Annotated in this window: 55 protein-coding genes, 1 pseudogene and 1 riboswitch (2 of these 57 only partly in view); of the genes and pseudogenes, 25 read left to right on the top strand and 31 right to left on the bottom strand. The window is 69.6% G+C overall.

From position 1 onward, the window contains the following. Nucleotides 1-71: the final stretch of a hypothetical protein gene (locus DK389_RS24615; protein ID WP_109893556.1), read on the top strand. It extends 235 nt beyond the left edge of the window; 71 of the gene's 306 nt are visible here — the last part of the coding sequence; its start codon lies off the left edge, out of view; the stop codon is at nucleotides 69-71. 158 nt (nucleotides 72-229) lie between these two features. Here the strand turns inward: DK389_RS24615 and DK389_RS24610 are convergent, their stop codons facing one another. From DK389_RS24610 to DK389_RS24585, 6 genes are all read right to left on the bottom strand, one after another. Then, nucleotides 230-688, bottom strand: a complete 459-nt coding sequence (locus DK389_RS24610) for an AAC(3)-I family aminoglycoside N-acetyltransferase (protein ID WP_109893554.1) — start codon at nucleotides 686-688, stop codon at nucleotides 230-232. A gap of 35 nt (nucleotides 689-723) precedes the next feature. Continuing rightward, nucleotides 724-1,602, bottom strand: a complete 879-nt coding sequence (locus DK389_RS24605) for an MBL fold metallo-hydrolase (protein ID WP_109893552.1) — start codon at nucleotides 1,600-1,602, stop codon at nucleotides 724-726. Between the two features lie 90 nt (nucleotides 1,603-1,692). Next, complete coding sequence (gene egtD / locus DK389_RS24600) at nucleotides 1,693-2,661, bottom strand: L-histidine N(alpha)-methyltransferase (RefSeq protein WP_418291970.1); 969 nt, start codon at nucleotides 2,659-2,661, stop codon at nucleotides 1,693-1,695. Then, complete coding sequence (locus tag DK389_RS24595; protein ID WP_109893550.1) at nucleotides 2,658-3,629, bottom strand: class I SAM-dependent methyltransferase; 972 nt, start codon at nucleotides 3,627-3,629, stop codon at nucleotides 2,658-2,660. Before DK389_RS24595 ends, egtD begins: the two co-directional genes overlap by 4 nt. Nucleotide 3,630: 1 nt before the next feature. After that, nucleotides 3,631-4,386 (bottom strand): guanitoxin biosynthesis heme-dependent pre-guanitoxin N-hydroxylase GntA, encoded by a 756-nt coding sequence (gene gntA / locus DK389_RS24590; protein ID WP_109893548.1) that lies wholly within the window; start codon nucleotides 4,384-4,386, stop codon nucleotides 3,631-3,633. Nucleotides 4,387-4,779: 393 nt separating this feature from the next. Beyond that, nucleotides 4,780-5,439 (bottom strand): SDR family NAD(P)-dependent oxidoreductase, encoded by a 660-nt coding sequence (locus tag DK389_RS24585; protein ID WP_109893546.1) that lies wholly within the window; start codon nucleotides 5,437-5,439, stop codon nucleotides 4,780-4,782. A gap of 91 nt (nucleotides 5,440-5,530) precedes the next feature. Between DK389_RS24585 and DK389_RS24580 the strand changes: the two genes are divergently transcribed. Continuing rightward, nucleotides 5,531-6,454: a LysR family transcriptional regulator gene (locus DK389_RS24580; protein ID WP_236961042.1), complete on the top strand. Its 924-nt coding sequence runs from the start codon at nucleotides 5,531-5,533 to the stop codon at nucleotides 6,452-6,454. A 48-nt stretch (nucleotides 6,455-6,502) separates the two neighbouring features. On the opposite strand, the gene DK389_RS24575 is transcribed toward DK389_RS24580, so the two are convergent. Further along, on the bottom strand, nucleotides 6,503-7,012 hold the full coding sequence (locus DK389_RS24575; protein ID WP_109893542.1) for a Crp/Fnr family transcriptional regulator: 510 nt from the start codon (nucleotides 7,010-7,012) through the stop codon (nucleotides 6,503-6,505). A gap of 109 nt (nucleotides 7,013-7,121) precedes the next feature. Next, entirely contained in the window at nucleotides 7,122-7,727 is a 606-nt protein-coding gene (locus DK389_RS24570) for a DUF1989 domain-containing protein (RefSeq protein ID WP_109893540.1), read from the bottom strand. Nucleotides 7,728-7,989: 262 nt separating this feature from the next. On the opposite strand from DK389_RS24570, the pseudogene DK389_RS24565 reads away from it, so the two are divergent. Beyond that, nucleotides 7,990-9,986: pseudogene (locus DK389_RS24565) on the top strand (OPT family oligopeptide transporter). A gap of 203 nt (nucleotides 9,987-10,189) precedes the next feature. On the opposite strand, the gene DK389_RS24560 reads toward DK389_RS24565, so the two are convergent. Next, entirely contained in the window at nucleotides 10,190-10,588 is a 399-nt protein-coding gene (locus DK389_RS24560) for a hypothetical protein (RefSeq protein WP_162560828.1), read from the bottom strand. 459 nt (nucleotides 10,589-11,047) lie between these two features. On the opposite strand from DK389_RS24560, the gene DK389_RS24555 reads away from it, so the two are divergent. The 4 genes from DK389_RS24555 to DK389_RS24540 all read left to right on the top strand — a co-directional run bounded on the left by DK389_RS24555 (nucleotide 11,048) and on the right by DK389_RS24540 (nucleotide 13,356). Then, nucleotides 11,048-12,175: an HPP family protein gene (locus DK389_RS24555; RefSeq protein WP_109893536.1), complete on the top strand. Its 1,128-nt coding sequence runs from the start codon at nucleotides 11,048-11,050 to the stop codon at nucleotides 12,173-12,175. A gap of 340 nt (nucleotides 12,176-12,515) precedes the next feature. Continuing rightward, nucleotides 12,516-12,791: an adenylosuccinate synthase gene (locus tag DK389_RS24550; protein WP_109893534.1), complete on the top strand. Its 276-nt coding sequence runs from the start codon at nucleotides 12,516-12,518 to the stop codon at nucleotides 12,789-12,791. Nucleotides 12,792-12,803: 12 nt separating this feature from the next. Then, complete coding sequence (locus DK389_RS24545) at nucleotides 12,804-13,139, top strand: hypothetical protein (RefSeq protein WP_162560827.1); 336 nt, start codon at nucleotides 12,804-12,806, stop codon at nucleotides 13,137-13,139. A gap of 4 nt (nucleotides 13,140-13,143) precedes the next feature. Beyond that, nucleotides 13,144-13,356 (top strand): molecular chaperone-like protein, encoded by a 213-nt coding sequence (locus DK389_RS24540; RefSeq protein WP_109893530.1) that lies wholly within the window; start codon nucleotides 13,144-13,146, stop codon nucleotides 13,354-13,356. A gap of 60 nt (nucleotides 13,357-13,416) precedes the next feature. Here DK389_RS24540 and DK389_RS24535 read toward each other — a convergent pair whose 3' ends face one another. Then, the gene (locus tag DK389_RS24535) at nucleotides 13,417-15,561 is read right to left on the bottom strand and encodes a helicase-related protein (protein WP_109893528.1); all 2,145 of its coding nucleotides are present in this window, start codon (nucleotides 15,559-15,561) and stop codon (nucleotides 13,417-13,419) included. Nucleotides 15,562-15,758: 197 nt separating this feature from the next. Between DK389_RS24535 and DK389_RS32835 the strand changes: the two genes are divergently transcribed. The 3 genes from DK389_RS32835 (at nucleotide 15,759) to DK389_RS24520 (ending at nucleotide 16,925) form a co-directional block, all read left to right on the top strand. Continuing rightward, a complete protein-coding gene (locus DK389_RS32835) occupies nucleotides 15,759-16,163 on the top strand; it encodes a hypothetical protein (RefSeq protein ID WP_162560826.1) in 405 nt (134 codons plus the stop codon). Continuing rightward, a complete protein-coding gene (locus DK389_RS24525; protein WP_236960342.1) occupies nucleotides 16,163-16,444 on the top strand; it encodes a hypothetical protein in 282 nt (93 codons plus the stop codon). Before DK389_RS32835 ends, DK389_RS24525 begins: the two co-directional genes overlap by 1 nt. Before the next feature lie 229 nt (nucleotides 16,445-16,673). Further along, nucleotides 16,674-16,925 (top strand): hypothetical protein, encoded by a 252-nt coding sequence (locus DK389_RS24520; protein ID WP_109893524.1) that lies wholly within the window; start codon nucleotides 16,674-16,676, stop codon nucleotides 16,923-16,925. Between the two features lie 275 nt (nucleotides 16,926-17,200). On the opposite strand, the gene DK389_RS34550 is transcribed toward DK389_RS24520, so the two are convergent. The 13 genes from DK389_RS34550 to DK389_RS24465 form a co-directional block, all read right to left on the bottom strand. After that, on the bottom strand, nucleotides 17,201-17,506 hold the full coding sequence (locus DK389_RS34550; protein WP_236960341.1) for a hypothetical protein: 306 nt from the start codon (nucleotides 17,504-17,506) through the stop codon (nucleotides 17,201-17,203). Next, nucleotides 17,490-18,494 carry a BatD family protein gene (locus DK389_RS24515; RefSeq protein WP_236960339.1) on the bottom strand — a complete coding sequence of 335 codons (1,005 nt, stop codon included), beginning with the start codon at nucleotides 18,492-18,494 and terminating at the stop codon, nucleotides 17,490-17,492. Before DK389_RS24515 ends, DK389_RS34550 begins: the two co-directional genes overlap by 17 nt. Beyond that, nucleotides 18,491-19,156, bottom strand: a complete 666-nt coding sequence (locus tag DK389_RS24510) for a tetratricopeptide repeat protein (protein WP_109893522.1) — start codon at nucleotides 19,154-19,156, stop codon at nucleotides 18,491-18,493. The genes DK389_RS24515 and DK389_RS24510 overlap by 4 nt, the downstream gene beginning before the upstream one ends. Beyond that, the gene (locus DK389_RS34545) at nucleotides 19,153-19,470 is read right to left on the bottom strand and encodes a hypothetical protein (RefSeq protein WP_236960338.1); all 318 of its coding nucleotides are present in this window, start codon (nucleotides 19,468-19,470) and stop codon (nucleotides 19,153-19,155) included. Before DK389_RS34545 ends, DK389_RS24510 begins: the two co-directional genes overlap by 4 nt. Then, nucleotides 19,470-20,066: a vWA domain-containing protein gene (locus DK389_RS24505; protein WP_236960337.1), complete on the bottom strand. Its 597-nt coding sequence runs from the start codon at nucleotides 20,064-20,066 to the stop codon at nucleotides 19,470-19,472. The genes DK389_RS34545 and DK389_RS24505 overlap by 1 nt, the downstream gene beginning before the upstream one ends. Continuing rightward, nucleotides 20,063-21,073: a VWA domain-containing protein gene (locus DK389_RS24500; RefSeq protein WP_109893520.1), complete on the bottom strand. Its 1,011-nt coding sequence runs from the start codon at nucleotides 21,071-21,073 to the stop codon at nucleotides 20,063-20,065. Before DK389_RS24500 ends, DK389_RS24505 begins: the two co-directional genes overlap by 4 nt. Continuing rightward, nucleotides 21,067-21,567, bottom strand: coding sequence for a DUF4381 domain-containing protein (locus DK389_RS24495; protein WP_109896818.1), 501 nt, complete (start codon nucleotides 21,565-21,567; stop codon nucleotides 21,067-21,069). The genes DK389_RS24500 and DK389_RS24495 overlap by 7 nt, the downstream gene beginning before the upstream one ends. Then, nucleotides 21,560-22,570 (bottom strand): DUF58 domain-containing protein, encoded by a 1,011-nt coding sequence (locus DK389_RS24490; protein ID WP_109893518.1) that lies wholly within the window; start codon nucleotides 22,568-22,570, stop codon nucleotides 21,560-21,562. The genes DK389_RS24495 and DK389_RS24490 overlap by 8 nt, the downstream gene beginning before the upstream one ends. 14 nt (nucleotides 22,571-22,584) lie before the next feature. Next, nucleotides 22,585-23,592, bottom strand: coding sequence for an AAA family ATPase (locus tag DK389_RS24485; RefSeq protein WP_109893516.1), 1,008 nt, complete (start codon nucleotides 23,590-23,592; stop codon nucleotides 22,585-22,587). 137 nt (nucleotides 23,593-23,729) lie between these two features. Beyond that, nucleotides 23,730-24,743, bottom strand: a complete 1,014-nt coding sequence (locus DK389_RS24480) for a SphA family protein (protein ID WP_236960336.1) — start codon at nucleotides 24,741-24,743, stop codon at nucleotides 23,730-23,732. A gap of 299 nt (nucleotides 24,744-25,042) precedes the next feature. Then, nucleotides 25,043-26,746 carry an arylsulfatase gene (locus DK389_RS24475; RefSeq protein WP_109893512.1) on the bottom strand — a complete coding sequence of 568 codons (1,704 nt, stop codon included), beginning with the start codon at nucleotides 26,744-26,746 and terminating at the stop codon, nucleotides 25,043-25,045. Then, nucleotides 26,743-27,660 carry a formylglycine-generating enzyme family protein gene (locus tag DK389_RS24470; protein ID WP_418291969.1) on the bottom strand — a complete coding sequence of 306 codons (918 nt, stop codon included), beginning with the start codon at nucleotides 27,658-27,660 and terminating at the stop codon, nucleotides 26,743-26,745. The genes DK389_RS24475 and DK389_RS24470 overlap by 4 nt, the downstream gene beginning before the upstream one ends. Nucleotides 27,661-27,713: 53 nt before the next feature. After that, the gene (locus tag DK389_RS24465) at nucleotides 27,714-28,775 is read right to left on the bottom strand and encodes an HAD family hydrolase (RefSeq protein ID WP_109893508.1); all 1,062 of its coding nucleotides are present in this window, start codon (nucleotides 28,773-28,775) and stop codon (nucleotides 27,714-27,716) included. Nucleotides 28,776-29,127: 352 nt separating this feature from the next. Between DK389_RS24465 and DK389_RS24460 the strand changes: the two genes are divergently transcribed. From DK389_RS24460 to DK389_RS24445, 4 genes are all read left to right on the top strand, one after another. Then, entirely contained in the window at nucleotides 29,128-29,517 is a 390-nt protein-coding gene (locus tag DK389_RS24460) for a GCG_CRPN prefix-to-repeats domain-containing protein (RefSeq protein WP_418291968.1), read from the top strand. 184 nt (nucleotides 29,518-29,701) lie between these two features. Continuing rightward, on the top strand, nucleotides 29,702-30,808 hold the full coding sequence (locus DK389_RS24455; RefSeq protein ID WP_109893506.1) for an alpha/beta hydrolase: 1,107 nt from the start codon (nucleotides 29,702-29,704) through the stop codon (nucleotides 30,806-30,808). Between the two features lie 403 nt (nucleotides 30,809-31,211). After that, entirely contained in the window at nucleotides 31,212-31,481 is a 270-nt protein-coding gene (locus tag DK389_RS24450; protein WP_109893504.1) for a hypothetical protein, read from the top strand. A 194-nt stretch (nucleotides 31,482-31,675) separates the two neighbouring features. Next, nucleotides 31,676-33,946: a xanthine dehydrogenase family protein molybdopterin-binding subunit gene (locus DK389_RS24445; protein WP_109893502.1), complete on the top strand. Its 2,271-nt coding sequence runs from the start codon at nucleotides 31,676-31,678 to the stop codon at nucleotides 33,944-33,946. A 76-nt stretch (nucleotides 33,947-34,022) separates the two neighbouring features. On the opposite strand, the gene DK389_RS24440 is transcribed toward DK389_RS24445, so the two are convergent. Beyond that, nucleotides 34,023-36,776 (bottom strand): hybrid sensor histidine kinase/response regulator, encoded by a 2,754-nt coding sequence (locus tag DK389_RS24440; RefSeq protein WP_109896814.1) that lies wholly within the window; start codon nucleotides 36,774-36,776, stop codon nucleotides 34,023-34,025. Nucleotides 36,777-37,060: 284 nt separating this feature from the next. On the opposite strand from DK389_RS24440, the gene DK389_RS24435 reads away from it, so the two are divergent. Genes DK389_RS24435 through DK389_RS24430 form a run of 3 tightly spaced genes read left to right on the top strand, consistent with a single transcriptional unit; the run spans nucleotide 37,061 to nucleotide 38,576 of the window. Further along, nucleotides 37,061-37,534, top strand: a complete 474-nt coding sequence (locus DK389_RS24435) for a thiol-disulfide oxidoreductase DCC family protein (protein ID WP_162560825.1) — start codon at nucleotides 37,061-37,063, stop codon at nucleotides 37,532-37,534. Then, nucleotides 37,531-38,085, top strand: coding sequence for a hypothetical protein (locus DK389_RS32830; protein ID WP_162560824.1), 555 nt, complete (start codon nucleotides 37,531-37,533; stop codon nucleotides 38,083-38,085). The genes DK389_RS24435 and DK389_RS32830 overlap by 4 nt, the downstream gene beginning before the upstream one ends. A 59-nt stretch (nucleotides 38,086-38,144) precedes the next feature. After that, on the top strand, nucleotides 38,145-38,576 hold the full coding sequence (locus DK389_RS24430; RefSeq protein ID WP_162560823.1) for an ester cyclase: 432 nt from the start codon (nucleotides 38,145-38,147) through the stop codon (nucleotides 38,574-38,576). A 78-nt stretch (nucleotides 38,577-38,654) separates the two neighbouring features. Here the strand turns inward: DK389_RS24430 and DK389_RS24425 are convergent, their stop codons facing one another. Beyond that, nucleotides 38,655-39,368, bottom strand: coding sequence for a GntR family transcriptional regulator (locus tag DK389_RS24425; protein ID WP_109893496.1), 714 nt, complete (start codon nucleotides 39,366-39,368; stop codon nucleotides 38,655-38,657). A gap of 152 nt (nucleotides 39,369-39,520) precedes the next feature. On the opposite strand from DK389_RS24425, the gene DK389_RS24420 reads away from it, so the two are divergent. The 3 genes from DK389_RS24420 to DK389_RS24410 all read left to right on the top strand — a co-directional run bounded on the left by DK389_RS24420 (nucleotide 39,521) and on the right by DK389_RS24410 (nucleotide 46,120). Further along, nucleotides 39,521-40,819: an MFS transporter gene (locus tag DK389_RS24420; protein WP_109893494.1), complete on the top strand. Its 1,299-nt coding sequence runs from the start codon at nucleotides 39,521-39,523 to the stop codon at nucleotides 40,817-40,819. Between the two features lie 28 nt (nucleotides 40,820-40,847). Next, complete coding sequence (locus DK389_RS24415; RefSeq protein ID WP_109893492.1) at nucleotides 40,848-41,924, top strand: tartrate dehydrogenase; 1,077 nt, start codon at nucleotides 40,848-40,850, stop codon at nucleotides 41,922-41,924. Between the two features lie 995 nt (nucleotides 41,925-42,919). Beyond that, nucleotides 42,920-46,120, top strand: coding sequence for a peroxidase family protein (locus DK389_RS24410; RefSeq protein ID WP_109893490.1), 3,201 nt, complete (start codon nucleotides 42,920-42,922; stop codon nucleotides 46,118-46,120). Nucleotides 46,121-46,396: 276 nt separating this feature from the next. Continuing rightward, a riboswitch (cobalamin riboswitch) is annotated at nucleotides 46,397-46,590 on the top strand. Here the strand turns inward: DK389_RS24410 and DK389_RS32825 are convergent. Continuing rightward, nucleotides 46,585-46,776, bottom strand: coding sequence for a hypothetical protein (locus DK389_RS32825; protein WP_162560420.1), 192 nt, complete (start codon nucleotides 46,774-46,776; stop codon nucleotides 46,585-46,587). Its footprint overlaps the riboswitch before it by 6 nt. 86 nt (nucleotides 46,777-46,862) lie before the next feature. Between DK389_RS32825 and DK389_RS24405 the strand changes: the two genes are divergently transcribed. Next, the gene (locus tag DK389_RS24405) at nucleotides 46,863-48,863 is read left to right on the top strand and encodes a TonB-dependent receptor (RefSeq protein WP_194075107.1); all 2,001 of its coding nucleotides are present in this window, start codon (nucleotides 46,863-46,865) and stop codon (nucleotides 48,861-48,863) included. Nucleotides 48,864-49,067: 204 nt separating this feature from the next. Here DK389_RS24405 and DK389_RS24400 read toward each other — a convergent pair whose 3' ends face one another. Continuing rightward, nucleotides 49,068-49,307: a hypothetical protein gene (locus DK389_RS24400; protein WP_236960335.1), complete on the bottom strand. Its 240-nt coding sequence runs from the start codon at nucleotides 49,305-49,307 to the stop codon at nucleotides 49,068-49,070. 593 nt (nucleotides 49,308-49,900) lie between these two features. Between DK389_RS24400 and DK389_RS24395 the strand changes: the two genes are divergently transcribed. Genes DK389_RS24395 through DK389_RS24385 form a run of 3 tightly spaced genes read left to right on the top strand, consistent with a single transcriptional unit; the run spans nucleotide 49,901 to nucleotide 52,533 of the window. Further along, nucleotides 49,901-50,626, top strand: a complete 726-nt coding sequence (locus DK389_RS24395) for an NUDIX hydrolase (protein ID WP_109893488.1) — start codon at nucleotides 49,901-49,903, stop codon at nucleotides 50,624-50,626. 16 nt (nucleotides 50,627-50,642) lie between these two features. Then, nucleotides 50,643-51,629: an SPFH domain-containing protein gene (locus DK389_RS24390; protein WP_109893486.1), complete on the top strand. Its 987-nt coding sequence runs from the start codon at nucleotides 50,643-50,645 to the stop codon at nucleotides 51,627-51,629. Nucleotides 51,630-51,639: 10 nt separating this feature from the next. Continuing rightward, nucleotides 51,640-52,533, top strand: coding sequence for an NAD(+)/NADH kinase (locus DK389_RS24385; RefSeq protein WP_109893484.1), 894 nt, complete (start codon nucleotides 51,640-51,642; stop codon nucleotides 52,531-52,533). Nucleotides 52,534-52,637: 104 nt separating this feature from the next. Here DK389_RS24385 and DK389_RS32820 read toward each other — a convergent pair whose 3' ends face one another. Continuing rightward, nucleotides 52,638-52,802 (bottom strand): hypothetical protein, encoded by a 165-nt coding sequence (locus DK389_RS32820; RefSeq protein ID WP_162560822.1) that lies wholly within the window; start codon nucleotides 52,800-52,802, stop codon nucleotides 52,638-52,640. 323 nt (nucleotides 52,803-53,125) lie between these two features. Beyond that, entirely contained in the window at nucleotides 53,126-53,368 is a 243-nt protein-coding gene (locus DK389_RS24380; protein WP_109893482.1) for a hypothetical protein, read from the bottom strand. A gap of 166 nt (nucleotides 53,369-53,534) precedes the next feature. Here DK389_RS24380 and DK389_RS24375 point away from each other — a divergent pair, with 166 nt between their 5' ends. Next, nucleotides 53,535-54,041 carry a hypothetical protein gene (locus tag DK389_RS24375; RefSeq protein WP_109893480.1) on the top strand — a complete coding sequence of 169 codons (507 nt, stop codon included), beginning with the start codon at nucleotides 53,535-53,537 and terminating at the stop codon, nucleotides 54,039-54,041. An 87-nt stretch (nucleotides 54,042-54,128) separates the two neighbouring features. Here the strand turns inward: DK389_RS24375 and DK389_RS32815 are convergent, their stop codons facing one another. After that, nucleotides 54,129-54,344, bottom strand: a complete 216-nt coding sequence (locus tag DK389_RS32815; protein ID WP_162560821.1) for a hypothetical protein — start codon at nucleotides 54,342-54,344, stop codon at nucleotides 54,129-54,131. 339 nt (nucleotides 54,345-54,683) lie between these two features. Then, a protein-coding gene (gene pufC, locus DK389_RS24370) for a photosynthetic reaction center cytochrome PufC (RefSeq protein WP_109893478.1) crosses the window boundary here: on the bottom strand, nucleotides 54,684-54,737 show its 3' end. Its footprint extends 1,002 nt past the window's final position; the window shows 54 of its 1,056 coding nt (coding positions 1,003-1,056); its start codon lies off the right edge, out of view — the gene reads right to left on this strand; its stop codon occupies nucleotides 54,684-54,686.

Below are 54,737 nucleotides of genomic sequence, written 5' to 3'. Positions count from 1 at the left end.
GCCAGATGGAATCGGGCGCCACGCATTACCGCGTGTTCGGCCGTCGCGAGGGCCGGCGGCTCAGCTGCTGAGCCGGGCGCCGCTCCGGACGGGGCCGGCTCGGGCGTTCTCCATGACCCTCGGGTCGTGGAGGAGGCTCGCGGAGGAGGCTCGCGAGGTCTCGCGGTGTCGGAGCAGGATGTCGTCCTGCCCGCGGCCGCCTGCATCCCCGGGCGCCACGGGGTGACGCCTAGGGGGTGATGTCGAAGTGCAGCACCTCCTCGCGGGTGCCGAGCGCCCCGTAGAGCGCGATCGCCGGGTCGTCGCCGTGATCGGCCTGGACGAAGATCACCCAGGCGCCCTGGTCCGCGGCGATGCCGCGCACCTGCCCGATCAGGGCGGTGGCGATGCCGCGCCGGCGCTGGTCGGCGCGAACCGCGAGGTCGTAGATGTAGATCTCCCGCCGCGCCCGCTCGAGCTTGTCGAAGGCGTAGGCGACGAGGCCCCCGACCACCTCCCCGTCGGCGAGGGCCGCCAGCACCACGACGTGCTCCCGGCCCAGGACGTCCGCGAGGTAGGCGTCGTCGGGCGGCGCGTCCCCGTAGGTGCCGGGCTCGCCGAACGCCTCGCCGAACAGGGCGTTCAGCGCCCGCATCCGGGAGAGGTCGGCGGGGCCGAGGCGGCGGAGGGTCACGGGCGCGGGCGGCATCGCCCGATTCTAGCACGGCCGTACGACGAGCGCGCTCACGCCGGAGGATCGGGCTCGGCGGCGGTGCCGACGTAGCGGCCCCGGGCTGGCACCGCCACGGCGTCGAAATCCTGCGCCAGCGCGTTCAAGCCCCGGCGCAGCTCCGGGCCGGCGAGCGGCCGGCCGTGCCCGGTGATCGCCCGCTCGGGGGCGAGGTCCGCCAGCGTCCGGACGGAGCGACGCGCCGCCGCCCAGTCGGTCGTGAGATACATCGGCGGGCCGTGCACCTCAGGCGCCTGGGTCGCGACCGCGTAGGCCGATTCCTGGGCCGTCGTCACGAACGCGTCCCCGGCGATGAGGCTGCGATCCGCCTCGCGCCAGAACGAGACGTGGCCCTCCGTGTGGCCGGGTGTGTGGATCCAGCGCCAGCCCGGCATCGCCGGCACGCTGCCATCCGCCGGCAGCGCCCGGAGACGCGCCCCGACATCGACCGGGCTCGTCGGGTAAAGGGGCGAGATCCGCGCCATCAGGCCGCCGCCGACGCTCGGATCGGGGGCCGGGTAGGACCGGCTCCCGTCGAGATAGGGATGCTCCAGGGCGTGCGCGTAGACGGGTGCGTCCCAGGACGCGGCGAGATCCTCCAGCGCGCCGACATGGTCGAAATGGCCGTGCGTCAGCACGATCGCCGCGGGCCGCGCGCCGGGACCGAACCGTGCCTCGGCGGCGCTGACGATGAACCGCTTCGAGCCCGGGATGCCCGCATCGACCAGCACCCAGCCGCGATCGCCCGCGGCGCCGACGAAGACGACGTTGGCGATGGCGAGGCGGCGATAGGCGAGGTCGGGCGCGATCTCGTGGGTGCCGTCGTCGCGGAGGGCGTCGGCGGCCGGATCGTCGGCGCGACCGTTCCGGGAGATGGGGATCTGCTGAGCCATGCCGGGTGTCCCGCGTGTTCGAGGGGGCGGCGCCCCGCGCGGGGCGCCTCGCGGGAACCGTGGGCCCCGCGTCGCTGTTCCGGGCGCGCTTCAGCCTTCGAGGAGGTGGAGGTTGAAGCGGCCCGCCTCGTCCTGCCAGGTCTCGGCGACCCGCCAGCCGCCCGTGGCCGCGAGCGCCCGGAAGGCGTCGGGCGCGTATTTGTGGGAGGTGTCGGTGTGGACGCTCTCGCCCGCCGCGAAGGCGATCGCCTCGCCCCCGAGCCGGAAGGTGGCGGCGGAGCGCGCCACGAGATGCGCCTCGACCCGGTTCGGATCGCCGCGGAGGCGGATCGCGTGGCGGAAGTTGTCCGGATCGAGATCGCCGCCGAGCTCCCGGTTCAGGCGCGCGATGAGGTTGAGGTGGAAGGCCGCCATCAGCCCGTCCGAGCCCGCATAGGCGCGCCCCAGGCGCTCCGGGTCCGTCGTCGCGTCGGTGCCGACGAGGAAGCGGCTCGGGCCGAGCGTCGCCCGCGCGCGCTCCAGGAAGGCGGCGGCATCGGCCGGCGGGAAGTTGCCGATCGTGGTGCCGGGATAGAAGCCGAGGATGGTGCGCCCGGCCGTCTCCACCGGCAGCCGCACCGGCTTCGTGTAGTCGGCGCAGACCGCGATCATCTCGACCGCCGGGTAATCGGGCGCGAGCCGCCGGATCGCGGCGGCGAGGTAGTCGCCCGAGATGTCGAGGGCGATGTAGGCGGCGGGGCGCTCCAGGGCGTCGAGCAGGGTGCGGATCTTGCGGCTCGCGCCGCTGCCGAACTCCACCACCGTGGCGCCCGGCCCGACCCGGCCCGCCACCGCGGCGGCGACGCGCGGCAGCAGGGTCATCTCCTGGCGCGTCGGGTAGTAGTCGGCCTGCCCGCAGATCCGGTCGAACAGGTCGGAGCCCGTCTCGTCCCAGAGATACTTGCCGGGCAGCGCCTTCGCCGGCGCGGTGAGCCCCGCCAGCGCGTCGCGCAGGAACTCGGCGCGCTCCGCCTCCGGGCCGCCGCCCGCGGCCTCATCGCGCGCGATGGCAGCGGTCACGGGCGGGTCGCCGTCAGGACGACGAGGGCGATGCGCTCCGCCTCCCCGTAGGCCGGGTCGTCGAGTTCCTCGCCGTACGCGTCCGGGTCGCATTCCCGGTAGGACCAGTCGAGGCCGGCACGCGCGCAGGCGGCGCCCGCCGCCTCGCGGAAGGGGTCTGTCCCCTCGACGATCGCCGCGCCCGTGAACAGGACGAGGCTCCCGCCCGGCGCGAGACGCGCGGCCGCCGCCTCGACGATTGCGAGCGACAGGCCGGCCCCGAGCGGGCCGCCGCCGTGCCGGTAGGCGCGCCCGGACGCGTCGATCATGAAGGGCGGGTTCGACACGATGAGGTCGAAACGGCCCTCGACGTCGCGCAGGAGGTCGCTGCGGCGGGTCTCCACACCCTCCACGCCGGCGAGCCGGGCGTTGACGCGGGCGGCGCGAAGGGCCGCGGGGTTGATGTCGACGAGGACGGTCTCGACGCCGGGCAGGCGCTTGGCGAGGGCGATGCCCGCCGCCCCGGAGCCGCAGCCGATGTCGGCGACGCGGTGCACGGGCCTGTCCCGACTCTCGAGATGCGCCAGCACCGCCGCGACGAAGCGCATCGTGTCGGGCCCGAAGAAGACGGCGTCGGCTGCGCTCGGCGGGTAGGCCGAGTGCGCGAACACCTCGCCGTCGAGGCTCGACAGGCGGATCGCCGCGCGCAGCCTCTCGCCCTCGCGCACGAGCACGCCCGCCTCGTCCATCAGGCCCACCAGCTCGTCGGGCAGCAGGCCCGGCCGGAAGGGACGGCTCCAGCCGAACACGTCCCGGAGGCTTCGCGCCTCGGCGTTGCGGGGGCGGGCGTTGACGCGCGCGTGGGTCGCGGGCGTCACGGTCGTGAAGCTGTAGCCCGTCCCGCGCAAGGCGCGGACGAGCGCGACGAGGGCCTCCTCGTCGGCGGGAAAGGCGGGCGGCCGCGTCAGGGCCCGGTCGGCGATCCCCATCTCAGCCGTCCATCTGGGGGGCGAGGAAGGCGCCGGTGCGCAGGTCCGCGGCGACCTGCTGGGCGTCCCAGGGCGGCGCCTCCTCCCGGCGCTGGAACGGGCAGGCCCAATCCTCCGGCACGGCACGCCCGCTGAACTGCCGGGCGGCGGAGAGCTGCCCGTGCTGGGCGAGCATCGGGTTGGCCGAGCCCGCGAAGGCGACGTCGCGCGCGACGATCGAGTCGCGCAGGCGCTCGTAGCGCCCCTGCGCCCGCAGGCGCTCGAACTGGTCGTGCAGGTTGAAGACGAGGACGGGGGTCTCGAAGCGGCGGGCGGGCCGGCTCGCCCCCGGATGCAGGCCGACGATGAAGAAGCCCTCGCCGCCGAGGCTCACGGAGAAATGCGGATCGTCCGGATCCGCCTTGACCCGCGGGTCGTAGCTCTGCCCGAGGCAATGGTCCTTGTCGGAGAGCGACTGGAGCCGCGCCCACAGAGCGTCCTCGAACGCCTCCTCTGAGAGGGCGTGCGGCCCCTCGAAGACCACCGCGAAGCTCTGGAACAGGTCCGGGCGCTCGCGGTAGCGGCAGATGAAGGCGAGCAGGGCCGGATAGATGCGCAGATCGTCCCAGCCCGAGCCGATGTCGCGGGCGACCATCACCTTCATCTGACCCCGCGAGAGGGCCGATTTCGCGCCGACGCAGGGAAAGGGGGCGTGCCGGATGAAGGTCCGGAAGCGCTCGGCCAGGGGATGCGCGCTATCGTCGGTGGGCAGGAGCATTGCGCCTCGTATCGGGATGCGGCGCACGGAGCGCTGCCGGTCGCCGAGCGGCCCGATCAGGAATCGAACCGATATGGGCGGCCGGCATCGCGCCGTGCTGCGGATGATCTCAAGACAATCGTCCGGTGGAACCACGATGGCAGGGCATTGTTCCGCGCAGATACGAACGAGGCTGTGGATATTGATCTGGGTTAATCAGGCATCTGCCGGATGAATTGGCGACGATATGTTGAAGACATCGCTGCAATCTGTCGCAGATCGTCCATGGTCCGACACGATCCACTGGGCGAAAACTGGTGCCGAGCATTTGCTTCTCGTGCCCGCCCGCGTCCCGGATCACATGCCTGTCGGGCGGTCGAACCCGTGGACCTGCGATCCGGCGCGGGAGCGGAATCAGCCTCGGGGCGTGTAGACGGCCTCCATCTCCCACGCGCCGGTAGGCTGGCTGTGGAACGTCCAGAAAAGCTCGCCCACCGCCCGCGCGTCCTCGGAGCCCGGCGTCACGAAGCCCGCGACCGTGACGGTGGCGACGTGGATGCCCTGCGCCCTGAAGCTCTCGAACAGGCCCTGAGCCAGGGCGCGGATCCCGGCCTTGCCGATGCTGAGCGAGAGGTAATCGGGATGGGGCTGCAGAGCGAATCCGCCGCCCGTGAGGAGGATGGAGCCCGATCGCCGCTCGGCCATCCTGCGGGCGGCGGCCTGCGCCGCCGCCATCGCGCCGCCGATGTTGACGGCGAGATCGCCGTTGAACGTGTCGCGCGGCTGGTCCGCCAGGGTCGCCTGACGCATGGAGGCGGCGTTGTAATGCAAGACGTCGATGCCGCCGAGATCGCGCTCCACGCCCTCGACCAGCGCGGCGACGCTCGCCGGGTCGCCCGCGTCGACGGTGCGAAACTCGGCCGTGTAGCCCTTCGCCGTCAGCTGGTCAGAGAGACCCTGCGCTTTGGCTGCGTCGCGGGCGCTCAGGACCACCCGGAAGCCCTCGTGGGCGAACCGCTCGGCCGTTTCCAGGCCCATGCCCGGGCCGGCGCCGATGCTCAGGAATGTCTTCATCGCTCATCTCCTCGACGTTTCGATGCGCCTCAGGTAAGCCCTGCAGAAGATCGGATTAATCCGGTCGTCCCGCATTTGACTCGTGCGAACGATGCAGGAATTGCTGGAGCCGGGCGGGCTCGAGGAGCTCGCCGCCTTCCTCGCCGTCGCCGAGGCCGGAAGCTTCGTCGAGGCAGCGCGGAAGCTCGGTCGCGACGCCTCGGTCGTGTCGCGGCGGGTCAGCCAGCTCGAGCAGCGCCTCGGCGTGCGGCTCCTGTCGCGCACGACGCGGCGCGTCGCGCTGACGGAGGTCGGCGCGACCTATGCCCGCCGGGTTCAGGCGCTCCTCGATGAATTGGCGAGCGCCAGCCGCGAGGCCAGCGACTTCGCGGCGAGCCCGCAGGGTCTCGTGCGGGTATCGGTCCCCCTCACCTTCGGGCGGCAATGGATCGCGCCGCTGCTGCCGTCCTTCCTCGCCCACCATCCTCAGATCCGCATCGACGCGCGGTTCAGCGACCGCTTCGTCGACGTCGTCGCGGAGGGCTTCGACGTCGCGATCCGGGTCGGTGCCAGGGGCTTGCAGGACAGCTCGCTCACCGCGCGGCGGCTCGCCTCCTACCGGAACCTGCTCGTCGCCGCGCCGGGCTACCTCGCCGCGCACGGCACGCCGCTGCTGCCGGCCGACCTTGCGGACCATGCCTGCCTGGGATTCACCGGCCACGCCGCCTGGCCCGACTGGCCGCTGACGAAGGACGGGGTGCGCCGCACCGTGCGCCCGGCCTGCGCCCTCGTGGCCGACCATTCCGAGGTGCCGCTCATGGCGGCGATCGACGGTGCGGGGATCACCCTCACGGCCCATTGGCTGGCCGGACCGACGCTCCGCGCGGGCCGGCTCGTCGAGGTGCTGCCGGGCTGGGGCGGGAAGGAGGATGGCGGCGTCTACGCGATCCTGCCGCCCGGCCGCCTCGTGCCGACCAAGACGCGCCTCTTCGTCGAGGCGGTCACGCGATCCATCCGGGCGGGTTGGGGCCAGTGAGGCGGTGGGACGAGACGGCACGTCCGCCGCGATCGGCGTGGCCTGCCCTCACGCCTCGGGAGGCACGGGAATCTGCGTCTCCGCCTCGCGTTCGGCGTGCGCCAGCTCGGCGAAGCGATTGTCGGCGCGCCGCAGCCGTCGACAGAGCTCGCGGTTGATGTTCTGCATCACCATCGCGTAGGCGTGGATGTCGGCCTTGTAGAACGTGTAAAGGTTCCGGGCCGTCAGCTCGTACAGCATGACCGGGCTCGCCGCGACGAGGGTGGCCGATCGGTTCTGCACCTCGATGAGCGTCATCTCGCCGAAAAAGTCGCCGGGCCCGAGACGGTTGAGGTCGATGACGCGCCCCGCGGCCCCGCGCTTGCTGACCGCCAGCTCTCCGGACTGCACGATGTACATCGAGCGCCCCGGCTCACCTTCCGAGATGACCGTGGCGCCGGCCTCGACGTGGCGCTCGGCCAGCATCGCGATCAGGCATTCGAGACTCGTGTCCGAGAGGCCCCCGAAGAAGGGCGTATCGATCAGGAACGCCTTCAGCTCGGGCGAACTGACAGCCATCAGCCTATGACACTCCCGCCCCCGGAACTCGGACGCGCCGCATCTTTGTGGACCTTCCCGCCCTCCGCAACGTCTTTTCGGGGCCCGACGAACGTGCGGATCCGGACCCTTAGGCGCCGGCAGCGTCGGGCGGGCCGGAGATCTCATACTGGATCGGCTTGAAGGCGAAGTTGTTCGATTGCGGGGCCGAGCAGGCCGTCAGACCGATGACGAGGTCGGTCTCGGCCTCCAGCACGAGGCGGTCACCGGCCCGGCTCAGGGGCGGGCGCACCGCGAGTTCCCCGGTGCCGCCATCCACCGTGACGTTCATGAACACGTTGAAGGCCACCGGGATGCGGTCCGGCCCGATCCCGTAGGGGGCCAGCGCGTGAGCGAGGTTGCCGAAGCAGCCGCGATGGGGCTCGGCCTCGTCGTAGAGGATGCGGAAGGTGTCGGCCGAGCAGGGCGTCAGCAGGAAATCGTGGCGGCCCACCGTGTCCTCGACGATGCGCAGGAGCACGTTGCTGCGGTTCGAGTAGAGCGCGTCCCCCGTCGTCAGGAAGATGCGGCTCGCGTAGTCGAGGCTGCGCCCCGACGAGATCACCTCGTCGGTGTCGTGGGCCGAGAAGGCGAGGAGATCGGCGACCTGCTCGCCCTCGGGGTCGATCACGGTCAGGCGCTGCCCGCGGGCGAGGGTGAAGGCGGCGCCGGAGCGGGGCGGGATGGTGTGGCGCATCTCAGGCGCTCCGGTCGGGCGTCGGGGCGGCGGAGGCGTCGGGTCGCGCGGGTGGTCTCGTCATCGGCTACTCGTCATCGGGTTTCTGCGAAGCCGGCACCGGTGAAGCGCCGGGTCGCGGGCGAGAACGCCCGAGACGCCGATTGGCTCACCGGGTTTCACACCTTCTGCGTGCATAACGGATCGACATCACCGAGCCTGCGTTGTCGCGGCACGTCCGCGAGCCCTCTCGGAAGCGGAATCCGCCAGCCACAGGAGCGCGATGGGATCCCGCGGGCCGACCCAGGCGCACGCCAGCGAGCTCACCCTGCGCGGCCTCCTGCTCGGGGCGGCCATCACCGTCGTGTTCATGGCGGCCAACGTCTATATGGGCCTGAAGACGGGGATGACCTTCTCCTCGTCGATCCCCGCCGCGATGATCTCGATGGGCTGCCTGCGGCTCCTCGGGGGGGCGACCATCCTCGAGAACAACATCGTGCAGACCCAGGCCTCGGCCGCGGGCACCCTGTGCAACGTCATCCTCGTCCTGCCGGGCCTCGTGCTGATCGGCCATTGGCAGGGCTTCCCGTTCTGGCAGACGAGCGCCGTCTGCCTCCTCGGCGGCCTTCTCGGCGTCGCCTACTCGATCCCGCTGCGCCGCGCCCTCGTGGTCGGCGCCGGGCTTCCCTACCCCGAGGGCACCGCCGCCGCCGAGGTGCTGAAGGTTGGACAGGGCGGCGACGGAGGCCTGCGCGTCCTCCTGGGGGCCGCAGGCGTCGCCGCCGCGCTCGGGCTCGCCACGACCGGGCTGCGGCTGCTTGCCGAGGGCATCCACGGGACGCTGTCCGCGGGATCGGCCGTGTTCCGCCTCGGCACCGGCTTCTCGCTCGCCCTCGTCGGCGTCGGCTACCTCGTCGGGATCGGCGCCTGCCTCGCCCTCATCACCGGCGTCGCCCTCGCCTGGGGCCTCGCGGTGCCGATCCTCACCGCGCTGGGCCACGGCGGCGGCGCCGCGCCCGCCGAGGCGGCCGAGACCGTCTGGTCCGGCGAGGTGCGGCTGATCGGGGCCGGGATCATCGCGGCCGGCGGCGTCTTCACGGTGGTGGGCCTCGCCCGGCCGATCCTCGACAGCGTCCGCGCGGCGCTCGCGGCTGCCCGCGCGGGCGGCGCCTCCCGGGACCTGCCGCGCCAGGAGCGGGACCTGCCGATCACCTGGGTCGGCGGGGTGGCGCTCGGCCTCTCGCTCCCGCTCGCCGGGCTGTTCGGCTGGTTCGCGCTCGGCGCCGAGCTCGGGGGCCTCCTGCCCGTGCTGATCGTGACGGCGAGCCTCTTCGCGATCCTCGTCGGCTTCCTGATGGCCGCCGCCTGCGGCTACCTCGCCGGCCTCCTCGGCTCCTCCTCGAGCCCGATCTCGGGGATCGGCATCCTCACCACGATCCTGGCGGCGCTGCTCCTGCCGCTCCTCGTCGGGCGGGCGGCGGGGCCGGAGGGAGACCGTTTCGTGATCGGCATGGCGCTCCTCGTCGCCTCGGTGATCGTCACCGTCGCCTCGATCGCCAACGACAACCTGCAGGACCTGAAGACCGGGCAACTCGTCGACGCGACGCCTTGGCGCCAGCAGGTGGCGCTGATCGCGGGCGTCGGCGTCGGCGCCCTGGTGATCGCGCCCCTGCTCGCCCTGCTCTACCGGGCCTACGGCTTCGTCGGCGCCCTGCCGCGCGAGGGCATGGATCCGGGCAGCGCCCTGCCCGCCCCCAGGCGGCGCTGATGACCCAGATCGCGGGCGGCATCGTGCACGGGGCGCTGCCCTGGGGCATGGTGCTCGCCGGGATCGGGATCGGGGCCGGGCTCGTCGCCCTGGAGGCGCGGCTGCGGCGGCGGGGCCTGTCCTTCCCGGCCCTCACCGTCGGCATCGGCATGTACCTGCCGCTCACCGTCGTGATGACGATCGCGGCGGGGGGCGTCGTGGGATGGCTGGCCGCGCGGGCGCTGCGCGCCCGGGGCGAGGCGGCGATCGGCGACGCGCGCCGCCGCGGCGTGCTCCTCGCCTCGGGCTTCCTCGTCGGCGAGAGCCTCGTCGGCGTGCTGATCGCGGCCTCCGACACCCTGACCGGCCGCAGCGGCTCCCTCGCGCTGGTGGGTGCGGGCTTCCACGGCACCGCCACGGCCCTGGGCCTCGCCGCCTTCCTCGTCGCCCTGCCCGCCTTCTACCGCATGGTCTCGCGGGCCCCGCCGTATCGGCCGGCGCGCGTCGTGTCGGGCGCGGGCGAGCGGGCGTGAGCCGGGCGTCGGGACGCGCCGAGCCGGTCGGCTGCATCATCTCCTGCGCCGTGGTCCGTCACCCGCCGTCCCGACCCGTTGCGGTAGCGTTGCCCGGCACGGACCTTCGCCCGCGGCAGCTCACGGTCCGCGTGCGGCGATCGCCCGCGCCGCAACGCGTATCCGTCGCGACGGCTCCTTCGCAGGACAATGCGACGTCGAAACTACGCCCAGGATGCGCTCATCCTGCGAGAGAACGTCGCCCGGCCGACGTTCAATCTGTCTCTGACCGCGCCGAGACCGAGATAGGCGAGGGTCAGGAGGCCAGCCAGCGCCAGAGACGCCAGCATCAGGTCGACCTGCGTCAAGGCGTAAGCCACGGCGTCGCGCCCGAACGCGAGACGCTCGGCGTAGGCGAAGCACGCGTTCTCGCCGCTGATCCCCCGATAGAGTGCGCAGGCGCTGCCGGAATAAGTGCCATCCCGAAGGAACAGCATCACCTGAGCGGTCGCGATCGCAGCGCCGTAACAGAGCGTCAGGAGGAGAGCGTGAACGCTCGCCAGACGCAGGCCGGCTGCGACATGTCCGATCACACGAACATTGCGGCGGTGCTTTCCTGCCATTCCACCCTCTCGTCCTCAGCAGTTCCCGCGCCCGCGGATCCGCGCCGCGACAACAGTTCCGGGTCCTCTCAGAGCCGTGGTGGGGAAGCAGAGAGCGTGCCACGACGAGGGTAGTGTCGCCGATTTTCTTGAGGCGGCCGTGCAGGATTCGGCTCATTCTCTGTGCAGGGAACAGGTACCCTCGGGGTGGAGGAAACGAGGGCAGACCGTACCGCCCTCCGTTTAGGCATACTGCATACCAGAGTTGCAGTTCGGCGGCGCAACGGGTATAAGGTTCATTCGTAATCTACCTTTGCGGGCGGCAGATGCCGAGGTCGCGGACCCGACACCCAGCTGCGCATGTCAGCCTCCGCGGGGGGGCCGCAACACGTCCGAAGCGGCGCTCCTCCGGTGGGGGACCAAGCCGCTTCATCCTGGTGGGTCACAGGGTTCTTCCACAGCACCGAGGCGAGCTCTCGCATGTCCGAGTCCATCCGCGCACCGAGGCAGGGCAAGCCCGCTCCCGGCTTTCGCCTCTTCCGGCCGATCCTGGCGGGCGCGACCCTGCGCGAGCGCCTCGTCGCCTGCCTGGGCGCCCTGGCCGGCATCACGCTCACCGGCCTGATCTGCGGCTGGTTCTTCGGGGAGGGCCCGCACATCCCGCTCATCGTCGCGCCGATGGGGGCCTCGGCGGTCCTGCTTTTCGCCGTGCCGGCAAGTCCCCTCGCGCAGCCTTGGCCCGTCATCGGCGGCAACACGATCTCCGCGTTCATGGGCGTGCTGGCGGCCCATTTCATTCCGGATCCCGTGGTGGCGATCGGCGTCGGCGTCTCGCTGGCCATCGCCGCGATGTCGGTCACCCGGTCCCTTCATCCGCCCGGCGGCGCGGCGGCCCTGACGGCGCTCATCGGCGGCCCGGCCGTCACCTCAGCCGGCTTCCTGTTTCCCCTGTTCCCGGTCTGCGTCAACTCGGTGATCCTGGTGGCGCTCGGCATCGCGTTCCACAAGATCTCGCGCCGCAACTACCCGCACGTTCCCGTCGCGGTGCCCGTCAACACCCACGGAACGGCGGATCTCCCCGCGCCGGTCCGGGTCGGCATCAGGCCGGAGGACGTGGACGCGGCCCTGGTCGCCCTCGACGAGACTCTGGACATCGACCGGGCCGATCTCGACCGGCTCCTGCGGCAGGTCGAGCACCACGCCTTGGTGCGCGTGCACGGCAACCTGACCTGTGGCGAGGTCATGTCGCGCGACGTGGTGACCATCAAGTCGGACAGCAGCGCGTCGCGGGCGCGGGAGCTTCTGCTGGCGCACAATGTCAGGACGCTCCCGGTGGTCGATGGCGCTGGCCGGCTGATGGGCACGGTCGGGCTGCGCGAACTCGCTCTGCGCGAGGTCGGCGGCGTCACCGAGGCGATGTCGGAGGCCCGGACCGCCTCCCTCGAAGATCCGGCCGTCGGCCTGGTTCCGACACTCACCGACGGGCGGACCCACGCGATCGTCATCGTGTCCGCGGACCGGACGGTGCTCGGCGTCATCACGCAGACGGACCTGCTGGCGACCCTGGCCCGCTCGGCCTCGGCGAAAGCCTTCGAGCAGGCGGCCTGAAGGCTCCCCCCGGGATCGTTCCGCCTCGGCGCTCAACCCCGTCGCATGCCTGACCGGCTGAGTCGTGCCGACGGGCTTGCGCGCGCGAGCCTCGATGCGGGACGATCGCGCGGCGCCCCGAAGCATCGGTCGCGACAGGCAGGCGAATGCGGGGTCGCGCCGTTTCGACGCCGCCATTGAACGGCCGGGCTTCCCCGATCGTTCTCCGACGCGGGTCGCGCTCCCCGGCGCGGCACCTCGATCCGGCGCGCGAACGGGACAGTTCGATCCCTGTGGGGGGTGGAGCCGAGGCGTCTCGGCCCGCACCGGGGAACGGGTACGAACGGACCGAGGATGGACCATGGCTTTCAAGCCGAAATCCGCGTCAGAGACGAAGGCGGCCGAGCTGGCAACGGTGATCATCCGCATTGCCGACAGGGAGGGCGCGCCCGTGAGCATCGGGGTCGACCAGCTGAAGCAGGGCAATCCCCGTATGACGCCGCTCGCGATCGGGCAGATGTTCCGCAAGCACCGCGACATACTCGAGGCGGCCCTGGCCGAGAGGGGGTATGCGCTCGTCGATTATTCCGACCAGGGCCCTGGCCGCGGGATGGAGTTCGAGATTGGTCCAGGCTGAATGGGAGCCGCGATGTCAGCCCTGATGTTCTCCGTGCGGGCCGCCGGCGGCGCCGATGTGCACCGGATGGAGGCGGAACGGACGAGCCGCGGCGTGCGGTTCACCTGCACCTGCTCGGACGGCACCGAGGGCCGCCATTGCGAGCATCGGATCGCGCTTCTCCTCGGGGACCCGTCCGCGCTCGTGGAGGTTGACCAGGAGGCCGTCGACGCGTTGGCGGAGATGACGAAGGGCTCGCACCTGCTCCATGCCGTTCACATGCTCGCCCAGGCCGAGGTCGCGGCCGCGGAAGCGCAGCTTGACCTTGAGCGGGCCAGGCAGGTCATCGCCACGATCTTGAAGGGTTGAGCGTATGCCCCGCTGGCTCCCCCTCCTCGCCATCGCGCTGTTCGTGGCCGTCGCGTTGGGCACCGCGGCGTTCTGGAGCTTCGGTCTTCTCCGGAATCCGCGGGACGACACGACCGGCAAGCCGCCCGTCGCCGCCTGCGATCCGCCGGGTCATGACAAGGGGCCGCGCCCCGCGGAATGCCCGCAATCCGCCCCGCCGACGCAACGCGCGCCCTGACGCGGAGGGGACGATCCGCTCAGGCCGGGACCGGGCGGTCGCTCGCGGCCCGCGGATCGGTCATCGGGCGCCCGCGGCCCGGCGCGACCGGCGCTCGACTTTCCGGGTCGCGGTCTCCCGGAGGTGCTGCTCGATGGCGCCGTTGGCGTGACCGCGCATGGCCCGGATCGCCTCGACATCGTCGAACGTGTCGGGGAAGCGCCGGGACAGCCACAGATAGGCGCTCGCAAGCTTCACCGTCCGCTCCTGGTAGTCGAGCTCTCCGCGCAGGTTCGCCCTGAGCGCGGGCACCGTCTGACCGGCGGCCCGCAGCTGCGTCCAGCGCTCCAGTACGCTCATCGAAGCCTCGTCGCGCCGGTCGACGGGGCAGACGGAGAAGGCGAACTTCTCGTGGATCGGCAGGCGTGCGCGGTCGACCACGCGCGCGACCTCCAGGATCTCGTCGAGCGCCGAGGGCTGAAAGGGCGAGCCGGCGTAGAAGGTGGCGCGAGCAAAATGCGTGAGGACGTCGTGGAGCCTGTGCGTCTGCATCTCCTCGGCCACCGCGTTGATCGCGATCAGATCGGGCCGGACGAAGAACCGGGTGTCGGCGGCCGGCGCCGTCGGGGCACCATCGAGCGCCGCCCGGAGCGGCGCGATCCCGGTCTCGTCGGTGGCGGCCACGAAGCCCACCTCCTGGTGGCCGTAGCGTCCGGCCCGGCCCGCGATCTGTCGGATCTCGGAATGGGTGAGCGGGCGCTCCGCGACCCCGTCGTACTTGCGCACGGCCGAGAACACGATCCGCTTCAGGGGACCGAGGTTCAGCCCCATGCCGATGGCATCCGTGGTGACGAGCACGCGGGCCTCGCCCGCGCGGAAGCGCGCGGCCTCCGCCCGCCGGACCTCCGGCGAGAGCGCTCCGTAGATCGTGGCCACGCTGTGGCCGCGCGCCACCAGGATCTCGCGGTTCTCGTGCACGGCCCTGCGCGAGAAAGCCACCACGGCGTCGCCGGGCTCCACCGCCTCCAGGGGCACCGGCTCGTCCAGCAGCACGAGCGGCGATTTCCGCGCGAAGGCGATGACGTCCAGCGACTCGTTCGCGGCCTCGGCGGCCCGCCGGACATAGGCGAGCGCATCGTCCGAGCCGCAGAGGATGACGGTCTTGGCCGGGATGCCGAACAGGGCGTTCGTCCAGGCCCAGCCGCGATCCGGATCCGCGAGCATCTGGATCTCGTCGATGACCGCGACGTCGACCGGGCGCATCAGGTCGGCAGTCTCGATGGTGCGCGCCGTGTGGGTCGGGTTCGCCTCGCCCAGAACCTCCTCGCCGGTGACCATGCCGGCCCTGAGCCCGCGCTCCAGCAGGGTCTCGTAATTCTCGAGGGCCAGGAGGCGGAGCGGCGCGAGATAGGTGCCGGTTTCCGCTCGGGTCAGCGCCTTGAGGGCCGCGTAGGTCTTGCCCGAGTTCGTCGGCCCCATGTGGAACAGGATGCGCCGGTTCATCCGGCGCGCGGCCGTGAACTTCTCGATGTAGGCGCCGAACCCGACCTGATCGCGCAGGCGCCGCAGCCGCGAATCCTCGCGCGCCACGGCCTTGGCCCGCTTGCGCACGGGAGCCAGGGTGCTGCTCAGGGAGCGGTCGAGATTCTCGCCGATGTCGAACGGGCGCGAGCGCAGGGACCGGTCCAGATGCGCGATGTAGGCGGAGGCGTCGGCGCCGACCTCGCGCAGATCGAGGCGGATCTGCTCCCGGAGGCGCTCGACGGGCTTGTGCAGCGACCGGCTCGTCCGGGCGGCGATCTCGCTCACCGCCGTTCGCAGATCCTCCAGGCGCCAGGTCGGGTCGTTCCGGTGCGCCATGCCCTTGAGGATGTTGAGGGCGGCCGCGTCGGGCTGCGCGGCGATCCGCAGATCCAGCCGACCGTCATCGAGGAGGGGGATGGTCACCCGCACGCTCCAGGTGATGCCGTGGTCCTTCGACACCAGCGCCCTGAGCGCCGGGACCGCTTTGCGCAGCGTCTCGACACCCGTCTCCGCGAAGGTGCGGCTGGCCGTCATCGCACGGAGTGCGCGCGCCACGCGGGCGTCCTGAACGTATCCGCCGAACTCGGGCAGATCGAGATGCGTGCGCAGGGCCTCGAGGTCCACGGACTTCGGAGACATTCCGAGCCGCGCGACCGCCTCGATCAGGATCTCGATCGTGGAGGGAACGCGCTTGCGTGCCACAGGCCTCCTCCTTGCTCCGCTCTCAGGTCGGGGCCCTGCCGCGGTTCCAGGCCGAACGGGGCGTCGAGTCGCCGCCACCGTGCCGGCGGACCGGCCCGGGCGCTCCGATCAACCCCGCGGTGCGGGGCGCGTTCCGATCGGATGAGCCCTGGGCCTTCGCGGATGGACCGGGCGGGCCGGTCGCGTGAGCGACCCGGATGACGGCCCCGACGGTGCATCGGATTCCCTTCGGTGCACTGTCGCCCAATAGACACAGCCGCCAGGGAAGTGCGTCCGCACCCGATGCGCGGCCACATTCCCTCCACGGGGTTCCGCTCGATTGCAGCTCGGGTCAGGGCAACCAGGAGCGCGTAATGTATGCTCTTCGCACCGTTTCAGGCACGGCGTCTTCTCCGAAGCCGGTCGCAACCGACCGCCAGCCGGTCGATCTCGACCGCCAAGCTCTCGGCGGTGTCGTCAAGGGCATCGCCTCCGGTCTGCGTGATGTTCTGCCCGTCTCCGAGCGTGAGCCGCTCCCGGCAACGTTCGATCCGTTGATCCGGCGCCTGACGATCAATCCGCTCGATCGTCGCAAGGCGCCCTCACCGCGAAAGGCCGGCTGATGCCCGCAGGGATCTCTTCAACGGAGCGCCGGAACGTCGCGCGGCTCCCGGCCCGTGCCGTCGATATCGAGGCCGATGAGAACATCGCTTCGCTGATCGCGGTCCTGCAGGACCAGCTCGCGCTGGCCCGCGAGGGCAAGCTGCGCTCCGTCGCCGTCGTCTCGGTCGCTGCCGATGGAGGGGCGGTCGGCACGCAATGGTCCTGCGCCAACGGGGACATCGTGAGCCTGATCGGCAAGCTGACGGTCCTGACGCACGATCTGATGGCATCGCGAGAGTAGCGCGCCGGCGGCTTGGCCATCTGCACGGGGCCTCGGCCGGCGCGCCAGTCCCGGCAACCCTTTCGCCTGCCGGACCGTATCGGGGTGCGGATGCACCTCAGGATCCGTCCGGCCGGCGAACCTTCGGCGTAGGCAGCACTGTAACCGTTACAATTCCCGGATCCGGATGGCGGGCGCATCATGGGTGGCATCGATCGGGGAACCGCGATTGCCGTACCCGGAGGCAGGGATGGAGCGCTCCCAGATACGCGGCTTGGCGAGATTGCTGCTGCGCCATCCCGAGCGCCGGGACGAACTCCGCCGCAAGGTGACCGAGAACACGCAGATCAAGGAACTCTGCGACGCCTACGAGGCCGCATGCGAGGCGGCAGAGTATTGGTCCCGGTCGTCCGACCCGATAGCCCCTGCCCGCGCGGACGAGTATCGCGAGCTGGCGGCCGCGACGGAGGAGGATATCCTGCACGCGATCTCGTTGCTGTGACGTCGGGTTCGTCACGATCAGCTCGCGACCTCGATTCCCAGGCTCCCGCCGTCGCGCCCGCGCCACCGGCCTCCGGACTGTAACCGTAACAATCGGATCCCGCTGCGGCGCGAGACCGTCACCGGCGCCGTCGCTCTGCCGGTCGCCACAGCACGCGCTCCATCGCCGGGCACACCCGAAGATCCAAGCCCGGCGTCCGGACCGAACCTGCCGCCGCCCTCGGCGACGCTCCGAACCGAGCGCCTGGAACCACCGGTCTGGGCCGGGGAGACGGCTCAACGTCCTGATCGATCCGCCGGGAACGCAGGCAGGGGCGGATTGAGCGGCGGCAGGTCGGGTGGATGCGTGCGGACGGGGTCTCGCTTCAGGTCGCGGTGAACATCCGCGACGGCGTCGCGCAGCGAACGGCCCTGCTCGACCGACCAGTCGTCATCCCCTCTGAATAGGGCGCGCTCGAGCTGCTGGATCGGCGGCGCGAGCCGCGGATCCGCGCGGACCCGCCGGCGGGCGTCGGGCGGCAGGCGGCACAGCCAGGTCGTCAGGGCCGCATAGGTCGCCCGCGCGTCACCGGTCCGGGCCACCCGGCAGAGTTCCGACCGGGCGGGCCGCCTCGGACGCGGAACGGTCCGTCCGCCAGCGACGCCAGCGCGCGGGCCACCGGCCTCGAAGGCGCCCGGACAGGATGCCGAGCAGGAGAACGCCCGCGGCGGCCGATCCCGCAACCCAGGCCCAAGCCGCGGACCGGCCCTGTCGGCGCGGAGCCTCGGAGGGAGGGGCCGTCACGGAAGCCCGGATGCCCGGGAGCGTCTCGGCGCGGGCCTGCCGTCCGCCGAGGTCCCACCAGGGTTGCACGATGGGCGGGAGGTCGTAGGCGCCCGGCTTCTCGAAGACGTAGGTCACCCGGTCGATGCGCTCGCCGGTGACGGCGCCGCGGTTGATCCGGTCCGCGGCGCGGGGCGCGTCGCGGTAGAGGCGGACACCGTCCGGCGCCGAGAAGGCGAGATCCGGCATGCCCATGGCGGGCACCTCGGCGGCCTGGCGCCGCACGCTGCGGACCAGAGCGCCGCCGGGCTTGAGATGCGCCCCGTCCGGACCCGGCTCCCAGCTCTGCGACACCGTCACCGCGGTGGCGGCAATGACCGGGCCGGACGCATCGATGCCCGGCGGGACCGTGACGGCGATGCGTTGCGGATCGCCCCTCGCTGCCCCGACGGAAGTGCCGGCCGCGTCGATGAGCGTAATCTCGGCGGCCGGGATTTCGATGGTGCCGCCGCGCCGGGGGAAGACGACGAACTCGAATTGCTGCCCGACATAGGAGCGCCCGCCGATCGCCTCGCGCAGGGTGACGGCCTGCGTCTCGAAGCGGAGGGTCTGTGCGCCGGGCGTGTCGCCGAGCCTGACGCGTGGCGGCCGCGGCATGGCGTCGGGGAAGAGCACGTCCACATGCAGGCGGACGGGCTGCCCGACGACGCTGCCGCCGGGCGGGTCGAGGGAGGTCCGGACCACGACCTCGTCGGCAGCCGCCCGACCGGCCAGAACGCACAGGGCGGCGAGGATCGACCACCTCACGGCTTCGTCTTCGGACGCGGGCCCGTGGCGGCCGCGGAGGCCGCCTGAAGCTGGTAGGCGAACTTCACCTTGAGGAAATCGGCCGGCCGCGTCTGGACGCGCCTCAGCCACAGGGCGCGGACGGCCTCGTCGGACATCGGCCTCGCCTCGCCCTGGACGACGGTGTCGGTCCCGCCCTTCCTGGCCTTGTCGAAGACGATCGCGTCGGGACTGCTCTCCGTGTCGCCGGTCTCGCCGCCCTCCTGGCGGACCCGCTCGGCCCGGATGCGGGCGATGGCGCGGTTCGCCTCGGCGTCGGCCCAGCCGGGGCGCAGCACCAGCGCGCGATCGTAGCGCGCCGCCGCCTCGTCGTACCGGCCCAGCATGACGAGGGCATTGCCCTGGTCGTAGGCCCCGTCCGCCGTTTCGATCCCGCCGAAGGCCTGCGCGGCGCCCTTGAAGTCGCCTGCCCGGAACAGGGCCACGCCGTGCCAGAGCGGATCGCGGAAGGCGGCTGCCGCCTCGCCCGGCGCGTCGTGCGCCATCAGGGCGTGGCCGCGCTGGTCGGGCGTGAGAAGCAGGTTGGCCCAGCCGACCCGGACGGCGGCAAGGCCGAGGGCCAGGAGGACGGCCAGCCAGACGAGGGCGTAGGGACGGGAGAGGAGGCTGCGGGAGCGGATCATGCCAGCACCCATCCGCGGCGGAACCACAGCAGCGTCAGAAGGGCGAGGAGCGGCGTAAGCCAGTAGCCTGCCTCCACCCAGTGCTGCCCCTCGCCGGCGACTTCCGCGATCCGGCCGGCCCGGTCGAGCCGCCGGGCGATCGCTTCGACGTCGTCCTGGGACAGCGTGGTCGTCACGAGATCCGCGCGGAGCGCTCGCGCCGCCTCCGCGAGGCCCCCCGGATCCCGGTCCGGCGGCAGCAGGGCCAGGATCGTCGCGGGGTGGGTCGCGCTGGCGAGGCGGGCGACCTGCTCGCCCGTCACGGCATCGGCCATCACCAGGATCGAGCCGCCGCGCCGATGGCCCCGGAGGACGATGTCGGCGAGCGCCACCGCGTCGGCGAGGTCGTCGCCCTCCTTCGGCATGATCCCGGGCGAGAGGGCCTTGGCGAGGTCCAGGACGACGGAACCGTCGGGGTCGGCGGCAGGACCAGATGGCTGGTCCCCGAATAGGCGATCAGGCCCGTCGCCGCGCCCTCGCGGAGGCCGAGCAGGTCGGACAGCTTCTGGCGCGCCCGGTCGAGCCGGGTCGGCGCCAGGTCGTCCGTCGTCATCGAGGGCGTGACCCTGAGGACGATCATGGCCGGCGGCTTGGCATCGGCGAAGGGTGACGGTTCGAGCTCCCAGGCCGGCCCGGCGACGGCAATCGTTCCGAGGATCGAGCCGAGGAGGAACAGCGCGTTCGGCGTCGCCCGGGATGGCTGCTCGCGTCCGACGAGCAGATGCCGCAGCAGAACGGGATCGATGACGCGGCGCCAGCACTCGCTCGCGTCCGAGATCCGCCGTTGCAGGAGCCAGAGCGCGAGTGCAGGCAGGAGCAGCAGCAGCCAAGCCGGCCGCTCGAAGTGGAAGGCGGAGACGGCCTCCATCATGGAGCGGTCCTCGGTCCGCGCCCGGCCAGGGGGCGTCCGAATTCCTGCACGAGCAGGCGAAGGGCTTGCGCGAGCATCGACGCCACGAGGGCCGCCGCCAGCGGAATCCAGAAGACGTCGCGTTTGGGCCGGACCGTGACCGTATCGATCCGGCGCGTCTCGATCGCGTCCAGGCGCGCGTAGATCTGCTCCAATCCGGCCCGGTCGAGGGCGCGGAAATAGCCTCCGCCGGTCGTCGCGGCCGCGTCCTGGAGAGCCCTCTCGTCGAGCTTGTCCTCGCCCGCCGTCGCCGGATCGCCGATGGCGACGGCGTGTATGACGATGCCCTTGTCCCTCGCCACGCCCGCCGCCTCGGAGGGCGGCACCTGGCTCGCCGTGTCGTTGCCGTCCGTCAACGCGATGATGGTCTTCGCCGCCACCGTGCTGCGCCCGAACAGGGCGATCCCGAGTGCGATGGCGTCGCCCAGCGCCGTGCGGGGTCCCGCCATGCCGACGACCGTGTCGCGCAGCATCGCGCGGCAGAGGTCGAGGTCCGTGGTGAAGGGCACGAGGGCGAAGGGCGCGTCGCCGAACACGACGATGCCGGCGCGGTCGCCCCGGCGGCGCGACAGGAAATCGTCGAGCACCCCCTTCACGGCCGTGAGGCGGTCGACCGTGCGGCCGGCGGGATCGACGAAGTCTCGCGTGTCCATCGACCCCGAGAGATCGACGAGCAGCAGGAGGTCGCGCGTGGGCTCGTCGCGATGCAGCGGCGGCTCGATCCATTGAGGTCGCATCAGCGCCCCCAGGACCGATCCCCAGCAGAGACCCAGCATCGCGAGGCGCGGGAGGCTTCGCGCGGCCACGACCCCGCCCCGATGGGGCTGCTGTCCCGTCAGGGCGACCAGCCTCGCGAAGAAGGGCACGCGCAGCCCGGCGCGCATGGTCGGATGGGGCGGCAGCAGCCACCGGACCAGGAACGGCAGCGGTGCCAGCAGGGCGAGCCAGGGATAGGCGACGGTCAGCATCGCCGCGGTTCCTCCGGCGTGTCCGGGACGCGATGATCGCGGACCCATGTGCGGGCCTGATCGATCAGCCGCCGCAGGTCGACGGCATCCGGATCGCGGCCGCCGAAGGCTCCGGTCAGCAGCGCCCGCATCAGACCGGCATCGACGTTCTGGCCGCCCACGGCCACGACGAACCCCGCCCAGGCGCCGCCGGTCAGGGAGGCGACGTCCGCGCGCGGATAGGCGGCGAGCGCGGCCCGCTTCATCACGGCCGAGATCCGCTCCACGCCCCCGTCCAGCCGAGGCGATCCTGCGATCCTGTCGAGTTCGGCCAGGGCCGCGCGGCGATAGGCGTCGGCCCGACGCCGCCGCATCGCGTCCCGCAGCCAGAGCGCCCCGGTTGCGGCGAGGCCCGCCGCGACGATCCAGATTCCCGGCGCCGGCGGCCAGAGCGCGACGGGGTCCGGCACGGCCAGATCCCGCAGGTTGGCAAGGCTTCCGGGATCGTCAGCCATCGCGCGCTCCACTCGCAGAAGCCGCCCGCCGTTCGGTCCGCTTGCCGATCAGCTCCCGCAACTGGCTGGCGGCGTCCCGGTCGGTGGAGAGGCCCAGGACCGGGATGGCGCGCCGCCGCGACAATCCGGTCAGGCGCGCGCGCCAGGCGGCCCGCTCCTCCGCATAGCGCCGGCGCAGGCTCGCGGAGGAGGAATCGACCTCGATCTGCGCCTCTCCCGAGCTGAAGATTGCCCGCCCCACGTCCGGAAGCTCCCGTTCCAGCGGGTCGTGGATGTGGATCGCCAGGACGTCGTTGTGGGCCGTCAGCCGGGTGACGAGGCGCGCCGTTTCCGCGTCCTCGCCGGCCGCGTCGGTGATCAGGCAGACGAGCCAGTCGTGCGTGGCCATGCGCTCGGCCCGACGCAGGGCCTCGTTGAGCTGCCCCTCGGCGCCCGGCAGGGGAGCGCCGGCCGCGAGGGTCCCGTTCTGCCGCGCGACCTCCGCGATGACCCGCACGGCCCCGGCGTCGCGGGCCTCTGGACGGACCGAGACCATGTCGCGGTCGCCGAACACGATCGCCCCGACCCGGTCGCCGAGCGCGGTGACGCGCCACGCCGCGAGGGCCGCCGCCTCCGCGGCCACGACCGACTTCATCGCCCGGCGGCTGCCGAAGAACATCGCGCTGCGCTGGTCGGTGACGAGGAGGACGGGCCGGTCGCGCTCCTCCGAGTAGACCCGCACGTGCGGCGTGCCGAGCCGGGCCGTCGCCAGCCAGTCGATGGTGCGGGTGTCGTCGCCCTCGGAATAGTGGCGCAACTCCTCGAAGTTCAGCCCACGTCCGCGCAGGCGGGAGGCGTGCCGGCCCGAGAGCAGGCTGTGCACGGGCTGCCGCGGCAGGAAGCTGAAGACCCGGGCCCTGTGCCGCAGCCGCATCAGCGCGTCGCGCGTGACGAAGGCGCGCGCCTCGCGCTCGGCTGGACCGCCGGCTCCGTCGTGCTGCGCTCGCTCCCTCAACCGCGCCATGACCCACCCCGGGATCAGGCCGCCACCGCGACCTGCCTCACCACCTCGTCGAGGACCCCGTCCGGCGTCACGCCGTCCGCGCCCGCCTCGTAGCTGAGCGAGACGCGGTGCCGGAGGCAATCGTGCGCCACCGCCTGCACGTCCTCCGGCGTGACGAAGTCGCGCCCCTTCAGCCAGGCATTCACGCGCGCGCAGCGGTCGAGGGCGAGCGAGCCGCGCGGGCTGGCGCCGATGGCGATCCAGGCCTTCAGCTTGTCGCCGAACTCGGCGGGACGGCGCGTCGCCGCGACGAGGCCGACGATGTAGGCCTCGACGGCCTCCTTCGTCGTCACGCGGTCGATCTCGGCGCGGGCGGCGACGATCGTCCGCTGCGGGATCTTCGGCGGCCTGTCGGCGGGCATACCGGTGGTGACCCGCTCCGAACGGACCAGCTTGAGGACCTTCACCTCGTCGGCGTCGGACGGGTAGTCGATCCGGACGTGCATCAGGAACCGGTCCATCTGCGCCTCGGGCAGCGGATAGGTGCCCTCCTGCTCGATGGGGTTCTGGGTGGCGAGCACCATGAAGATCGGCGGCAAGTCGTAGCGCTTGCCGGCGACGGTGACGTGCCGCTCCTCCATCGCCTCCAGGAGCGTGGACTGCACCTTGGCGGGCGCGCGGTTGATCTCGTCGGCCAGCACGAGGTTGCCGAAGATCGGCCCTTTGCGAAACTCGAACTGGCCGTCGCTGCGCAGGATCTCGCCGCCCGTCACGTCGGACGGGAGCAGGTCCGGGGTGAACTGGATGCGGCCGAAATCGCTTTCCAGGTTCTTCGACAGGCTCTTGATCGCCCGGGTCTTGGCCAGCCCCGGCAGGCCCTCGAGCAGCACGTTGCCGTCCGCCAGGAGAGCGATGACGAGCCGCTCGACGACGCGCTCCTGGCCGATGATGTCCCGGTTGACGCGGGCCTGCAGGTCGAGGATGGCGGCCCGTGCCGCCGGTCCTGCGCCTCCCTCCGCGCGCTCGCCCTCGTCCTGGACCATGCCGGTGCGCTCCCGCCCGGATTATGGACGCGCCGGCGACCTTGTCAGCCGTGTAACCGTGACAGCCTGGCGCGGCGGCCGGGACGCGTCCGCGGCGCTCGCGGTGCGCCGCCACGCCGAGCCGGTGCGCCCTCCCCTCAGGACTTCGTCACCAAGGGGGTCGGCTCCGGCGCGGCCTTGGGCGGCGGGACCCAGAGCGGGAACGAGACCTCCAGGAAGCCGATGGTGCCCTGGAAGCGGTTTTCCACCTCGACCTCGCGCAGCACCTTCAACCGTGTGGTGACCGGCACCTTGCCGAACGCCCCGGTCACGCCGATCGTGCCGCCGACCGCCGTGACCCGGCCCTTGAACTGTCCGAGCCGGGCACCCGGTCCGCTGTCGCCCGTGATCTGCTGGTAGTGCGAGGCGATGATGCCGACAGAGACTTCCTTGGAGAGGTATTTCGAGGCCGAGACGTCGACGTGGAACTCGGTGCCGGTCACGTATTGCGTCGCCGGGTTCCTGCCGTTGAAGGTGAAGCCGGCCGCGGCGGACAGCTCGATGCCGACCGCCGGGTCGAGGTAGGTCGCCGCGGCCGAGACGTCGCCGATGTAGCGGTTCAGGGCGATGTTCGAGAGCTGACCCGGCTCGTAGCCGCCACCCGGGATGCTGAGCACGCCCGCAAGCTTCCAGTGCCAGTTGCCGGCGTGCCAGCCGAGGCTCGCCGAGACAATGGGGTCGCCGGGATTGAGGGTGGCATCACCCACCGACGCGCCGACCGGCCGGCCGAACGCTTGGTTCACGAGGGGGCCGTTGAGGAGGACGCCCGCGCGCACGGCCGGCTCGCCGAACGGCATCACGAAGGCGACGGCGAGGCTGCCGCCGCCGATCTCGACCGGCGTGACCCAGAGCGCGGTCACGAAGTCGGCCCACAGGTTCACCTTGGCGTCGGCGATGACGTTGCCGCCGAGCTGGGTCTGCCGGTTGCCGCCGATCCGGCCGTTGTAGAAGTAGGCCGTGCTGTCGAAGTAGAGGCCGGGTGGCGGCACGATGCCGCCGAGCGGTACGGATTGTCCCTCGATGTAGAAGCTGAGGCCACCTTCGGCCGCGTGGGCGGCGGGAACGGAGAGAAGCATCCCGCCCAGGGCGAAGCCTCGGACGAACCGACGCACGGACGATCGCATGCTGACGCCCCCGGGTACGGTTCCCGACCTTGCGAACAGCAGGACAGGGAACGTGATCAGAAGACTTCCTGTGTCGTCGCATGTAAAGTCTATGTCAGTGGCTTCCTGTGGGAGTATGTCCGCAAAGCAACAGTGGGTCCGGCAAGCCGCCGCCCCGCTGATTTTCTTGCGACCACGGGCGCGCGCCAACGTGATGACCTCGCACCGTGCGCCAGGATGCCTGCCGACGACGCTCATCGGCATCCGGCTTCACGCGTAGGTTCGGGCCTGTCGCCCGATCGACGGCGCTACCGGCTCCCCTGCGGCGCGTTCAGCCTCGCCATGACCTCGTCGAGGTTGAAGCTCGCGGGCTTCTGCCGGATCGGGAACTCTTTGAAGCTCTCGAGCCACTTCGCCACGACGGCCTGCGTCGGCACGACCACGAAGGCGCGATCGAAGAACCACTTTTCGTACTCGATCGAGCTGTCCCCGCGCTCAAAGGGATCGGCCCGCAGGTTGAATAGCTTCGGCGCGCGCAGATTGGTGAACTCGCGGCGCCAGACATCGATACCCTCGTGCTCCTGCGCCTTGAACACGACCTTCCAGTCGCCGACGCGCACCGCGACGAGGGCGCCGTCGTCATTCCAGTAGATGAACTCCCGCCGAGGTCCCTCCTTCGCGCTTCCCTGGAAGAACGGCATCAGGTTGTAGCCGTCGAGGTGGACCTTGAAGGTCTTGCCGCCGGCTTGGTAGCCCTTCAGGCACTTGGCCACGATGTCGGGCTCGCCTCCTGCGGCGCAGAAGGTCGGTATCAGGTCGTAGTGCGAGAACATCTCGTTGTGGATCGTGCCGGGCTTGATCACGCCGGGCCAGCGGATCAGCGTCGGCACCCGGAAGCCGCCCTCCCAGTTGGTCGCCTTCTCGCCGCGGAACGGCGTGGTGCCGCCGTCGGGCCACGTCATCACCTCGGCCCCGTTGTCGGTCGTGTAGACGACGATGGTGTTCTGCGCGACGCCGAGATCGTCGAGCTTCTTGAGCAATTGCCCGACATGGCCGTCGTGCTCGACCATGCCGTCGGGATAGAGGCCCTTGCCGGTCCTGCCGTCCGACTCCGCCTTCAGGTGCGTGTTGACGTGCATCCGGGTCGAGTTGAAGTAGCAGAACCAGGGCTTGCCCGCCTTCTGCTGGCGGTCGATGAAGTCGAGGGCGGCCGCCGTCGTCTCCTCGTCGATGGTCTCCATCCGCTTCTTGGTCAGCGGGCCGGTATCCTCGATCTTGCCGTCGGCCGACGAGCGGATCACCCCGCGCGGGCCGAAGCGCTTCCGGAATTCCGGGTTCTTGGGATAGTCCGGGTTCTCAGGCTCCTCCTCGGCGTTCAGGTGGTAGAGGTTGCCGAGGAACTCGTCGAAGCCGTGGTTGGTCGGGAGGAACTCGTCCTTGTCGCCGAGATGGTTCTTGCCGAATTGCCCGGTCGCGTAGCCGAGCGCCTTGAGAAACTCGGCGACGCTCGGATCCTCGGGCCGCAGGCCGATATCGGCGCCGGGAAGGCCGACCTTCGTCAGGCCGGTTTGGATGGGCGACTGCCCGGTGATGAAGGCGGCGCGGCCCGCGGTGCAGCTCTGCTCGCCGTACCAGTCGGTGAACATCGCGCCCTCGGTCCCGATCCGATCGACGTTCGGAGTCCGGTATCCCATGATGCCGCGATGATAGATGCTCGGATTGAACCACCCGATGTCGTCGCCCATGATCATGAGGATGTTCGGCTTGCCAGGGGCGGCGGTCCCGCCGGCGGTTCCTGCGGCGGGCGCCGGCTGGGCTTGTGCCGCCACCGGCCGCGCCGACGTGAGATTGGCCGCTGCGGCGAGCGTCGTGCCGGCCAGAAGCAGGTTGCGGCGGCTCAGGCGCGCGGGCTGAGCCGCCAGCTCGTGCTCGGGACCGGCCGTCGCGCCGGCCGCGCAATCCGGCGACGCGGCCTCGCCGGAAGCCTCGTTCGGCAGCACGGGATCGCTCATGGCTCTCTCCTTTTGACGCAACGGAAGCCGATGTGGCTGGTGGAGGTGTCGACCGGGTGTGGGTGGCGCGCGGCCGGCCGGTAGCGGCGGCAATAGTTCGGCGCGCACAGGTGCGAGCCGCCCTTCACCACCCGTCGCGGGATCCGGATCGCGGGCTGGGCGGGGTCGTAGCTCTCGTCCTCCCGCCCGCCGCGCGGGTTCTGAGGGACGCAGCAGGCCTTCGGGGCCTCGCCGGGGTGCCGCGGCGCGAAGAAGTCGCTCGTCCACTCCCAGACATTGCCGATCATGTCGTGTAGTCCGTAGCCGTTCGGCGGGAAGGCGGTGACGGGGGACGTGCGCTCGTAGCCGTCCTCGGCCCGGTTCTCGTGCGGGAAGGCGCCTTGCCAGGTATTGGCCATGTGCCGGCCGCCGGGCGTGAGTTCGTCCCCCCAGGCGTACGCGGCCCCGTCGAGGCCGCCCCGCGCGGCGTATTCCCATTCGGCCTCGGTCGGCAGGTCCTTGCCGGCCCAGGCCGCGAAGGCGGCGGCATCCGCGTAGGCGACGTGCACCACCGGATGCTCGTCGAGCCCGGCGATGGAGGAGCCGGGCCCGTTGGGCCGCCGCCAGTGCACGCCGAACTTGAAGCGCCACCACGCGCTCCAGTCCCGCAGGTCGACCGGTCCCTTGGGCGGCTTGAACACCAGCGAGCCGGGCTGCAGCATGTGCGGCAGCGCGCCCGGATAGTCCTTCGGGTCCGGCCGCCGCTCGGCCATCGTCACGTAGCCGGTGGCGCGGACGAAGACGCGGAACTCGGCGTTGGTCACTGGGGTGCGGTCGATCCAGAATCCATCGACCTCGACGCGGTGGACCGGGGCTTCCTCCGGATAGTGCTGGTCCGAGCCCATGCCGAAGACGCCCCCGGGCAGACGGACCATGCCCGGCATCGGGCCCGGAGCCGCAGCCGCGCGAGCGATGATCGGCGCGTCCGTCATCGCTCGCCCCCCGGCACAGGGGGGAAGATCACCGCCCAGTCCCGGCTCATGTCGACGATGCTCCAGCCCCGCCCCGCGGCCTCGTCGAGGGCCCTGTCGAGGCGCCCGACACGAGACTGCCGGTCGTAGGCGTATTCGCGCTCGGCATCGGTGTGTTGGACGAGGCCGAGGAAGCGTGGGCCCGCACCGCCAGCGGTCCATTCCAGCATCTGCAGGTCGCCGTCCGAATTGCCGAAGGCGAGGATCGGACGGCGCCCGATGAAGCGGTTGATGCCGGACGGCTTGCCGGGTCCGTCGTCCACGAACTCGATCGTCGGTTCCTTGACCAGCGCGGGCATGCCGCCCGCCTTCGCCTCGAACCGGGTCGCGCCGGACGAGCCGACCGCCTGCTCGGGCGGGATCCCGTAGGCCCGCTCCGCGAAGACGCGCATGAACTCGGCCCCGCCGCCGGAGACGATGAAGGTCTTGAACCCGCTGGCGCGCAGATGGCCGAGAAGCTCGAGCATCGGTTGGTAGACGAGAGTGTCGTAGGGCCGGTCGAACCGCGGATGGCGGGCGGTCTGCAGCCAGTCGCCGACGAGCTGGCCGAACGCGTCCGTGGTCATGCCGGCATGCGTGGCGGCCAGGATCTGGACCACGCCCTTCTCGCCGGCAGCCGCGACGGCGTGCCCATCACCCTCGATGACCCCCCTGAACGGCTGCGTGTGCGTCCATTCCGGATGCTCGGGCGCGAGCGCCCTGATCCGATCGAGGGCGAAGGCGGCCTGGACGTAGACGGGCTGCTCCGTCCAGAGGGTGCCGTCGTTGTCGAAGACGGCGACGCGCTCGGCCAATGGGACGAAATCCGGGCCGCCCTCGCGGGTGACGCGCCCGACGAAGTCGACGAGCGCCCGCTTCACGGCTCCCTCGCGCCAGGATGGCAGCGGATCGGCGGGCTGGCCGAGGGCGGCGGCAGGGAGCGCGACAATCGCCAGGAGCGCGACGGCGGCCAGGAGCGGGACGGCAGTCAGGAGGCCGAGAAGCGGCGGGCGCCTCGATCGTGCGGCCAGACGAGCCATCGACAGCCCTCCCAGCTGGGACCGAGCGGCGCGGCGGTCCCGGACGCCGTCCGGTCCTCCTGCGCCGGTGCGAAAATGTTGCTCGGCCCTGCCGTTCGCGGGGAGACCGGCAATAGCGGACATCGAACGGCTGATCCCGGCGGATCCAGTCGTCGCAACGCGATCGGCCGATCCTCGGCCGATCGCGAGACGAGTGTCCACTCTGTTACGGTTACATGGGTGACACTGCTGCGATCCGCGCTCAACATGCCGGCTGGCGAAGCACGCGCTCGCGTGCGTTGGATCCGATGTGGATACATCGCCGGGTTGGCCTTGTGTCCCGCCGGCTCCGGTAACGGCTGGAGTGATCGCGATGAAACCCTTGCGGCTGACGATGCTGGCTGCCCTCGTGTTCGGGGCTCTCCTCGGGATGGGCCGGATCGAGACGGGCGGTGTCGGCGTGGGAACGGCCGAGGCTGCGGGAGGCTGCGGACCCGGTTTCCACCGCGGGCCCTACGGAGCCTGCCGTCCGAACTACTACGGTGGCTATTACGGCCCCCGCTACGGTTACGGCTACCGCGGTGGCGTCGTCTACGGACGCGGCGCCTACGGGTATCGCGGCGGATATTATGGTCGGCGGGTCTATGGTGGGCGCGGCTATCGTGGCGGCGCGGTCTACGGGCGGCGCGCCGCCGGCTTCCGCGCTGGCGGCTTCCACGGCGGCCGCGGGTTCCGCGGAGGCGGCGGCCGCTTCCGTCGTTAGCGCGATTTCCGCGCACCGGACGGGGCACATTGCCCCGAGCCGATCGATCCGTCCCTCCGCTCTGATCTGACGCTTGGCGAGCGTTGTGATGCGTTCGGGCATAGGCCGGCGCACCCTGCATTGCCGCGTGCGGAGCGAGGTGCTTCAAACTCTCGTCCGCTGTGCCAGCGGTCGGGAGACGACGATGCAGAGAACATCGACGAAACGCCAAGCCCTGCTCAGCCTCGCGGCCGTCACATTCGGCGCCACGCTGCCAAGCGTGCCCCATCTGGCCGCCTGGGCGGCCGAGCAGGACCCCTCCAAGCCGACGGGACGCGAGCCCATCGAGACCGAGAGCTTCCGCGTCCCGACGCAGGATCCTGGCATCGGACTCTACGTTCGGAATAAGCATGCGGCCGGCATGAGCGCGTTTCCGGCCGAGAAGATCCTCCTCTACGTTCACGGAGCGACCTATCCGGCTTCGACGTCGTTCGATCTGCCCCTCAACGGGCTCTCGATGATGGATTACCTCGCGGACCAGGGCTACGACGTCTACTTGGTCGACCTGCCCGGCTACGGCTTCTCCGACCGGCCGGCGCAGATGAGCGCGCCCGCGCAGGACAACGCGCCGTTCATGCGCACCGCCGACGCAGCGCGTGCCGTCAGCAGTGCGGTCGACGCCATCCTGACGCGGCGCAACGCGGACAAGCTCAACCTGATGGGCTGGTCATGGGGCACCTCGACGATGGGCCTCTACACCAGCCAGAACAATGACAAGGTGAACCGGCTGGTGCTCTACGCGCCGCAATGGCTTGCCAAGGCCCCCCCGAACCTCGGCAATGCCGGTCCGCTCGGCGCCTATCGCAGCGTCTCGCGGGACAGCGCGAAGGATCGCTGGCTCAAGGGTGTGCCGGAGAGCAAGAGGGCCGACCTGATCCCAGCCGGTTGGTTCGAGCAATGGGCGGATGCGACCTGGGCGACGGACCCTGTCGGCGCCGCGCAGAGCCCGCCCGCGCTGCGCGCACCCAACGGCATCATCGCGGATTCCCAGGAATATTGGCAGGCCGGCAAGCCGCTCTACGATCCTGGCCTGATCCGCGTGCCGACTCTGGTGATCCACGCGGAATGGGATGCGGATCTGCCGAGCTACCAGGCCCAGGAATATTTCGCGCACCTCACCGCCACGCCCTACAAGCGCTTCGTCGAGCTTGGCGAGGGCACGCATACGGTGATGATGGAGAAGAACCGCATGCAGTTCTTCCGCGAGGTCGGCGCCTTCCTGAACGAGGTCGATCCCGTCGCGCTGAATTGATCGCGTCCCATCGGACCGATAGGCTTCGGGCGCCACGGGCTTCATCCCCCGGTTCGATCCAACGGCGACCTTCGCGGTGACCGCTCTCGGGACGTGCGGCGCCGCGACAGGACAGGCGCTTGCACCGGTTGCGGCAAGCTCTTGCAGCGAGCCGCCGCTGCCTGCCTGCCCCGAGAAGCGTCCGCACCGAGGTGGCGGAGCCGTGTCGCGAGACATTTTAGATCGCGGGCGGATGGCAGGGCGTCGTGCTCTGCGCTTCTGACCGCGCGAATCCGGTCGACGCCGCTTGCAACCGAGGCTCGGGCGGCGTGCAGCTTTTTCGGCTCCCGAAACGTTGACGGGCAAGTCAACCGGCCCGTCAGCACGAGCCGGAACCCCACGCAACGAAACCGAGGACGCTTCCATGAAGAGCGCATTCCTGACCGCAGCCATTCTTCTGTCCGCGGCTGCTCTGACCGGGTCCGCCCAAGCGCAAGGCACCGTGCGGGGTGCGGAGCGCGGGGTCGAGGACGGCAACCGCGCGGCCGGGCCGGTCGGCGGCGTGGTTGGCGGAGCCGTCGGCGCCGCAACGGGCACCGTCGGTGGCGTGCTCGGCGTCGATCCCGAGCCGCGCAGAGAGCGGATCGAGCGGCGCGAGGAGCGCACGACAATCCGCGAGCGCCGGGACCGCTGAGACCCGCTCGCCCGGCCGCTGACGCGGTCGGGCCCCTCAAGCCGCTGCGGTAAATGCCCGGCCCCGCATCCGCGTTCGACGCGTGCGGGAGGAGTTCGGCGACGCGCCTTAGGACCACCGTCCGGCAGCCCAAAGCCGCCGCGCGCGATCGCTGTCTGAATAAGGCCCAGTGGCCGTAGCCGGGAGATGTCAGGATGGATGCGAAGAACGCGGCCGAGCCGACGGTGCTCGGGCGCCCGCACATCCGGGTTGAGGGATACGAAAAGGTCACGGGCACGGCGGTCTACGCATCCGATACACGCGACGGGAGTGTCGCTCACGCGGCACTCGTCACCAGCGCGATCGCGTGCGGGCGCATCACTGGCTTCGACCGATCGGCGGCCGAAGCGATGCCGGGTCTCCTCGGAATCTTCACGCACCGGGATTTCGCGGATGCCGTCGCTCCGGTGCCGCACCTGATGGCGGGCGGCTACGTCAACAGCGCGCACAGGCCGCTCGCCTCGGACCGCATCGCCTATGCCGGTCAGATCGTCGCGCTCGTCGTCGGCCGGACGCAGGAGGCAGCTGCACGGGCGGCCGCCCTATTGCAGGTCCGCTACGAAGCCGAGCCGGCCGCCGGGACCTTCGACGATCCGGGCGCCGAGATCGTGCGGCTCGCCGACCTGAAGCCCCATTATGAGGACATCGCCAAGGGCGATCCCGACGCCGCCTGGCCGAGCGCCGCCGCGCGGATCGCGGCGCGCTACGAGACGCCGGTCCAGCATCACAATCCGATCGAGCTGTTCACCACCCGCTGCGCCTGGCACGGCGACACGCTCACCGTGCACGAGCCGGCCCGCTACATCGGGGCTGTGCAGCACGGCCTGGCCGCGCAGCTCGGCATGGATCCGGCCCGCATCCGCGTGATCTCGGGCCTCATCGGCGGGCATTTCGGCTCGAAGTTCGGTCTGTCGCAGCACACTGCCCTGATCGCGCTCGCCGCGAAGCGCATCGGGTGCCCGGTCTCGCTGGTGCCGACCCGGCGGCAATGCTTCACCATCGCGGATTATCGACCCGAATCGCGCCACCATATCCGCCTCGCCGCCGATCGCGACGGGCGCTTCACGGCCCTGGTCCACGAGGCCGACGTGATCACGTCGCGCTTCGATCCGTTCGCGATGGAGGGGGCGGACGTGACCGCGAGCCTCTACGCGTGCCCGGCCATCCGCACCGAGGAGCGCGCTGTCCGGGTCGATCGCAACACGCCGGGGCCGATGCGAGCGCCGCCGGAGGTGCCCTACCTGTTCGCCCTGGAGAGCGCCGTCGACGAGATGGCCTGGGAATTGGGGCTGGATCCGATCGCGCTGCGCCGCCGCAACGAGACCGCCACCGATCCCATCAGCGGCAAGCCATTCTCGACGCGGCCGCTGATGGCCTGTTTCGAGGCGGCGGCGTCCGCCTTCGGATGGGCGCGCCGGGCACCGCGCGGCGACCGGCTGCGCGACGGGCCCTGGCAGGTCGGGCTGGGCTGCGCGTCCTCCGTGCGGCCCGTGAAGATCGCCGCGGCGACGATGCGGCTGCGGCTGTTCGCGGATGGGTCCGCCGAGGTCGCGACCGCCCATCACGAGATCGGCAACGGTATCACGACGCTCCTCGCGATGGGCATCGCCGACCGGCTCGGCATTCCGGTGGAGCGGGTCCGGGTACGCCTCGGCGACACCGACCTGCCGCCGGCAGGCATCTCGGGCGGGTCGAGCACCACGACGAGCCTGATGAACACGTTGGTGCTCGGCTGCGACCGCCTCTGCGCGCAGCTGAAGCAGGTTGCGACGACATCGGGACGGCCGTTGGCAGGCTGCGATCCGGGCAGCCTGCGCCTTGCGGGTGGTGCGCTCGCGGCGGCGGACGGCCGCACGCTGGCGCTCGGCGCAGCAGCCGGTCTCCAGGATCCCGCAGGCATCGAGATTCTGGCGGAGTTCGTGCCCCCTGGCGCGACGGCGAAGGCGCTGGAGGATCTGCGTGCCGGTCATATCGGCCTGACGATCGGTGGCGATGCCCTGTCCTGGGGCTTCGGCGCCCAGTTCGCGGAAGTGCACGTCCATGCCGACACGGGTGAGATCCGCGTGGCGCGCCTCACCGGCGCCTTCGCGGCGGGTCGCATCCTCAACCCGCTCACCGCGCGGAGCCAGCTCGTCGGCGGCATGATCTGGGGCCTCGGCTCCGCGCTTCTGGAGGAGACCATCCTCGACGGCGCAACCTACCGTAACCCGGATTTGGCCGAGTACCTCGTGCCCACCGCCGCGGATGTCGGCGTGGTCGAGGCTTTGCTGGTGCCGGACCCGGACGCGATCGTGAATCCGCTCGGGGTGAAGGGGCTCGGCGAGCTCGGCATCATCGGCGTCAACGCGGCGATCGCCAACGCAATCCACCACGCCACCGGCCGCCGCATCCGCCGCCTGCCGATCCGCATCGAGGATCTGGCCTGACGGCGGATCCGGCTCGGGTCCGAGCCGCTCCGGGTGTCCTGAAGGGGCACATAGCCGGCCGATCGTGCTCGGCGCCTCAGGTCTCGGCGATGAGGTCCTTGATGCGCGAGGCGAGCGTCTCCAGCACGAACGGTTTCGTGAGGACCTGCATCCCGGGCCGGAGATAGCCGTTCCCGAGCACCGCGTTCTCGGCGTAGCCGGTGATGAACAGCACCTTCAGGCTCGGCCGCCATTCGCGGCCGGCATCGGCCATCTGACGCCCGTTCATGCCGCCCGGAAGTCCCACGTCGGTCACCAGCAGGTCGATGCGCACGTCCGACTGCAGCACCCTCAGGCCGGCTACGCTGTCGGCGGCCTCGATTGCGGTGTAGCCGAGATCCTCCAGCACTTCGGTGACCAGCATGCGCACCGAGGGCTCGTCGTCCACGATCAACACCGTCTCGCCCTGGCCGGCGCGACCGACCTCGGCGAGCCTGCGCGTGATGTCGTCCTCGTCGGCCTCGCCGTAATGGCGTGGCAGGTAGAGGCAGATTGTCGAGCCCTGGCCGACCTCGGAATAGATTCGGACCTGCCCGCCGGACTGGCGGGCGAAGCCGTAGACCATCGACAGGCCGAGGCCCGTGCCCTCACCAGTCGGCTTGGTGGTGAAGAAGGGCTCGAACACCTTCTCGATGAGCTCCGGCGCCATACCCGTGCCGGTGTCGGTGACGCAGACGCTGAGATACTGCCCCGGCGGCATGTCGTGCTGGCGGGCCCCGGCCGCGTCGATCCACTTGTTGGCGGTCTCGATGGTGATGCGGCCACCGTCCGGCATGGCGTCCCGCGCGTTGATGCAGAGGTTCAGCAGCGCGTTCTCCAGCTGACCGGGGTCGATGAGCGCCGGCCACAGCCCCGCGAGGCCGACGACCTCCAGATGGATGGCCGGGCCGACGGTGCGCCGAACCAGCTCCTCCATGTCCTTGACCAAGCGGTTCACGTTCGTCGGCTTGGGATCGAGCGTCTGGCGCCGAGAGAAGGCGAGCAGGCGGTGGGTCAGGGCGGCGGCGCGCTTGGCTGCCCCCTGGGCGACCGTCATGTAGCGGTCGAGGTCGCCCATCCGCCCCTGGGTCATCCGGGTCTGCATGAGTTCCAGCGAGCCGGAGATGCCCGCCAGCAGATTGTTGAAGTCGTGCGCCAGACCGCCCGTGAGCTGGCCGACCGCCTCCATTTTCTGGGATTGGCGCAGGGCTTCCTCGGTCTTGGCGAGGGCCTCCGCCTGGCGCTTGACCTCGGTCACGTCGCGCACGGAGGCGTAGATCAGTCCGTCGCGCGGCACCGCATTCCAGGACAGCCAGACGTCGCTGCCGTCCTTGTGGCGGTAGCGGTTCTCGAAGGTGAGCTGGGCCTCGCCGCGCGCCAGACCGTTCGCCGCCGCCAGGGTCGATGCGATGTCGTCGGGATGCACGAAATCGAGGAACGGCCTCGCCTTCATCTCGGCTTCGCTCCAGCCCAGCGTCCTGGGCCAAGCCGGGTTGAGGCTGACGAAGTAGCCGTCGAAATTGGCAACGCAGAGCAGGTCCGAGGAAGCCTGCCAGACCTGGTCGCGCTCGGCCGTGCGGGCGGCGACCTGGCGCGCGAGCTCGGCTTCCGTCCGCTTGCGCGCGGTCACGTCCTGAACGAACACGTGGAAGCCGTCGACGTGGCCATCCGTGGACCGGCGGGGAAGGTAGCGGATCTCGGCGACGCGCGGTTGCCCATCGCGACGCGGCCAGTCCAACTCGAATGTGACCGCCTCGCCCGCGAGGGCACGGTCCAAGAAGGACTTGCGCGCGGCGTAGGCCTCGGCACCGAGGATGTCCCGGACATCTCGGCCGACGATCTCCTCGGCAGGCACCGAAAACCAGTCTTCGTAGGCCTTGTTGGCGAAGCGGTAGACGTGGTCCGCACCGATGAAGGAGATCAGGACCGGCAGGGCGTCCGTGATGAGGCGGAGTTCGCGCTCGCCCGCCTCCGCGCGCGCCTCCATCATCCTCCGCTCGGTGATGTCCGAGAAGAAGATCGCGACGCGGTGCGCGGAAGGGTCCCCGGTCCGCAAGGCCCGCACGTCGAACCAGCGGCCGAACACATCCGCGTAGTGCTCGAAATGGGCGGGCTCGCCTGTCAGGGCGACGCGGCCGTAGGTGTCGAACCAGTGACGCTCCAAGTCGGGCGCGAACTCGCTCACCCACTTGCCGGCGACGTCGGCGCCGGTCTGCTGCACGAAGGCGGGGTTGGCCTCCACGATGCGGTAGTCGACGGCACGGTCGCCCTCGAACTTCATCTCGACGATGCAGAACCCGACCTCGATGCTCTCGAAGAGCGTGCGGTAGCGCGCCTCGTTCTCTCGCAGGGCGACCTCGGCCAGCATGCGCTCGGTGACGTCGTGGCCCTCGACGAAGATGCCGCTGACCCGACCCCGTGCGTCGGTGATCGGCTGGTACACGAAGTCGAGGTAGCGCTCCTTGACGGGTCCGCCCGGCGCGGCCTGGACGTCGAATCGCGCGCCCGTCGCCCTGTGCGGCCGGCCGGAGCGGAAGACCTCGTCGAGCAGGTCGACGTAGCCCTGGGCGGCCGCGTCCGGCAGAGCCTCCGCCACGGTCCTGCCGGTCACCGCGCGATGGTCGATGGCCCGCTGGTAGGCAGCGTTCGTCAGCGTGTAGCGATGATCCGGCCCGCTCAGGAGCGCGATGAAGCTCGGGGCTTGCTCGAACATCTGCGCGAGCGAGGCGGATTGCGTGCGCAGGAGACGCACCTCGGCTTCGAGCTGCTCGCGGGACAGGGTTTCCGGATCAGGATTGGGCGCAGCATGCATGCGGGCCGGCATAACCCGCGATTGTGTTGCGCGCGAGGACTTCGAGCCTGTCGCGGACGCGCTCGGCCGTGCCCCCGCTCGCCCTCGGCCCACGACAGCAGCACGTTCGGCGTCGGGCCGCCGATCCTGGTCGGGTGTCGAAGACCTGTGCGACCGAGCCGAACGGCAGGGGCACGAGCCTCGAGCGGCCACGGCGCGGCCTGCGCCCCCGTCGACGACCCGCGCCACCTCGCGATCGTTCCCGGATGTGCCATATTCCGGCCTATCCGCAATGGACGCCGAGCATGCCAGACGTTGCCCCGATCGACACCGCTCAAGCTCCGCCGAGCGGTCGGCAGCCGGTCCGGCCCGACGCGGGCGGTCCCATCATCGTCTATGACGGTTTCTGTGGAATGTGCTCCCTGGTGGTGCGTTTCGCCCTCTGGGCGGACGGGGAGAGGGCAAGGCTCCGGTTCGCCCCTGCACAATCGACGGCCGGCGCAGCCTTCTACGAGATCCTCCCGAGCGGGTTCAGCCCGGACGAGACGTTTCTCCATGTCGCCGATGGCATCGTCCTGACGAAGGGAAAGGCCGTCCGGGCGCTCCTGAACGGCCTCGGGCTGCCCTGGAGCCTGCTCGCCCGGGCGATGGGTTTCCTGCCGATCCGGTGGATCGACCGAGGGTACGATATCGTCGCGCGCAACCGCTACCGGATCTGGGGCCGGCGGGAGAGCTGCAGACGTCCTCCGCCTGGGACGGAGGCAAGATTCCTCGCATGACCGCTCGTCCCGATCCCAGACCGGAGCCCGACGCCGGGTTGCATTATCCCTACGGCCCAGACCCCCTCCTTCCCGCCTGGGGCAGCGTGAAGGCGCGTGCCCTCGCCGCCCTGGCCGTGCTCGGAGCAGCATCAGGCTGCTGGCTCGGCAGCGCGGTCGGACGGCCGGTGAACGAGCTCGCGCTGCTCGCCGTGCTGCCCGGCATCTTCGCCTTCACGCTGGCCTTCGCCCCCGAGCCGGCCGCGCGGCTCGGGACGATCGCCGGTGGTTTCGCGCTCGATGCAGGAATCTCGCTCAGGCCTAGGCGGGCGGCCGGGTTCTCGCGCCTCGTGTTCGCGTGCCCCGAGACCGGCATTCGCGTCCGAGGCATCGCGGCCCTGACACGTGCCCTGGAACGGCGCAGCCTGCCGTGGGCCCTCCTGGGATGGGCCATGCGGACGCCGCTCGTCCTGGAGATCCTCCAAGGCATCGCCCACCTCGCGATCTTAGGGGCCACCCTCCGGCGAGGACGCCGCCTCGTGCCGCATCGGCTCGGCACCCACGCCGGATGACGGGCCGGAGGCTCGCGACACACCCGATCGCGAAGGGCTTGATCGAGGGAGCAAGGGCCATGGCAGCAGACCAGCACGCGGCGTTGATCCGGGCCTACATCGACGAGGTCTTCAACGGGCACCGTCTGGACGGGGTGGGACGGTACTGGGACGACGCTCTGACATCGCACTGGCTGGGCATGGAGACGATCCATGGCCTGCCCGCTTGGCGCTCGGCGATGGAGGCCTTCTTCGCGGCCTTTCCGAACGCCGCCTACACCCTGGACGACATGTTCTTCGCCGGCAGGCAAGGCGTCTGGCGTGGGCACTGGCAGGCGACCCAGCAGGGCGAATGGCAGGGGATCGCCGCGTCCGGCCGCAACGTGACATGGACCGTGATCATCATCGGGCGTTTTGCCGGCGGCAAGCTGATCGAGGATTGGGTCGAACTGGACCGGCTCGGCCTCTTCCAGCAACTCGGATGCATTCCGACCGGGTCTTCGGCGGGCTAGAACCTACGTGCGCTGGCGGACGCTTGCGGGCTCGATGTCGTAGACCCGCGCCATGAGGCCGGGGCAGCGATCGGCGGGTCACAGGTGCTTGAGCCCGAAGCTCTCCAGCAGGGGCAGGAGTTCGTTCCGGGCGCGCAGACGATGGTGGTAGGCGCAGGCCTGCGCCTGATCCGGATCGCCAAGCCGGATCGCCTCGATGATGTCGCGGTGTTCGGCAACCGAGGCTCCGAGTTCGCGCCGAAGCTTCAGCGTCAGCATCCGAGCGCGGTGCGACTGGTCGTTGATGGTCTGGATGATCCGGTTCATCCGCCCGTTGCCGGCGCGCTCGACGAGGGTCCGGTGAAAGCGCGCATCCGCCTGCCCCCAGGCCGGGAGGTCGCCGGCATCCCACGCCTCGGCCATGTCCTGCGTGTGCCCGGCAAGTTCGGCCGCCACGGCCTCGCGTTCGGCATCGGGTAGACCGGCGAGCATCTCGGCCGCCCGTCCCTCGAGGGCGATGATGACGTCGTAGATCTCGCGCATGTCCTCCGGCGCGAGGGCGAGGATCAGGATGCCGCGCCGGGACAGCACGCGGACCAAGCCATCTTCCTGCAGGCGAATGATGGCCTCGTGGACCGGTGTGCGGCTCATTCCGAGGCGCAGCGCGATCTCCTGTTCGGAAGCTTGATAGCCGGGGGCGAAGGTCGAGTCCTGGATGGCCTGCTTCATCGCCGCGTAGGCGTCGTCCACGAGCGAGGGGCGCCGGTCCGCTTCCGGGTCGTTCTTCTCTGCTGCCGAACGCGGGCGCGCCATAGGATCCTCCAAACTGCCCTCCTTCGTACCAGCTTCCATGCAAGCTGCAATAACGATTTGACAGCGCACGAGGGATCGGCACATTTAATGTCATCTTGCATGCAAGTTGGCGCACAAAGACCAACGCCTGCTGGACATACCAGGAGGGAACGATGGACGGTTCGCTCGAGCGGGCGACCATGCGCAGGGTCGCGTGGCGCCTGATCCCCTTTATCTGCCTTCTCTACTTCATCGCCTTCATCGACCGTGTGAACATCGGCTTCGCCGCGCTGACCATGAACAAGGATCTCGGCTTCTCCTCGGCCGTATTCGGCTTCGGAGCGGGTGTGTTCTTCTTCGGCTACTTCCTGTTCGAGGTGCCCTCGAACATCATCCTCGACAAGGTGGGCGCCCGTCTCTGGATCGCTCGGGTGATGATCACCTGGGGGATGCTCTCGGGCGCCTTCGCCTTCATCAAGGGCGAGTGGTCGTTCTACATCCTGCGCTTCCTGCTCGGCGCGGCCGAAGCCGGCTTCTTTCCCGGCATCATCCTCTACCTGAGCTACTGGTTCCCGGCCCGGTATCGCGCCGGCGTCGTGTCGCTGTTCATGGCGGCCGCGCCGATCTCCGTGCTGCTGGGCTCGCCCCTGTCGAGCGCGCTGCTCGAGATGGAGGGGATCCTCGGCCTCCACGGCTGGCAGTGGATGTTCATCATCGAGGCGATCCCCGCCGTGCTGCTCGGTGTCATGGTGCTGTTCTACCTGACCGACCGGCCCGAGAAGGCGAAGTGGCTCGCCGACGACCAGCGCGCCTGGCTCGTCGCGGAGATGAACAAGGAGCGCACCCGCAAGCGGACGATCGCCAAGCACACCCTGCTGGGCGGGATGACCGATGCGCGCGTGCTGGCACTGGCGCTCATCTACTTCGGCACCTCGGCCGGCCTCTACACGCTCGGGATCTGGGCTCCGCAGATCATCAAGAGCTTCGGTCTGTCCACGTTTGCCGTCGGCTTCCTGAACGCCGTGCCGCCGACCATCGCGGTGATCGGCATGATCCTGTGGGCGCGCCATTCCGACCGGACGGGCGAGCGCACCTGGCACGTGGTCATCGCCTGCCTCGTCGCTGCCGCGGGCCTGCTGCTGGCCGGAGGCGCCTCCTCGACCGTGGCGGTCATCGCAGCGCTCAGCCTCGTCAATGCCGGGATCAGCGCGGCCAAGCCGCCGCTCTGGGCCATGCCCACCATGTTCCTGTCGGGCTCTGCCGCGGCGGTGGGCATCGCCACGATCAACTCGATCGGCAATCTAGGCGGCTTCGTCGGCCCCTGGGCGATCGGCTGGATCAAGGACCAGACGGGCAGCTTCACGGGCGGCCTGATCTTCGTGGCCGCGCTGCTCGTCCTCTCCGCAATCGTCACGCTCGTCGTCGCCCGCTCCGGGCGGCGCCCCGAGCCCGCTGGCGCCACCGCGCGCTGACCTTCCCCTCGTTCAACGGAGACCTGTCATGAAGACCTACAACATCGCCGCGATCCCCGCCGACGGCATCGGCGTCGAGGTCATCGCAGCCGGCATCGAAGCACTGAACGCGCTGGCGGAGAAGGCCGGAACCTTCAGCTTCAAGTTCGACCACTTCGACTGGGGCTCGGACTACTACAAGAAGCACGGTGTGATGATGCCCGCGGACGGGCGCGAGAAGATCAAGGACCACGACGCGATCTTCTTCGGTGCGGTCGGCGCGCCGGATGTGCCGGACCACATCACCCTCTGGGGCCTGCGCCTCGCGATCTGCCAGCCCTTCGACCAGTACGCCAACGTGCGCCCGACGCGGATCCTGCCGGGCATCACCAGCCCGCTGCGCCACGTGTCCGGACCGGAGCTCGACTGGGTGATCGTGCGCGAGAACTCGGAGGGCGAGTATGCCGGCGTCGGCGGGCGTGTGCACCAGGGTCATCCCGAGGAGGTCGCCACGGACGTCGCGATGTTCACCCGAGCCGGCGTCGACCGGATCATCCGCTTCGCGTTCAAGCTCGCCCGGTCGCGTCCCCGCAAGCTGCTGACCGTGGTGACGAAGTCGAACGCCCAGCGCCACGCCATGGTGATGTGGGACGAGATCGCGGCCGAGGTCGCGAAGGACTTTCCCGACGTGACCTGGGACAAGATGCTGGTCGATGCCATGACCATGCGCATGACGATGAAGCCGGAGACCCTCGACACGATCGTCGCCACGAACCTGCACGCGGACATCCTGTCGGACCTCGCGGCGGCGCTCGCCGGCTCGCTCGGCATCGCGCCGACGGCCAACATCAATCCGGAGCGCAAGTATCCGTCGATGTTCGAGCCGATCCACGGCTCGGCCTTCGACATCACCGGCAAGGGCATCGCCAACCCGATCGCCACGTTCTGGACCGCCTGCCAGATGCTCGAGCACCTCGGCGAGAAGCCGGCGGCCGACCGGCTGATGCGGGCGGTCGAGCGCGTCACTGCGGATCCGAGCCTGCACACGCCCGATCTCGGTGGCACGGCGACCACCCGCCAGGTCACGGACGCGGTGATCGCTGCCGTCCAGGGCGACAACGAGTGAGGCCAGCGCCGTGACCGAGCGCAGCGACTTCCCCCGGTGACGTCCTGCGGCGGCTGTTCGCAGCCGCGCTGGCGCCCGGCGGATCCTCGACTCGGTCGCCGGATTCACGTCCGGCGACCTCATCCTCGACCTGAGTACCGGCGGCGGTTCTTCCCCTCCCGCTTGCGTGAGCCACGACGAAGCGTCTCCGGCCTGCCATTTCGAGAGAGCAGCCTATTCATCGAAGCCACAGATGACGGCCACGCCCCTTGAGTCGTCTTCCAGGACGTGGGTCAGGATGTCGGAGAGGAGCTACGTTAGCGCGCGAACTGAATTTGCCGACGCAGGCATCGCCTCACGCGAATGCCACGTCTGAACCCTAGGATTGGGGGAAGGCTTATCGAACCGGCGCGGAATCCGGGCGCGGTCGCAGAGGATTCTTGCGATGTCGGCTTTGGCATAAACGAGGATGGATCGGGCGCGAACGGTCTTGAGTACCCAAGTCAGGCGATAGTTCGTCGAAAGATGAAGATGCAATTAATCCACGAATAGCGACCATGAATTTGCCTCTGAACAGATGTTAAATCTCAAAATATCTGCTACGGCACATATATTGCTTCGTCTATAAAAATTAATCCAGTTTAAATTCAGTAAATTCTGCGCCGCCTTAACAAATGCAGGCGCATCGGCAGCGATCTGGCCCATGCGCTCCGCCCCTACATCGGCTAATATAGTTTTCCTAATCCGGGTCTTCTTTTCGGTGCCGACTTGGACGCGGCGAGCGCGAGGGGCGCGCCGGGTCGGGTTACTTGCCGGCTTGGCGCCCTGTTGGACAGTCGCCCGTACGCGTAGCCAAGACCGTCACCACATCCCGGCTGCGATCGAGGGCGACAGGGCGCGGGCTCGTCGTCGAGGCTTGAGTTGGGGCGCCGCGAGCCGGCCACCGTGAAGGAGCCGGGCGGCAGCAGCGCGGGCTGCATCCGTGCAATTCGGTGATCAGGATCGGAGGCGATGGGATGGAATCGCATTCAGACGGTCGTCCGACGCATCATCCGCTCGCGGCAGGTTCGAGGCATATCGAACTCCGACCGCAAGACCTGGACTTGCTGCTGACGCAAGCGAGTGATCCGACCCTGCACCGCAACGTCAACGGGTTTGAGAACAACCTCACGCCCGGTCGAGAGTTCTGGGGCGCAGCCGGTCAGCTATTCCTGCGGCTGACCCCTGCTCAGTTCGAGCAAATGGATACCCAGGCAAGCCCCAATGCGGTGCGCGTCACCTCCATCGACGGGACGTCCCTCCTCCCGAACCCACGGCTGGTCAGCGACTTGATCGGCCAGCAAACCCTCGATGCCAACGGCAACACGATCAGCCTGCCCAACAGCTTCGGCGGCAACCTTCTCCTGATGTCCTTCGGCCAGTTCTTCGATCATGGATTGGATTTCTACGCCCGTGGTGGCGGCCCTGATCTGGTTCCCATCGGCGACGCGAATGATCAGCTGTCGGCTGCCCAGGTCCGCCTCGATGCGCTTCGCGAAGCCGAGGGGCTCCCCCCGGCTCGGATCGATGCGACCGACGCCCTCCTCGCGCAGTTGGGGGATTCCCCTCCGCCGGAATTCGAGTTCCTGACCGGCAGCCGAGCAGGGCGCTTCGAGCCAGAAAACGGGACTGTCGAACGGGATGCCGACGGCACGCCTGTGATGAACAACAGCACCGGGACCGCGCATCTCAACAAGACAGCGCCGTTCGTCGACCAGAGCCAGACCTACGGATCCGAGCCGAAGATGGCGGACCTGTTGCGCGAGAGTGCGCGCACCGCGGCCGGAGATCTCATTCCGGATGGCCACGGCGGCTGGGTGAAAACTCACCGCCTGCTCGATGGAGCCGAAGAGTTGGGGCCGGACGGGGTCACCCGAGGCAGCCTCCCCAGCTATGCGGATGTTCTGGTCAACAATGGCCTCGCGAGGGACGCCATCGATCAGCTGTTGACCGACGTAGCTGCAAAGAAGATTACGAACATCGACGCTTGGAGCCGACTCACCACATTGCCGGGCTTCGTCGATTTCCGGAATATCGGCGACGCTGAGCAGACGATCATGCTGGGCGACAAGAATGACGCGCTCGCCTCCCCGTTCGGTCCGGACGGCCGCACCCCGAACCCGACATTCGATCTGAAGAACCTGCTTTCCTACCACATTGCCGGAGATCACCGCGCCGACGAGAACGTGGCGATCACGGCGGTCCATACGGTCTGGCACCGCGAGCACAATTTCGAAGCCGAGCAGATCTGGGCGCTGCATCCGGATTGGACCGCGGAGCAGATCTTCCAGGCCGCCAAGATCGTCACGACGGCCGAGTATCAGCGCACCGTGTTCACCGAATTCGCGGACGGGATGTCTGGCGGCATCCCTGGCCCGTCGCACGGTTTCGGCGGGTACAACCCGAACGTGAATCCCGGCATCTCGGAGGAATTCGCGGGCGCGATGTATCGCGTCGGCCATTCCATGATCAACGAGACCATCCCGTTCACGGATGTCGACGGCCAGACACAGGACGTGCCCCTGTTCTCGGCCTTCCTGAACCCGGCCATGTTCGATGGCCGGGATCCGCTCACCGGCGGGGTTGGCGGTGCGGCCGCGATCATCGCAGGCGAGGTCCAGGCCGCGCATCAGCGGATCGACGAGCAGATCGTCGAGGTGATCCGCAGCAAGCTACTGGGGCTGCCGCTCGATCTCTACGCAGCCAACATCGAGCGTGGCCGTGACGTCGGGGTGCCGACCCTCGATGCCTTCCGGCGCTACGTGAGCGAGAACGGCAGCCTGATCGACCAGGCTCATCAAGCGTCGAACTACGCAGCAACTCAGCCCGAGACGGTGCCCAGCCTCAAACCCTACGACACCTGGGCCGCGTTCGGGGCCAATTTGCGCGGCACACCGGAGGAGCAGGCCGAACTGCTGACGCTCTTCAAGGCTGCCTATGGCGAGGAGGACATCCACGTCCAGGATGTCGACCTATTCGTCGGCGGCCTCGCGGAGAAGCCGGTCGGTGCGAGCCAGATGGGCTCGACCTTCACGTGGATCTTCCAGGAGCAGCTCGACCGGCTGCAGGAAGGTGACCGCTTCTACTACTTCAACCAGCTCAAGGATGCGCCGCTGCTCCTCGCCGACATCGGCTCTCAGCATTTCTCCGACATCATCATGCGGAACACCGGGCTCGATCATCTGCACTTCGCCGCCTTCAAAGTTGCGGAGACGATCGAACTTGGCCCGGAGGATCGAACCTACGAACAAGATGGCCCTCCGACCACGGCTGGGGCGGCCCTGGTTCTCGTCGGCAACGCGCATGACAACACGATCGTGGTCACGGCCGGTGACCACACGCTCTACGGCGAGGATGGGGACGATACCCTGGAGGGTGGCGTGGGGCTCGATGCCCTGCACGGCGGCAACGGCAACGACGTCCTCAGGGCCGGAGCGGGCCCGCTCGGAGTCTTTGCCTACGGCGAGGATGGTGATGACGCGCTCCGTGGCAACGGCGGCGACGACAATCTGATCGGCGGCGCAGGCGACGACGTCATCGAGGGGCGCGCCGGCAAGGACTTCCTGTCCGGTGGCCCCGGCGACGACCGACTCGTGCCCGGCGCCGATCCCAGCATGATCGATGGCGGAGACGGAGACGACACCATCGTGTTCAGCGACGCCTCAGAGGGCGTGACCATCGATCTCGGCATCGTGCTGCAGCCCATCGCGGGCCTCGGCGGCTATGCGCAGGGTGACCTGATCAGCGGCGTCGAAAACATCATCGGCTCGGACTCGGCCGACAATCTGACCGGGGACCGCGCAGACAATCGTCTCTACGGTGGAGACGGAGACGATCGCCTCGACGGCGGCGCTGGCAACGACGTGGTGACAGGCGGCGATGGGGTAGACATCCTGCGCGGTGGTTCGGGCAACGACAAGCTTAGTGGCGGCTCGGATGCGGACACGTTCGTATTCGATCCGGCGGATGAGGGCCGGGATACCATCATCGATTTCAATCCTGGCGCGGATCGGCTCGACGTGCGGGGGCTGGGGCTGTTCGACGCTGCGGATGTCCTGGCAATCACGAGCGACGATGGGTGCGGGGACGCCGTGATCAGCCTCAAGGGACTCTCGATCACGCTCGAAGGTGTCAGCGAAGCGCAGCTCCAAGCGGCATGTAGCACGTTTGTTGTCTAGGTGGATGCGTCGGCAGCTTGCGCTTCGCGCCTATCGCCGCCCGAGAGGCGATGCGAGCCGCGTCTCCCAAGCGGCTTTGGCAGTGGCCCGGCTCGCAGCCCTCGTGCACCCTTGCGAGATGATGGACGGCTACGCCTCCGTCGAGCCTGTCGGCTTCAACAGCCGCCCATTGGAGGCGATCCGGCGCAGACGCGCGCCCCGCTGGACCCGCTGTTGCTGCCAGATCACACATCGACAGGGCTGCGCGAAGTTCCGTTGACGCTCACGGAGCCGGCCGCATAGCTAGATCTCGACGGTTCCCTTCGGGGATCAAAAGGGAACGCGGTGAGGGTTCGCCCCGAGGCCGCGGCTGCCCCCGCAACTGTGAGCGGCGAGTCCTTCACCACCATGTCACTGGGGTCTGCCCCGGGAAGACGGTGCGAGGGCGGCGACCCGCGAGCCAGGAGACCTGCCGTCAGCCGTGGTCACACGCGAAACGCGTCGGGCGGGGTGTCCTGACGGGTGTCGAAGCGCTGCCAATCCCGAGCGGAGGCGGCGACCGAGGCCTCGTTCGCGGTGACGTGCCACTGCCGTTGCCCGAGGCCCCGTGTCCGAAGCTGCTCGTCGCCCGATCCCCAGAACCGTGACAATCCTGGCCTGTGCGGCTTGGCTCGCATCCGATGTCGCCTGGGCCCGGCCGGCGAATCCGTCGGCGGGCGACGAGGCGAGCCTTGCCGAGATCTCGGTGACCGCGGAAACACCGATGGTGAGCACGTCCGGTCCGGTTGCCAGTGCCGGCTACGTCGGTGGTGTGACGGGGATCGGGGGCCCTCTCCCGCGCGTCGACTCCGCCAGCGCCGGCGTGATCACGGGGGCGCAGGTCAACAACCGTCCCGTGACCCGCCCCGGCGAGGTGCTGGAGGCGGTGCCCGGCCTCATCGTCACGCAGCACTCGGGCGAGGGCAAGGCCAACCAGTTTTTCCTGCGCGGCTTCAACCTCGATCACGGCAGCGACATCGCCATCACGGTCGATGGCATGCCGGTCAATATGCGCACGAACGCCCACGCCCAGGGCTACGCCGACATCAACTTCCTGATCCCCGAACTCGTCGGCGCGGTCGAGTTCCACAAGGGGCCCTACTTCGTCCGCGACGGCGACTTCGCTTCGGCCGGCTCGGTGCGCATCGACTACCTCGACAGCGTCGAGAAGAACCTCGCGCTCACCTCGATCGGGTCGTTCGGCTACAAGCGCGCGCTCACGATCGGCTCCGCGCCGCTCGGCGCAGGCCACCTCCTCGTGGCCGGCGAGGCGCAGGTCTACGATGGTCCCTGGGCCGAGCCGGACCGGTTGCGCAAGCTCAACGGCGTCCTCCGCTACAGCCAGGGCACCGCCACCGACGGCTTCGCGCTCACCGGGATGGCCTACTGGGCAAGATGGAACGCCACCAACCAGATCCCGGAGCGGGCCGTCAGCGGAGGCCTGATCGGACGCTTCGACACGCTGAACCCGACCGACGGCGGCGACACGGGCCGATTCTCGCTGTCCGGGCGCTGGAGCGGCACGGACGAGACCGGCATCACCCGCGCGAACACCTACGTGATCCGCTACGGGATGAACCTCTGGAACGACTTCACCTACTTCCTCAACGATCCAGTGAACGGCGACCAGTTCCGCCAGCACGACAATCGGGTTCTCGGCGGCGGCGAGGTCTCCCACACATTCCAGGGCGCCCTGTTCGGCCTGCCCATGGAGAACGAGATCGGGGTCCAGACCCGGACGGACTCGATCCGCGTCGGCCTCTTCAACACCACGAACCGACTGTACCGCTCGACCGTGCTTGACGACCGGGTGCTGGAGGCGAGTGCCGCCTTCTACTACGAGAACCGGGTGCGCTGGACCGACTGGCTACGCACCAGCGTCGGCTTCCGCGCGGACGGCTACTACGCCGACGTTGTCTCCGACACACCGGCCAACTCGGGCCGGGCGCGGGACGGCATCGTCAATCCGAAGCTCGGCCTCGTGCTGGGTCCCTGGTTCGACACCGAGCTCTACGTGAATTACGGCGGCGGCTTCCACTCGAACGACGTGCGCGGCGTCGTCGCGACGGTCGATCCGGCGAGCCCCCTCTTCAACATCGCCCGCTCGCCCTTCCTGGTGCCCTCGACGGGATCCGAGATCGGCATCCGCAATCGCTCGCTCCCTGGGCTCGAGACGTCGCTCGCGCTCTTCCAGCTCGACTTCGCCTCCGAGAACCTGTTCCAGGGCGATACCGGCACCACCGAGCCGAGCCGTCCGACGCGCCGCTTCGGCATCGAGTGGACGAACCGCTACGCCCTCGCACCCTGGCTCACGCTGGAGGGCGACCTGACGGTCACGAACGCCCGCTTCTCGGACCGCAATCCGGCCGGCAATCGCGTGCCCGACGCGCCGACCACGATCGCCTCGGCCGGGATCACGTTCGGAGAGGGCACGGGCTGGTTCGGATCCCTGCGGTTCCGCTATTTCGGACCGCGCCCGCTGATCGAGGACAACTCGGCGCGCTCCAAGCCCACCGCCCTCCTCAACGGCCGGGTCGGCTACACGTTCGAGGCCGGGGTGAGCCTGTCGCTCGACGTCCTGAACCTGACGAACGCCAAGGCCGACCAGATCACCTACTTCTACACATCGCGCCTACCCGGCGAGCCGACCGAGGGCGTCGCCGATCGACACTTCCACCCCGTCGAGCCGACGGCCGTCCGCCTGACGCTTGCGGGCCGTTTCTAGAGAGAGGGGCGTCCGGTGAGGAGCCGAGCGTAAGGTTCGGGCTGCCCCGATCGTCAGATGGCATCAACGAGCCCGCGGCAGGTTGAAGGGCCTTGGTCGGGCGACCCCCAGCCCGCGCGCTACGGCGGGCCGGGCGATCGCCTGACCGAGGTCCGGCCTGCCGTTATCCAGGCGATCCGCTCGATCAGAACCTGTCGAAGACAACTAGGCCCTTCGAACGCGAAGGGGGCTGAGAAACCGGAAGAGGCCTTTGGCCGTCGGGGTTTCCTGCGGGCCGGAATCGGCGGCAGGCTCCGCCTCGCCGCTTGCGCCGGCACCGGCCTCGTCGTGAATCCTGCGAAGAACCTGCAACATCAGGGGCGGCCAGGGAACGGCATGCTCCTCTAGCAGGCCGGCGGCGTCGATGAGCGCCCTTACCTCATCCTCGCGGATCGGCCGCTTCATGATCTGGGCATCGAGGACGCGGTTCGAAAGTTCGCCGGCGAGCCGAACGACCTCTGACATGCGCGAGGTGTCACCGATCGTCTGCGTCACCCTTCCGCCTCCAGATTTCCACTTCCTACGTAGTTCGAAGCAGATCGGAAGCCGAAGGGATAGCCGACGCGGTCAACTTGCTGTGGAAGATTCTGTATTTTGCGGACCAAGCTCTGCGAATTACACTTGGGTTGTTGTCGCTGTATTTTTTGGCTTCGCTCCGAGAGCCAGACTTCTGCAGCAGTCGCGACTGCGGAAGAGGGCGGCGAGCACGCTGACCTCGCAGGCGCGTAAGCCGACCTCGACAGGCCATTGCTCAGCCTGCCGGCGATGCTGGGCGATCACGGACATCCGAACTCCATGGGTTGGCCGTGCCGTCACGGCAAAGCTTGCGGTGATGCAGACAGCTCCGGTTGCGAAGCAGCCCTGGTCGCCGCTCGGCTCTGCCCAAGCGGGGTCCGAAGTCTGGCACGCCCGCGCCGACCCAGAACGCGCGAGCTTCGCACCCGGCATATGCGCAAAATGCGCTTTACTTAAATGCAAATAGAACATAAGACTGCAGCATGAGCAAAACCGACTTCCTGGCCGACTATGATCCAGCTGCCTACCCACGTCCGGCGCTGGCCGTGGACCTCGTTCTTCTCGGATTGCGCGACGGCCGTCCCGCTGCCCTGCTGCTGAAGCGCACCCGGCACCCGCATGCCGGCCGATGGGCGCTGCCCGGCGGCTTCGTCGGCCTCGACGAAACCCTCGACGCGGCAGCCGAGCGCGTGCTGCGCGAGAAGGCCGGCATCGCCCAGACCTATCTGGAGCAGCTCTACACATTTGGAGCGCTCGACCGCGACCCGCGCATGCGCATCGTCTCCGTCGCCCATCTTGCGCTCCTGCCGGAGCAGACCTTCGCCGATGCGCTGGAGGGCCAGCCGGACCTCATGGTGGCCACTCTCGACGTGCCCTGGACCGGTGAGACCGGAGGGCCGATCTCGGCCCTCTCGCGCAGGGGGGAGACCCTTCCCCTCGCCTTCGACCACGCCGACATGCTCGCGCTCGCGGTGCTGCGTCTGCGGGGCAAGCTCGACTACTCGGATGTCGGCTTCGCGCTGCTGCCCGAGCAGTTCACCCTGCGCCAGCTCCAGGACGTGCACGAGGCCATCCTCGCCACGCCGCTCAACAAGCCGGCCTTCCGCCGCCGGATGCTCGACCGCGGCTGGCTTGCCCCCACGGGCACCCGCGAGGCCGGGACATCCTTCCGCCCCGCCGAACTCTACCGCTTCACGCGGCCGCGCTGATCCGCAGGAGGAGCCCATGGCCACGATCCGCAACCTCGGCCTGATCGCACAATTGCGGAGCGAGACGAGCCGCCACGTCATCCGCTACCGCAACGGCCGCATCCGGCAGAGCGGGCGGGGCCTCGTCTTCTGGTTCCGTCCCGAGACCGCGAGCATCAGCGAGGTGCCGGTGGACGACCGCGAAATGACGCTGTTCGTGCGCGGCCGCAGCCGGGATTTCCAGACGCTCGCGGTCCAGGGGACGATCGGCTGGCACGTCATCGCCCCTGAATTGTTGGCGAGCCGCGTCGATTTCGCGATCGATCTCGTCACCGGCAAGCTGCGGAGCGAGCCGGTTGAGTGGATCGAGGCGCGCATCAGCGGCATCGCGGGTCAGGCCATCCTGCAATATCTCGGCGAAAGGCGGATCGACACCCTCCTCGACGGGGGTCCCGAGCCGGTGCGCGGCACGCTGGAGACGGTGTTGACGACATCCGCGGCACTCGCCGAGATCGGCATCGCCGCGGTCTCAGTCCGGCTGACGAACCTCGCACCGTCGAGCGAGCTGGAACGCGCGCTCCAGACTCCGACCTTCGAGGCGCTGCAGCAGAAGGCCGACGAGGCGACCTTCGCCCGCCGCGCCCTCGCCGTGGAGAAGGAGCGTGCCATCGCGGAGAACGAGCTCGCCACACGAACGGAACTGGCCCGGCGCGAGAAGCTCCTGATCGCAGAGGAGGCAGAGAACGCCCGCGATCGTGCGGCTGGCCTCGCCGAAGCTCACGGGCTGGAGGCGGCGGCGGAGGCCGAGCGCATCCGCCTCGTCGAGGGCGCGCGGGCGGAGGCCGAGCAGCGGCGCGTCACCGTCTACCGCGATCTGCCACCGGCGGTCCTGCTCGGGCTGGCGGCCAGGGAACTCGCGGGCAAGCTGGAGACGATCGAGCACGTCAACGTGACGCCGGACCTTCTGGCCGCGGCGCTCGGCGAGTTCCGCCGGGGTGCTTCCGCTCCGGTCGCCGTGCGCTGAGAACCGGGCCATGCCGGCCGTTTCGCCCCGCGCCGTGTTCGTGACCCGCGACACCGACTACGAGCTCCTGCTCGCCCGCCATGCGACCCGCGGCCAAGTCCGCTTCTTCCTGGAGAGCCGCGGGCAACGGATCGAGGCGATCGATGCGCGCCATGCGCAGTTCCATGCGACGCTGATTCAGGCGCGCGCCGCGGTGCCGTCGGATTGGCGGCAGGCGCTAGTGCGACGGCCCGACCCCGACCGGTTTCTGTTCGCCCCCGACGATGTCATCGTCGCCGTGGGACAGGACGGGCTCGTCGCCAACGTCGCGAAATATCTGAGCGCGCAGCCCGTGATCGGGATCAATCCGGCCCCCGATCTCTACGACGGGGTGCTGGCGCGGGTCGCGGTGGGACGCTTGGCCTCGCTTCTGCCTGCCAGTGTCGCGGGTGCAGCCTCTGTCGAGCATCGCACCATGGTGCAGGCGGTGCTCGACGGCGGCGAGCGTCTGCTGGCGCTCAACGAGATCTTCGTGGGCCATCGCAGTCATCAATCCGCGCGCTACCGTATCGAGTTCGGGGACGCGGTCGAAGATCATTCGTCGAGCGGGCTCATCGTGGCGTCGGGCACCGGCGTGACCGGCTGGGCGCGCTCGATCAGCGAGGCGACGGGGCTCACACTTCGGATCGGTCCGGAGGAGCGGGCCGTAGGCTACTGGGTACGAGAACCCTTTCCCAGCGTGACGACTTCCACGGGGCTCCGTGCGGGCAAGCTTGCCGCATCGCCGCTCTCTGTGACGTCACGCATGAACGAGGGCGGAGTGGTGTTCGCGGACGGGATCGAGCAGGACTTCATCCCCTTCGACTGGGGCCGGCGTGTGGAGCTCGCGCCAGCCTCACGCACCCTCAACCTCGTGGTCGAGTAGGTTGTCGCCTGAGGACGACATGCTCGGAGCAGCGAACAGGCTACTGACCGTGCGGCCCGCCACCGGCCCGGCGCCAGGAGCAGAGCTGCATCACTCGATGCGGGTCAGAGCGCCGCCGTGACGACGCGGAGGGCGTGCTGTAGGCGTCGGAACTGCGCGGCGCGCAGGCCTCTGGCTGCCGACCCGGCGGCGATGCCCACCGCCATGAGAAGCGCGATCGCGAACAGCACCATGGCGGTGTCGTCGAGGTGCAGGCGGGGGATCATCACGGTCGCCCTCCGAGGCTCCCGATGATGAAGAGATGCGCCCATGGTCCGACGATTGCGGTGTCGGTTCACACATGCCCGTGTTCCTGGGCGGCATCAGCTTGACCGCGCGCCGAAGAGCTTCGGAAGGGCACCACAAGCCAAAATCGACCGAGGCCTGCTGGCGAGGCTGCAATTCGAGGCCTGAAGGCACTTTGGCGTACGCGAGCGCGGTCCGAGGATTGCGAGCCGTGATCTGCGAGCCGGCCGCTGGTGATGGACGATACGGGGTCTTTCCCTCCCCTCAGGACTCTCCCGCCATCGGTGGCGACCGGCCTGCACCAGCGTCATCTGTCGCGCGTCGACACCTTGGCTGCCAGCAGATCAGCGCGGCATCCGGCGAGCTCGGAGCGGAGCCGGCGGCTACGGACAGGTGAGGTCGATGGCACGGGGCCGCCGGATTGAACCTGTTCGGCCACGGCCTCGGTCGGGTGATAGGCCCGGCCGACCAGAGAGGCCGCGGCTATGGCAAAGAGTGCCACGACGATCATGCTGCACGCGCGGAGGTACTGCCTCATGGTGATCCGCATGGGTGTGCTCCTGTGTGGTTGAGCACGCACCACATGCCCCGATGGTCCCGACACGTCTGTGAGGAGGGTCACAGTCGCCCGAGCGCGATCGTGTCGCGGACCTCCTGCGGAAGAGGTCTGGAGCAGAAGTCATCGGGGGCCGAGCGATCGGGCGCCGCCGCTGCGCGTGCCACTCCGGTCCGAGCACGTCGGAATTGCCTCGGGCTCTCGGATTTCGGCGCACCGCGCCAGTTCCGAACAGCCATTCTGGATCGACGCCCGCTGTCTCGGGCTCGTCGCGCTCGGTCGCGAAGCTTTGGATCGGCAGCCTCCCGATCGCGGCATCAAGCTCGCCCGCATCGACGGCGCTCCACGCGGGCTCCTGGATTTCGGTGAGGATGCCGCCGTTAGGCGTTCTTTGCCGCGGGCGCACAACGACGTGGCGGAGAGAGGCCACGCGTTGGCCAAGCTGTTGCAGGCCCTGACCGGTCGGGCGGCCTGCGCGCCATCTCCCCCCAACCCGCCCACGAACAGATTGGGCCGGTGCAAGCGCACGGACAATCAGACTGAGAAGACTAGCCTCAAACGCTTCGTCCTGGCGGGCGAGCGGGCATCCGATGGAGAGCGCAACACAATTTGGATCTGTGCGCATGACCTGATCGATCTGCTGATCGACGGCAAACAACACTCGTGAGATCTGGGCAGATCTCTTCGTCTGTTGCGGTCTATCCGCATCATGAGGCTTCCAGGCCGACTGCGCCACCGAAAGATCAGATGCCGCTTATCGCGCAATGTTCTTTGCAGGCGGAATTTCCGCTGAATTGTTTTGAAAACGCTCGATGCGGACCTGCTGCAGTTGGTCAGGGAGGGCATAAAGCAGTGTTCGCGCCTGTATGATCGATTGCCGTGAGCGCTGAATGGCGTCCTCCAACTCGGCTCGGGCCTGCCGGCTCTGGTGAATGAGCACCCATGCGAGGTCGCCGCCTTGATCATTCATGACGCTGTCTCCGCGCAGAAAAAGCAACATAGATTATTTTTTGCGCGGACGAGATGCACAAATGCTAGGTACGATGCTTACAATTTGCTCTGGGATGCGAGGCTCTATCGGGCGCAAAGACCGCGAGCAGGGTCATTCTGGGAACGCGCTCGACCGCCTCATTGGAGGGGCTTGGCCTTAAGCGCCGTCCACTCTTCGAGTAAGAGCAGCGAAGAGCTCACGCCGCGCATCCCACCGGGCCAAGTGATGCGCGGCGTGAGATTCAGCAACCCGCTGCAATCAGCTCTTGCCCGCATGCGCCGATGCATCTGTGCCGTGCAAGGCATGAATCTCACGATTTTATCGCGCGTCCGAATGTTGCGGGGGTTTAGTCTTAAGTTCCGGGAAGTCTTT

This window comes from Methylobacterium durans (assembly GCF_003173715.1).
GTDB lineage: Bacteria > Pseudomonadota > Alphaproteobacteria > Rhizobiales > Beijerinckiaceae > Methylobacterium > Methylobacterium durans.
This window is presented reverse-complemented; position numbering and strand designations above follow the sequence as displayed.

Coding starts and splice junctions, on each gene's coding strand:
- DK389_RS24610 (WP_109893554.1), bottom strand. CDS start 688: ATGCCGCCCGCGCCCGTGACCCTCCGCCGCCTCGGCCCCGCCGACCTC.
- DK389_RS24605 (WP_109893552.1), bottom strand. CDS start 1,602: ATGGCTCAGCAGATCCCCATCTCCCGGAACGGTCGCGCCGACGATCCG.
- DK389_RS24595 (WP_109893550.1), bottom strand. CDS start 3,629: ATGGGGATCGCCGACCGGGCCCTGACGCGGCCGCCCGCCTTTCCCGCC.
- gntA (WP_109893548.1), bottom strand. CDS start 4,386: ATGCTCCTGCCCACCGACGATAGCGCGCATCCCCTGGCCGAGCGCTTC.
- DK389_RS24585 (WP_109893546.1), bottom strand. CDS start 5,439: ATGAAGACATTCCTGAGCATCGGCGCCGGCCCGGGCATGGGCCTGGAA.
- DK389_RS24580 (WP_236961042.1), top strand. CDS start 5,531: ATGCAGGAATTGCTGGAGCCGGGCGGGCTCGAGGAGCTCGCCGCCTTC.
- DK389_RS24575 (WP_109893542.1), bottom strand. CDS start 7,012: ATGGCTGTCAGTTCGCCCGAGCTGAAGGCGTTCCTGATCGATACGCCC.
- DK389_RS24570 (WP_109893540.1), bottom strand. CDS start 7,727: ATGCGCCACACCATCCCGCCCCGCTCCGGCGCCGCCTTCACCCTCGCC.
- DK389_RS24560 (WP_162560828.1), bottom strand. CDS start 10,588: ATGGCAGGAAAGCACCGCCGCAATGTTCGTGTGATCGGACATGTCGCA.
- DK389_RS24555 (WP_109893536.1), top strand. CDS start 11,048: ATGTCCGAGTCCATCCGCGCACCGAGGCAGGGCAAGCCCGCTCCCGGC.
- DK389_RS24550 (WP_109893534.1), top strand. CDS start 12,516: ATGGCTTTCAAGCCGAAATCCGCGTCAGAGACGAAGGCGGCCGAGCTG.
- DK389_RS24545 (WP_162560827.1), top strand. CDS start 12,804: ATGTCAGCCCTGATGTTCTCCGTGCGGGCCGCCGGCGGCGCCGATGTG.
- DK389_RS24540 (WP_109893530.1), top strand. CDS start 13,144: ATGCCCCGCTGGCTCCCCCTCCTCGCCATCGCGCTGTTCGTGGCCGTC.
- DK389_RS32835 (WP_162560826.1), top strand. CDS start 15,759: ATGACGGCCCCGACGGTGCATCGGATTCCCTTCGGTGCACTGTCGCCC.
- DK389_RS24525 (WP_236960342.1), top strand. CDS start 16,163: ATGCCCGCAGGGATCTCTTCAACGGAGCGCCGGAACGTCGCGCGGCTC.
- DK389_RS24520 (WP_109893524.1), top strand. CDS start 16,674: ATGGAGCGCTCCCAGATACGCGGCTTGGCGAGATTGCTGCTGCGCCAT.
- DK389_RS24510 (WP_109893522.1), bottom strand. CDS start 19,156: ATGATCCGCTCCCGCAGCCTCCTCTCCCGTCCCTACGCCCTCGTCTGG.
- DK389_RS34545 (WP_236960338.1), bottom strand. CDS start 19,470: ATGGCCGATGCCGTGACGGGCGAGCAGGTCGCCCGCCTCGCCAGCGCG.
- DK389_RS24505 (WP_236960337.1), bottom strand. CDS start 20,066: ATGATGGAGGCCGTCTCCGCCTTCCACTTCGAGCGGCCGGCTTGGCTG.
- DK389_RS24500 (WP_109893520.1), bottom strand. CDS start 21,073: ATGCTGACCGTCGCCTATCCCTGGCTCGCCCTGCTGGCACCGCTGCCG.
- DK389_RS24495 (WP_109896818.1), bottom strand. CDS start 21,567: ATGGCTGACGATCCCGGAAGCCTTGCCAACCTGCGGGATCTGGCCGTG.
- DK389_RS24490 (WP_109893518.1), bottom strand. CDS start 22,570: ATGGCGCGGTTGAGGGAGCGAGCGCAGCACGACGGAGCCGGCGGTCCA.
- DK389_RS24485 (WP_109893516.1), bottom strand. CDS start 23,592: ATGGTCCAGGACGAGGGCGAGCGCGCGGAGGGAGGCGCAGGACCGGCG.
- DK389_RS24475 (WP_109893512.1), bottom strand. CDS start 26,746: ATGAGCGATCCCGTGCTGCCGAACGAGGCTTCCGGCGAGGCCGCGTCG.
- DK389_RS24470 (WP_418291969.1), bottom strand. CDS start 27,660: ATGGTCCGTCTGCCCGGGGGCGTCTTCGGCATGGGCTCGGACCAGCAC.
- DK389_RS24465 (WP_109893508.1), bottom strand. CDS start 28,775: ATGGCTCGTCTGGCCGCACGATCGAGGCGCCCGCCGCTTCTCGGCCTC.
- DK389_RS24460 (WP_418291968.1), top strand. CDS start 29,128: ATGAAACCCTTGCGGCTGACGATGCTGGCTGCCCTCGTGTTCGGGGCT.
- DK389_RS24455 (WP_109893506.1), top strand. CDS start 29,702: ATGCAGAGAACATCGACGAAACGCCAAGCCCTGCTCAGCCTCGCGGCC.
- DK389_RS24450 (WP_109893504.1), top strand. CDS start 31,212: ATGAAGAGCGCATTCCTGACCGCAGCCATTCTTCTGTCCGCGGCTGCT.
- DK389_RS24445 (WP_109893502.1), top strand. CDS start 31,676: ATGGATGCGAAGAACGCGGCCGAGCCGACGGTGCTCGGGCGCCCGCAC.
- DK389_RS24440 (WP_109896814.1), bottom strand. CDS start 36,776: ATGCATGCTGCGCCCAATCCTGATCCGGAAACCCTGTCCCGCGAGCAG.
- DK389_RS24435 (WP_162560825.1), top strand. CDS start 37,061: ATGCCAGACGTTGCCCCGATCGACACCGCTCAAGCTCCGCCGAGCGGT.
- DK389_RS32830 (WP_162560824.1), top strand. CDS start 37,531: ATGACCGCTCGTCCCGATCCCAGACCGGAGCCCGACGCCGGGTTGCAT.
- DK389_RS24430 (WP_162560823.1), top strand. CDS start 38,145: ATGGCAGCAGACCAGCACGCGGCGTTGATCCGGGCCTACATCGACGAG.
- DK389_RS24425 (WP_109893496.1), bottom strand. CDS start 39,368: ATGGCGCGCCCGCGTTCGGCAGCAGAGAAGAACGACCCGGAAGCGGAC.
- DK389_RS24420 (WP_109893494.1), top strand. CDS start 39,521: ATGGACGGTTCGCTCGAGCGGGCGACCATGCGCAGGGTCGCGTGGCGC.
- DK389_RS24415 (WP_109893492.1), top strand. CDS start 40,848: ATGAAGACCTACAACATCGCCGCGATCCCCGCCGACGGCATCGGCGTC.
- DK389_RS24410 (WP_109893490.1), top strand. CDS start 42,920: ATGGAATCGCATTCAGACGGTCGTCCGACGCATCATCCGCTCGCGGCA.
- DK389_RS32825 (WP_162560420.1), bottom strand. CDS start 46,776: ATGCGAGCCAAGCCGCACAGGCCAGGATTGTCACGGTTCTGGGGATCG.
- DK389_RS24405 (WP_194075107.1), top strand. CDS start 46,863: ATGGTGAGCACGTCCGGTCCGGTTGCCAGTGCCGGCTACGTCGGTGGT.
- DK389_RS24400 (WP_236960335.1), bottom strand. CDS start 49,307: ATGAAGCGGCCGATCCGCGAGGATGAGGTAAGGGCGCTCATCGACGCC.
- DK389_RS24395 (WP_109893488.1), top strand. CDS start 49,901: ATGAGCAAAACCGACTTCCTGGCCGACTATGATCCAGCTGCCTACCCA.
- DK389_RS24390 (WP_109893486.1), top strand. CDS start 50,643: ATGGCCACGATCCGCAACCTCGGCCTGATCGCACAATTGCGGAGCGAG.
- DK389_RS24385 (WP_109893484.1), top strand. CDS start 51,640: ATGCCGGCCGTTTCGCCCCGCGCCGTGTTCGTGACCCGCGACACCGAC.
- DK389_RS24380 (WP_109893482.1), bottom strand. CDS start 53,368: ATGCGGATCACCATGAGGCAGTACCTCCGCGCGTGCAGCATGATCGTC.
- DK389_RS32815 (WP_162560821.1), bottom strand. CDS start 54,344: ATGAATGATCAAGGCGGCGACCTCGCATGGGTGCTCATTCACCAGAGC.